The sequence below is a fragment of the Streptomyces sp. NPDC021080 genome (assembly GCF_044333225.1).
Classification (GTDB): domain Bacteria; phylum Actinomycetota; class Actinomycetes; order Streptomycetales; family Streptomycetaceae; genus Streptomyces.
This window is the reverse complement of sequence record NZ_JBIRQM010000015.1, coordinates 57672-113286: the sequence shown is the minus strand read 5'-3', so window position 1 is coordinate 113286 and position 55615 is coordinate 57672. Positions and strand designations below refer to the sequence as shown.

The window sequence follows — 55615 nt, the reverse complement described above, 5'->3', positions numbered from 1 at the left end:
CCGCGCAATCGCCGATGCCAGGACAGACGTCCTCGCCATGCAGGGCTGGCCGCTTGTCACCGGGGCGCAGCGGCAACACGGCCCAACCCCGTTCGGCCGCATCCAGCGCGGCATACAGGAGGTGCTTATTCATGCCGCCACCTCCACAGCACGTGAAGCGAGGTAGGCGCGGCCGATCCACTCTGTATAGGCGGGCGGAATGGCCTCGGTCAGTTCCTCGCGGACGTCCGTCCACGTGATGCCCATCGCAGTCTGAAGCTCAGGGATGGACGGCTTGCCCCCGCCGTTGCCGTAAGCAGCCACGTACGGACCATCGAAGTACTCACCATGCCGCCAACCCTTCACCCGCCCGCGGTGGGGTACGTGCGCCGGCTGCTCAGCGGTCCACCCGCCCAACTCGAAGTTGCGGTGGCGGATGACGCCGAGCCCGAACATCTCACCGCACAGCGTGAGGTCTTTGCGGATCTCTGCGCGGCCATTGGGCTGCTCCATGAGATACGGCAAGCCAGTCCTGTCGAGCAGGTCCCGGGTGGGTGCCACCAGATCTTCATGGGTACCGCCCCAGCCTTGGGACCGGTTCGTCCCAACGGTCAGCGTGCACTTGTCCTGACACGGCGGGGAGGCGTGCACGAATGCGTACCGTCCGATCTCCCCAGAGCGGATCAGCGTGGCGAGTCGTTCCAGCGCGTCGCCCCGGTGATGCGGGAAGGGGTAGTTGGGCCGGTCGGCGATGTCCACACCGTCCACCGCGAAGCCAGCGCAGGCATAGCCCATGGCGGCGCCGCCAGCGCACGAGAACAAGTCCAGGAGGCGCGGCCGCAGCCGATCGCTACCCCATGAGGTGGCGTGGGCCGGACGGCCCTCGCTGAATAACGCTCGTTCGGTCATGCTGGAGGTCTCCTAGTTCTGAGAGGGACGGGAGGACCGGGGCGGGCGCAGGCTTGTGGTGAGACGGCGCCCGCCTCGGGTGTGTCTGCACGTGGACTGCGCGGGGCATCGAACGTACGAGTGCAGACAGCGGGAACGACACGTGCAGTCGTGGGAACTGCTGTCGAGAGCCTTGCGGTGCAACGAAGTGACACCGCAAGGCCAGCAGAAGTGGGGGTACTAGAAATGGCCCTGAACATCGTGACGTTGTTGGTTTCCGTGCTCGCCCTGGTGATCTCGGCCTGGTTGGCGTGGGGACAGCTCACGTCATCCCGGAAGTCGACAATCCTGGCGATGATCATGGATGGGTTCAAAGACACACGGGGAGACGACTACCTAGAGGCGGTCGAGTACGTGCTGTACCAGCTCGCAATCGATCACCCACAGCCGGTGCCCTATCTTCAGCTCCCGGAGGAGGCCAAGAAGCATGTGCAACGGGCCGGTCTCTTCTATAACGACCTGGGCAAACTGGTCGCGCACGGCATCGTCGACGAATCCCTGATCATCGGCGCCTACGGGAAGAGCCTGCTGCGCGCGTGGACCGTACTCGCGCCCTTCGTCTACCTCGAACGCCGCGCGCGTCAGCGCAACGCCATGCCGTACTTCGAGGACCTGGCATGGCGGGTGTCCAACAATCCTCCCGAGAGCGTGTACCGAAAACTGGGGCTCCATGCGCTCCCGCCTCCAACCCCGCGGTGAGCGCCAGTGGACGCTCTCGCGGGCTCAGTGCTCCTTCGACCTGTGGAGGGCGGGCAGCTGTGGCAGGCTCGCGCGCTCCAGGGCCGTGGGGTCGAAGCCGGGCAGCGCTGCGCGGGTGACGAGTGCCTGCGCGAGCTGTTCGGCGTAGGCAGCGCCGGTGCGGGCCACCTCGATCTGGGTGGTGCCGCGGATGGTTTCCACGCGTTCGATGTGGGCGCGTTCCTCACGCCGGTCGCTGACATACCTCTCGTGCGCGACGCACTCGCGGCGGTCGGTGCGCCAGTAGCGGGCGGCGAGACCGTACGCGATGGCGGTGGCGAGCGCCCACAGCAGGAGCGGCAGCGAGGGGCCGTCGGCGTATCCGGCCACGCCCGCGAGGGCGAGCCCGCCGGAGGCGGCGAACGCGGTTCCGGCGATGACGGGGTCTCCGGCCTGGCCGATGCTCGCGCACACGCCGGCCGCCGCCGCGGCGAGGGACAGCGCGGCCATCAGCACGGCGTTTCCGACGCTGTGTTCGGCGCCGTTGGCGTTCCACATCCGGGCCAGGATCAGCACGGTGGACGTGGCGAGGGCGGGCGCTGCCTTGGGGGCGATGAGGGCGAGCCAGTGCCGGGCGATGATCTGTTCGTTCACGGCCGGACTCCTGTCACAGGTCGGGGATGGCGTTGATGACGGCGCGGGTGAGCTCGTTGATGGGTCCGGCGGCGCCGGTGGAGGCGAGGAAGAACCCGAACATCGCGGCGATGAACGCGGCGCCGTAGCCGAGGGACTTGGAGCGGAGCAGGAAGAACAGGACGAGTCCGAAGAGCAGGACCAGGGAGACGGTCACGGCCATGGGGTGGCCTCCTTTCGTGTCAGCGGGTGCCTGCGCGATAGATCCGTGAGGCGCGGTTGCAGATCCAGCGGCCGACGCGGACGCGTTTGCCGCGGCCCTTGCAGCGGCGGCAGTGCTTGCCGCGCTTGGGCCGTCCCTTGCGGTCGGTGGTCATGGCGAAGCCGAAGCCGTTGCACTTGCGGCAGGTGCCGAACGGGCTCCCCGCACACACAGCGGCATAACAGAGCGTGATGGCGAGTAGGCATGCCACAGCGAGGGCTATGGGGGTCATCGGGGTCCCTCCGGGTCGTTTTCCGGGGTTTTCGCAGGTGGGGTGCTATCCGCTAGCTCCCTGATCGGGTGCCGTTTGGGGTGCTAGCGGGGGTGCTACCGATAGCAGGTGGGCCCGCTACCGGTAGCGGTGGTACGGGGCTAGGCGGCGCCCCGGTTTCCGTCACGCTCCGCAATCGCAGTGGTGAGTTCGTCGCGGACGATGCCGCGGCGGGTGGTGCGCTCTCCGTCGTCGGTGGTCCCGGCGATGCCGGTGGTCTTGATGCCGTGCGGCTTGAGCGCGCTGGTGACGTTCTCGCCCTTCCAACCGCCGTAGATCTCCGGCCGCAGCTCCGCGAGCCGAGCGGCGATCCGCTCGTTCCACACCCGCTTCTCCGAGACCGGCACGACCGCGGCGACATCGGCGAGCAGGTCGTAGGACGGCCCGGCCGCGCTCTCGGCGTCCTCCCCGATGGCCACGCCAGACAGGGTGCCCTCGGCCTTGCGCAGCGCGAGCGCCCGCTGAGCGATCGCGTGGGTGGCGTTGTCGTCCAGGTAGGCGGTGCGCACCACGACCGGCAGCGCGCCGGCGCCTCCGAGGTAGCCGTTACCGGCGTCGATCTCCGGGCGGAAGGAGGTGGCGCGCACGCCGTTCTTGTAGGCGGACGTGCCGAGGATCATGTCGTTCTCGACCTGGCCGGCCACGCGGAGGCAGAAGCGGATGGACACGTTGCCGCTGATCCCGGTGGGCAGTGAGTCCTTGTCCGGGCGCTGGGTGGCCAGGACCAGGATCACCCCGAGGGCACGGCCCAGCTTGATGATGAACTCGGCGTCCTCACCTGCCTGTTTGCCGTACTTGGCGTGGGCGAACAGGTTCTGGCACTCGTCGAACACCGCGAGCAGCGGCCACAGCTTGAGTGAGCGCTTGTCGGCGATGGAGCGGGTGATGCGCTTGTCCGGGCACAGGTCCCGCGGCAGCTTCTTGATCGCGGCTGCGCGGCGCATGACCTCGGCGCGCAGCAGCTTGAGGGAGTCGGCGGCGTACTCGATCGCTTCGTCATGGATGCCGGAGACGAACCGGTGCGAGACGCATTCGAGTTCGTCCAGGTCGCCGGTGCCCTTGTTCTCGTGCAGCCACAGTTCCACCGACGGATCCAGCGCCGCACCGCAGGCCAGCACCCGGACAGAGGCGGTCTTGCCCTGGCCGGGCTGCGAGCCGATCAGCACGTTGTGCTGGATCAGCGGCACCGCCTGAGCCCGTCCGCGCGGGTCGATGCCGAACGGCACGCGCTTGAAGACGTCGTGCCGGCGGGCGCCTGCGAGCTGCCACTTGACGATGCCGGTCTTGGACAGGTCCCGGTCCCCGACCCACAGGATCAGGCGTCCCTCGTGCTCGTTGGGGTCGGCGTCCGGCCACACGCACCCGAGCGGGCGGCGCAGGCCAGAGGCGAGCCCGCCGGTCCGCGACGTCCGCCGGGGTCACACCGAGCGGCAGGTCGATGTCGGCGCGCCAGCCCGGTCCCTCGCGGGTGATCGGGGCGACGAACTTGATGCCGTCCTGCCCCTTGGCGACCGCAGACGCGATCTGGCCGATGCCGATGGAGGCCATGGCCTTGACCACGATGTCGCTGGTCAGCTTCTGCACCTCGGTCTTGATGACTGCCCGCGTTGCCAGCGGCGCATCGGCCGGCGCTCCGGCCAGCCCGAAGCCGAGCACCGCCACGGTGGCGGCGATGGCCTGCGTCATCAGCTCTGCGCCGTAGACCAGGAACAGAGCGAGTCCGAGGGCGAAGACGGCGCCGAGGACGGTGAGGATCATCCGCAGGCGGACGCGCCGGTCACGCTGCCGGGAGAGTTTCAGGTACTCGTCCACCTGCTCGTTGGTAGCCGTGTACTGCCGCAGTGCCTCGCCCTCGGCATCCACGGACCAACGGCCCACCTTGCCCAGAGTGTTGAGCGCGCCGCGAGGGGCGCGCCAGGCCAGTTTGGGCAGGTAGACGAACGGCACGCGGACCGCGTGGAAGGCGACGGTGTGCCAGGCGTGCCCGGCCAGCCAGCCGAGCGCTTCCTTGAACTCGTGGCCCGACTTGAGCCAGGCCGGGAAGACGTCCAGCCGCTTGGAGTTCTTGATCCGGTCGATGACACCGGGACCGGACACGGTCGGCACCGTGCTGTCGACCAGCGTCGGCCGTCCGTCGGCCGACTCGGTCGGCTCCGGGTCGGCCGACTGCGACGGCCGGGAGTCGGCCAACGAGTCGGGGGCCGGGTCGGTCGACTCGCCGCGCGCGGTCCGGGCCTTGCCGAGGTCGACCACCTCACCCCCGGACGGGGCCGCAGGGTCGGTCATTTCGGCTTCCAGACGGTTGAAGAGTTCGTTGTCGTCATCGGGGTGTTTCACTGACAGTTCCTTCTCTCGGGAGGGAAAGGGCGGGCCCGGCCGTCGCTGTAGGAGGTGGGCGGTCGGGCCCGCCGCGGTTGGTCATGCGGCGCGCTGTCCTCGGGGTAGGCGCAGGACACGCACGTTCCGAGCGAGGTCGGAATGACGTATCCGGCGTCCAACTGGCACTTCGGGCAGGTGCGGCGAGCGAGCATCGCCAGGGCGAGCGCACCCCACTTGCGGGAGGTCATCGGCCGCACCGGTCGGGCGCGGTCGACGCGGTAGAGGTAGGCGACCTGCACCCCGGACTTCCGACCCCGGTGACGGCGCATCACCTGCGCCGCAATCGGCTGTCCGCCGGGCCTCAGCCCGCGGTCCCGGAGCTGACGACGGGTGGCGTAGCCGTCCGGGGCGAAACGCCACGGGAAGGTGGGGACCCCGTACCGGGTGCCGTTGGGGTCGTAGCACTTGCCGAACGCCGTGGACATCACGCCGCCACCCCGACAACCGGCGCATCAGTGCGGGCGCCGGTCCGGCCGGCACGGCGACCGGTGACGGTGGCGAACAGCCAGCCCAGCCCGGCCCGACGCAGTCCGGCACGAGCCTGCTTGGCCGCGTACATCGCCTCATCCGCCCGCCGCAGCAGCCCAGACAAGTCATCGTCGGGGAAGTCCGCGGCACGTACCCAGCCGAGCGAGACCGTGGTGTGTACAGCCTGGTCCTGGCCGTCGACCGGACGGGCGAGCACGGCATGCAGGACGGCGAGCAGGTCGCCAGCGGTGCCGTGGTCATCGATGACGACAGCAGCGAACTCATCACCCCCGAGCCGCCCGGCCACACCGGAGTCCTGCACGTAGTGGGTGAGCCGGTCCGCGGTCGCCTTCAACAGTGCGTCCCCGGCCGCATGCCCGAACGTGTCGTTGATCTGCTTGAAGCGGTCCACGTCGGCCAGCACCACCACCGCGCGCGGGTCCTTGAGCAGAGCGGTGGCGCGGCGGGTGAACCCGTCACGGGTCCGTAAGCCGGTCAGCGGGTCACGCCGTGCCGTGTCGAGACGGGCCCGCAGCCGCCAGGCGTGGACAGCCCAGCCCGCAGCCGGGGCCAGTGCGGAGAACAGGACGGTAGCCGGAGTGCTCATGCTGCCGCCCCCTCGCGGCTGTTGGTGCTGTCGATGGGGTGCAGGCGCCGGCCGTCCGCGCGCTCACTGAGCAGCAGGTCCCGCAGCACGCGGGAGTTCGCGGCCGAGCAGTGCAGCGTGGTGCGGATCGCTTCGGCGTTGATCGCGTCATCCGCCCACCCGGCCGTGGCCTCGCGGGCTTCGGCGAGCAGTTCAGCGGGAGTCCGCGGCGCCTTGCCGGTCTTGGCTTTGGCGGTGCGCTTGCGCGGCGGCTTGGGCGTCTCCTGCTTCGGCGGCTCCGCATCCTGCGGCGGGACAGGCGACAGGTCGTCGTTGGCCGGGGCCAGCTCACCCAGCTTCAACAGCACCCGCTCCGGCCGCGGAGTCTTGGAACGCCACCGCCAGCCGAACCGCTCGCGTAGCTCCGCACGGGCCAACTGCCGCTCACGCTCACGTCCCAAGGCTTCGGAGTAGGAGGTGACCTCCCACAGGGTCATGCGGCGCCACAGGGCGAACGTCGACAGCGGGGCGAGCAGCCAGCGCGATCGGCGGATCTTCTCCATCCGCCGGCCGGTGACGGCGCCGATACGGGAGGCGTAGACGTGCGCGGCCACCTCGGACAGGACCACCCACAGCAGCGGCATCGTGCCGTGCGCGAGCTTCGCGGACAGCGAGTGTCCGGCCGCGACGTTGAGCCAGCACGTCACCCCGGTCAGCGCCCACGGCACGAACCGCACCCAGCCCAACGGCATGTCCGTACGGATCAGCAGCAGAAACGCCGCGGTGAACACCGGAATCGCCGTGTCGATGCCCACAGGCAACATCCACGGGGAAGCAAACCCCCAGCGCGCCCCAGCCGCGGACACCGCCTCGAAGGAAGAAGCCAGGCCCAGGCCCCCGACCCCGGCCGCGAGTACGGCGACCGCGCCTAACAGCCACAGTTCCGGCGTCATCAGCGGCGGCACGGCCGGACGCTCGATGGTCTCTGACGCGCTCATGCGCTCTCACCGTCCTGCGATGCCCGGAACTGGGCCTCCATCAGTTCGGCTTCCACGTCGGCCACCTGGCCGTCGACGATGCGCTGATAAACAGCCTCGCTCTCCAGGAACATGCGGTCCTGGAAGTTCGGGTCCTCACTCATGCCGCCGCCCCCTTACGCATCGAGCGACGGCATCGGACCGGACGAGACAGCGGGATGACCTCGAACAGGTCGGGGTTCTCCTCGATGACCTGGGCCGCGATGCGGATCAGGTCATCGAGGAGGTTCGGGTTGTCGGCGAGGATGTCGCGCGCCGCATCCAAACGGGCGGCGCGCTCGTCGTCGCTCTCGCCCTCGACTCCGAGCCACAGCTCAATCGGGGTGCCGAGCGCGAGTTCCGCGAAGTCCTCAGAGGAAATGGCCTGTTGGCGGCCGACGTACGTACGCATGGAAGGCTCCTGAAGTAGAGGGACAGGAAGCCGAAGCAGCCGCAGGCGTGTTGGTGAGACGGCGACTACTCCGGAAGAACCCAGGCCGCGAGCGCGGCACGGGTCGGTTCCGGACGGTTGTTCTTGTCTCCTTCATCGCGACCGCGCTCCCGTGTCAGGTAGAGCTGTCCGGCCTCGAAGCAGGCGTATGGAGACGTGACCTTTCGGTCTAAGCCCTCCGGTGAATGCCAAGGCGCCGGGTCGCCTCCCCCCGTCCGATGCGGGGCTCCTGGTCGTGCGGCCTTGCAGGTCAAGCACTTACAGACTCAGTCGGCGGAGCCCTTCCAAGCCCACCGTACTGATACGTAACAGCATGTACTAGCACGTTCCGTGGCGCAAGAGGGCCGCGAAGATTCGTGCTAGGTCGTACTAGGGGTGGGTACGCTCGATGCCGTGATGAGCGCTGAAATCTCGAAAGACGACCCCAGACCGGAGTCCGAGCAGGCGGCCGACATCCTGCGGCGAGAGATCGCACGTGGCGATATCAAGCCGGGGTCCCATGTGGGCTCCGTACGAGACTTGGCTACGCGCTTCAAAATCTCGGGAATGACGGTGCAACGAGCCCTTGCGATCCTCCGCGAGGATGGGCTCATCCTGACCACGTCGCGCGGTAGCTACGCCCTCGATCCGCAGCAAGCCATTGAAGACAGCGGAACCGACGCGGGTGTCGACCTTCCCGAAGTCCTGCGCCAGCTCGAACATCTCACCTCCCAAGTCTCGGAACTGCGCGGCAGGCTCGAAGCGCTCGAAAGTCGCTCCGCGCCGGGTGGTGCGTGATCTGCAACTAGCATGCGCCGAACGGGAGTTGAGAGGTAAGTGACAGTCGGGGGACGACAAACCGGAGGAGGGGACATGTCCGGTGACACCGGCCTGTCACCTTCCCTGTCCCCCTGGCTCGCGCGGGAGACTCGGAGCAGGCACGCAGAGGAGGGCGCATGACCGACGACAGGCCCGCATGGGCGCGACGCATCGCGGCTGAACGCACGGCGCGCGACTGGTCTCAACGTGACGCAGTCAGGGCCCTGCGAGCGCACGCTCCCACAGAGCTGCCGGCGGAAGAGAGCATGATTCGTCAGTGGAAGCGCTGGGAGTCAGGCCAGATGCCGAACGACTTCTACCAACCGATCATCGCGGCCACTTTCGGCACAGTGACGCACGCACTCTTCCCGGCGCCCGCGCGGCGAGACGGGGACCGAGAGATCCTGGCTGCGAGCGGCATGGAGACGCTGGAGATTGTGAGCCGACTCAACCGGTCCGACGTCGACAACGCAACGCTCGATGCTCTGCGGATCACAACTGATCGGCTCGCGTCGGAGTATCCGTTCATGCCCAGCGAGCAGCTTCTCGTAGAGGGGCGGCAGTGGCTTCGCCGAGTCGTTGAGCTACACACGAAGAGCCTCACACTCGCACAGCACCGCGAGGTTCTCGCACTGTCCGGTTGGCTCGCACTGTTGGTCGGCTGTGTCGAGTACGACACGGGCGACCGTCACGCGGCCGAGTCGACGCGCCGTGCCGCCCTCTCTCTCGCAACCGAAGCCGACCACGCAGAAGTGGCCGGGTGGGCGCACGAGATGCGGGCATGGTTCGCTCTCACAACCGGCGACTACCGCGGTGTCATCGCAGCAGCGCAGGCCGGAGCCGAGACGGCGGCACATCACGGCGTGGCAGTACAACTCGCCGCCCAGGAAGCCAAGGCGTGGGCACGACTTGGGGACCGCCGGCAGGTTGAGGTAGCCCTGGACAAGGGACGACGGAAGCTCGAAGCGATGCCGTACCCCGAGAACTTGGACAACCACTTCGTCGTGGACCCTGCCAAGTTCGACTTCTACGCGATGGACTGTTACCGGCTGGTCGGCGAAGACAAACTTGCGCGCGCCCTCGCCAATGAAGTGCTGAGGGCAGGAACCGACTTCGACGGAACCGAGCGCTCGCCGATGCGAAACGCGGAAGCACGGGTCACGCTCGGCGTAACAGCAGCACGTGAAGGCGACCTGGAGCAGGCGCTCATCATGGGGAAGCAGGCCCTCGAAGGGGGTCGTAAGTCGGTGCCTTCGCTGATCATGACCAGCCGCGAACTTGCTGCCGAGATGCGGCGCCGGTACGGCTCCGAGCCAACGGCGCAGGACTACCTTGCCCGGCTTCACGCACTCGCCGAACAGAAGCCCGGCTTCATGCCTCGATGAATTTCAGGTTAGACCGCGACGACCGCATGGCATCCAAGGAGCCGACGGCTTGGGCGCGCACTCAGCGACCCACTACGCAAGGGATCAGAGCGCGCGACGCGCCATCATTCTCCACCGTTCGGAGTCCCATCAATCCAACGGTCGATAATTCGTTCCGCCAGTTCAGACGGTTCCAATCCCTCCGACGCCGCCCGACGCAGCATCACATTAAATTGATCAGCTCGGAGCCGAACAAACCACTGAGACTTAAAGAAGTCCCGAGTGAACAGAGCCCAATGGAACGCAGCAGACTCATCCACCGAGTGACCCACGGGATTTCCTCCCATGACGCTTTTAGCCATCCTCCAATCACCTAGGAGCATCTCCTGCAGTTGAAGGTCGAGCGTCCCATCCTCCTGGAGGAACGACTCCGGATCTCCAGGGCCAGGAACATGGCGCATTGCAGATAAAATCCTTGCCATCATTTTCAGGAAGTCATCCCAAGCCATCCCGCTGGCCGCACTGACAGTTACTGCTCCCACAAAGAACGACGGATCGACAATTCCCGACCAGCCTTGTCCGCCTTTCTGGACAAACGATCTGACGAACTGCTCCTCGTCAGCCTGCAGCGCAGCGTCCATCTCATCCAGGATGCTGTCCGTGCTCGCCCGCGAGCCAGCGGTCCTTAGATCCAGGCTGAAAAACTGGAAATACCACGCAAGTACCTCTCTGCCATAAGGAAAACTGAACACCCACCAGAGGCCAGCAACGGTCGCGATCGCGACAACAGTGGAGATAACGCCCGCACTCGGCGAGTAGGAGTAGCTGGACACCAGAAAGGCAACAGTAAGTACGACCAGGCCACTGACTGCAATCGTGAGCACAAATACCCAAAAGCGGCGCCCATACACCCAAAGAATGTCCCTAAGCGATCTCCGAGGCAGGCGAAAACTCTCACAAAATAGTGCTCGCAGTCGCTCGACAGGCAAGGGATGGCCATTCACTATCAATCACCTTTCCAGATTTCAGCCGCGAGGCTCACAAAATCTTTTACCACATAGATAACCAGAAGGGTGAGCGTGCCGACAGTGAACAACCATTTGAGAGCGTCAACAATTACGCCGTCCAGGCCAGGCAGGCTCCCCAACCACTTAAAGCCACCCTCAGCCCTTTGATGCACCCACACCCACCCTAAAATGAAAGAGAAGTCAATGGCTACACACAGAAGAGTGAACCCGAAAATTTGCAACCTTCTCCACAAATTGCGACTTGGACTCCATTTTTTGGTTGACCCTTTCGCATTGCTCGAAGGTCCAGTCATCAGGTAAGTCCTTTACGTATCTCGCGTGAGACGCTCCACCGTCGCTACTTACACTCTGCTAAACAGCGAAGGTTCGCCTCAGGGAGCTATGCCGACTGGCCTAGTGGACGCACCTGGCTGAGGTTCCCCCATTGGTGGGCAGACTTGGCTGCGCCCCTACCTTGCCGTTCGATCAGGTCCGCCCCACTAGAGCACGGGTCAGTGAGGAAACGGCCGGGGGCCAAAGGGGGGCAAACGAGGCAGCAGCACCCGGACTGTCTAGGACGGCCGTGGACGATGCCAGACTCAATCGGGCGGGTCAGTTTCCCATTGGTAAGGCCACCGAGAGCCTGATCGCGTTCGGGAGCAAGCGGTCCACGGGCAAAGTTGGGGCGGGGCATCCCTGACTACGGGGTACCCCCGCTACTTCGAAGCACTGAGGCGACTGCCGACAGGTCTGAACACCAACGACCGCCTCGCGCGCCAGCAAAGCGGTTAGGAGGTCACGCAAATTGCTAATCGTGTTCGAGACGAGGGGCGGCGACGAGGCGTCCGGCGAGTCAACCGAAGATGACTTTGCTCAACTCGCAGTGCCACGAAGCCATCTGCCGCCATCCTAGGACAAGTTGTTGTGCTGAGTCTGGCAAGGAGGCCGACCATGAACTGGTGGGAGGCGTGTTTATGGGGGCTTGTAGGCTCCGCCGCGGTTGAGGCGCTAGATCTCCGCCGGGCGATCCAGCGCGTCAAAGACTTCCCATGGAAGATGCCCGGTGAGATCCCTTTGAGCCCCTACATCGTCGCCGTGATCATCCGCAACGCTCTGGGAGCGGGTCTAGCAGCAGCATTCAGCACTTCAGGGCAGATCGCGGGTCCACTCGGCGCAATCGCGGTCGGTGTAGCCGCTCCGAAGATCGTGGAACAACTCCTGCGTCAAGGGCTGGCCCACCCCGCCGTGGAGCCCATGTCAGCGCCCGTACCCGCCGTAGCTCCCCCGCCAACCGACACACCGGCGCCAGTAGAACCGGTTCCTTCAAATGCGCCTACCGGGCAGCCTGGAACCGCAATCGAAGGGGAAGCCGGTGTCGCCTAAGTCCTTCGTGGAGCAGGTGCGCATCTCACTCACTCGTGAAACCGATGCCTTTCGCCCCTCTGCTCGGCCCGTACGCGAGCGAAGCTTCTGGAGCCAACTCGTTGCCGCGCTCGCCCGCATGCCGGCAGTCGTCATGCCCACCGAAGCAGTGGGCGCACGCAGTAACCCAGAGTGCTCAGATCGTTCTCCCGGCTTCCGGCCTCCCCCGAAGACTTCCGGCCTGTTGTCCGCGCCGGATAGTCCTGCTACGTCTCCTCCCACTCCAGTGCCGGATGCTCCCCGCAACCGTGAGACTCCCCAAGCCGATCCGGCCCAGGACGGCGTGACGGAGCCGAGGCTGGCTGACGTAACGGCTCGCTGGAAGTCCATGCCTCCACAAGATCGACTCCAACGTCGCAATGACCTTCTGGAAGTCGCAGATGGGCTGAAGGCCGCCGCAGCAGCCTTCGACCCCGACTTCGCCCTCGACCGCGCCCGCGCCCACGCCCACGACCTCGCCCGCGACCTCATCCTCGCCCGCGACCTCGACCGTGCCCGCAACTTCTCCGTCGGCCTCTCCATCGACCTCAACCGCGCCCTCGACCGCGCCCGCGACCTCGCCCGCGCCCTCGACTCCATCAACCTCGCCCTCGACCGCACCCCCAACCGCGCCCTCGCCCGCAACCGCGCCCTCGCCCGCGCCCTCGACCCCGCCCGCGCCCGCGCCCACGACCTCGCCCGCAACCTCACCATCGACCCCACCCTCGAGCGCGCCTTCGACCCCGCCCTCGAGCGCGCCTTCGACCGCGCCCGCAACCGCGCCCTCGCCCTCGCCCTCGCTCTCGACCGCGCCCGCAACCTCGACCTCGACCCCGCCCTCGACCGCACCCGTGCCCGCGACCTCGCCCGCGACCTCGCCTACGTCCTCGAGCCCGCCCGCACCCGCGACCTCAACGTCGCCCGCGACCTCGCCCACGAGCTCGCCCGCGGGCGCGGGCACGGGCACGACCTCAACCTCGCCCTCGACTTCATCGCAGCTCGTGACAACCTGACCGACGCGGCAAACGACTTCACCGGCGCCGACCTCACCACCGTGGACCCTGCTGCGGTTAACCTCGCAGGGATCCGTTGGGACAGCGAAACACAGTGGCCCACCCGCGAGTGGACAGCTCGCGTCCGCATGGCATCCGTCGAGAGCCCTCCTGGATCCGGGGTCTTCATCGTCCGACCTGAAGAAGGCCACAACTTCGCCGATCGCGATTCCCTGGCACCAATCTCATGAGGGCACACCTAACGGTGCGACCACTGATGTACGGCGCCATCACCCGCTCACCTGGCAATTGGCCCTGACCAGATCGGATGCGATCTGGAGGTGCAGACTGCGGGGGCCAAACAGGGGGCCAAACGCGGCAACCGCACCAAGACCGTCCCGGACGGTGACGGACAGCACTGGAGTCGAACGGTCAGGTCAATGCCTCCAGATCCAGGTCACGAGGGGGCTGGTCGCGTTCGGGAGCAAGCGGTCCACGGGCAAAGTTGGGGCGGGGCATCCCTGACTACGGGGTACCCCCGCTACTTCGAAGCACTGAGGCGACTGCCGGGATGGCAGCCGCGAGACCTGCATCGAGCCAGCATTCCTGACTGGCACAGGAAGCGTCACACACGCGTCAGCTTTCCGCTGGTTGGAAGGAGCGGGCCACGTCGACTCAGACGGATGGAGCACGACGGTGGCCGTCGACGTGATCCCGGCACCCGGCTCCGTCGTAGACATGCCGCCCTACGGCTCAGCCTTGGACCAAGACCCAACACCTCGTGATGGATAGGTCTCGGATTGGAATCCCGAAGCCGGGCTCAGTGATCTCAACGCGCCATCGCCCAAGATGCACGAGTTAGTCACATAAACAGCATTGGAGTATGTCCCGCCTATGCAATGCACTCAATTAGCGCAAACCCGGTACTTCGATTGAGGGAAAATGCACGCTCTTGCTGGGGATACGTAATTGGTTCACTAAGAATGAGGTGGCTTGAGCACTCGCAGTTCAGAATAATCCACGGGAGGGCAAGATCATCATGGCAAGGCAAGCAGGCTCTAATCAGGAAGCGTCCACAGCCGCTCACCGATCAGTGCACACACCCGATTCGTGGGCGCGCACGGTCGCTTCCGCGGTATTCAATGAAGCTAGCAAAAAGTCAGGCCTCACGGCGGGGCCAGTAGAGATCAAGGCCACGTTCACCGTTCACCCCAACGACACGGTGGATCAGCCAGGCTACGGATTCTGCCTTGCGGTGGGAAAGCAGACCTATTGCTTTGGGGCGTACCATTCGACGACATCAGGGTGACGTGGCTGGTCTCACTTTGGGCTCGTTAGCCAAATTTTAGGGCGTTTCCAGTTCGGAACCCCTGCTCGTCATTGCCAGATAGCGGTGTGAGGGAAAACCCCCTCACACCTTCCTTCAATGACGTCCACAGACATATACGGAATGTTCAATTCTGACACTTGTTTAGCTACTCGGCTATGGCTAGGCCGTCCCACTGGGCCCCACCAAGCCGACGCTCTTCCGATCAGGCAACGATTCCAGTTATACATTCGAGCGAAATGTCACGATCGAGACGCGACCAGATCCAATCCGAGTACGCCATGCGCGCATAAGGTGCATATCCTCATGACTTCATGCGGATGATTCCTTGCAACGAAAATTCTGGGTCACACCAAGAGAGGGAATGCCATGACGGTTTCGGAATATTCAGATCGCGAAGCAGGCGAGGCGATTCGTCTTTCAGTTCACACGCCGGACTCCTGGGCTCGTGCAATTTTCACCTCGGCTCTTTCGGACGCGCGCAGCAATCCAGCATCCGGGACGAAGCCCGTAGTGATCAATGCACAAATCACGATCATTGACGCCGATGACACAGATGCCACGGGAGGGCTCGGAATGTGTATTCAATGGGGGACGAGTCTCTATTGCTTGGGGTCCTACGCAATGCAAGGACAGTAGCCGGGATCACCCAAGCCGGGGTGGCAACCAGGAACCATAGCCCCATTCGCTACGCCAAGGACGCGGGGGTGTCCCACCTGCCCGACTCGGTACGAGCGGCTGCAGCACCAACATGTTGCAGCCGTCGGCGAAGCCCTGTGGGTCGCAGCCGCCGCAGGCGGCTCCCCGTCTGTTCCTGATCGATCAGGAGCGAGCGCCGCAGGACTGAGGGGCCCTGAGGAGTTCATTGCTAGCCCGTGCGAGCGCAGCACGCCTCACCCTCTTGTCTGCTACCAGTCGTCGACTTGAAGCACCTCGCGTTCTCATCTGACAAGCACAGATACAGCAGTCAGTCGGCCACCCCGCCGGGGGGGGCCAAACAGGGGGCCAAACACGGCGACTTCACGGAAACGGCCCCGGACTGTAATGGACAGTGCCGGAGCCGAACGGGCAGGTCAGGTGTCCGGAACGAAGGTCACCAGGGGCGCAATCGCGTTCGGGACGAAGAGGTCGTGGGTTCAAATCCCGCCACCCCGACACTGGTCAGAGGCCACCTAGTGACATCACTAGGTGGCCTCTGTCGTGCGTACAGCAGCGGAGTACAGCAACCGCTATGCCTCTTGCCGGCCGTCCTCGGCTGACGGCTCCTCCGCCCCCTGCTGCTGCTTGCGCTTCCCCTTCTTCTCCTTCTTCTGCTTGCTGCCGCCGCCCAACGCCTTGCCGAGCTTGCGGAGCGCCCGGCGGGTCTCGGCGGAGGGCACGTGCATGTAGACCTCCATCGTGACCGCGATCTCCGAGTGGCGGAGGATCTGCATCGCGATCCGGGGGTGGACGTCGAGGGCCGCCAGGAGTGAGGCGCAGGTGTGGCGGGTGTCGTGGACACGGATACGGCGGACGTCGGCGCGCTCGCAGCGGCGGTCGAACTCGCGGGTGAAGTTCCTCGGCTCGACCGGGGTGCCGTAGCGAGTGGTGAAGACGAGGTCTGATTCCGTCCAGAGATCCTCGGCCCGCTCCTTCGCCACCTGCTGCTCCTTCTGGCGGAGCCGGAGGGCTGTCAGGCAGATGTCAGGCAGCGGGAGACCGCCTCCGAGGCCTCCCCGTCTTGGCCGTGTCGGTGTGCAGCAGCCGCCGACGGACCCGCTGCAACTGGTGGCGAATGTGCAGCTCCCCCGTATCAAGGTTCACGTCCGACCAGGTGAGACCCAGGACCTCTCCCTTGCGCAGGCCTAGAACGAGGATCAGGACGTACGCCGGGTAGAGGTAGTCCCGCCAGATCTGGGCGTTCTCCAGGAAGGCGCAGGCTTCCTCCACCGACCAGGGTTCCGGCCGCTTCCGCCGGGCCCGCTGGACCTTGACGAGCTGGACGACGTTCTTCGAGATGCGCTCCTCGACCATGGCATTGGTGAGCGCGCTGCGAAGGATGGTCCGGGCGTCATTGACCGAGCGCTTCGAGAGCGTCTGTCGGCAGCACTCCCCCATGGCGCAGCACCGCCGCCGTTCCTCGGGCCGCTTGGCGTCCTTGCCCTGGGCGCAGCACTGGCAGGTGTCGGCGAGCTTGCTGAGCCAGCCGCGCATGTCCTGCACGGTCAGCCGGTCCAGCCGCTTGGAGCCGAGGAGCAGCACGACGTAGAGGCGTACGGTCGTCTCGTAGGTCGCTGCGGTCAGCGGCCGGAGGTTGGGCTCCACGACTTCCCGAAGCCAGCAGGCCAAGTACTGGGCGAGGGAAGGCGTGTTGGTCGCCACCGGCCCCTTCTTGGCTTCGTTGTGGAGCTTGAGCCATTTCTCGTGGACGTCCTTGCGGGTCGGTCCGTAGACGTACTTCCGCTTGCGATTGCCCTCCGGGGTCGTGACCCAGGCGTAGGCCGCGTAGCCGTTCCGGTAGGGATAGATCGAGCCTTCGCCGTTGCCTCGCTTGCCGCTCACACGGACCACCTCTCGGATTCGTCGGCACAGCGGTTCACGTAGTCGTCCACCCAGGCCGGGAGGATGCGGCGACTGCGGCCGATCTTGACGGAACGGATCTCGCCGGTGAGGACGAGCATCTTGGTCTTGGAGAGGCTGAAGGCGAGCATCTCGGCGACCTCAGCCGTCGTGTGCCACTTGCGGTGAAGGGTCGCCGTGGTCATGGGGTTGGTTCTCCTTCTCCGTCGGGGGCGGGTGTGCGTGAGGCGGCGAACAACGCTTCTGCGGCGGTCAGGCCGGTGCCGGCGAAGCGCCAGTGCGAGAGCACGAGGACGGTGTCCGGGTCGGGCAGCGGACGGCCCGCCTCGGCGGCACGCTCGCGGGTACGTGCCTCGTTGTGGTCAGTGCGTTCCTGGCGGAGGGCGCCGAGGGTGACGGGGTAGGCGCGGGACTTGGTGGAGAAGTGACCGTGGAAGCCGATCATGTGGGCCCACTTGCGCAGGCGCAGTTCTTCGAGCTCGGGGAGGCCGCCGAGGCGCCAGCAGGTGAGGATCATCTGCCGTGCGTGGTCGGCGACTTCGGCGCCGATGAGATCGGTGATGGGGTTGCGGATGGGGCGGTCGAGCGTGCCTGTCGCGCTTTCGGCGCCCTTGGTCGCGTACTTGGCGATGTACGCGGCGACGGCACGGCTGCTCAGGTTGGTGGGCCCCGTGAAGTCGGCGGACCGGATGGGGCGGACGTCGAGCTGTTCACCGAAGCGGAAGCTGTGAGCACGGCCGTCCAGGGCCGGGCCAGGTGTCTCGGCGAGAGCCGCGGCTGAGCGGATGGCGTCGGTGAGGAGTTCGGTGGTGGCCCAGGACGGCGGGGTGTCCTCGGCTCCGGCCGGGCCGTCGAGACGGATCACGGCATGGAAGTGGACGGCGCCCCGTCGCTGATACTCGGCGACCTTGGCGTACGACACCTTGAGGCAGTCGCGCAGCTCCGAACGACCGATGCCCGCGCGAGATGCGAGCTGATGGCGGAGGTACGTGACGAAGCGGGCCCATAAGGCCTTGACCGTTTGCCATCGGACTTTGACGGACGCGAGTTTGTGCCATCGGAGTTTGATCACCGCAGGTCAGCGACTCAGCGCACCTTCGGTGCGCGCCGGGGGCGTGGTAAAACCCATGGCGCGCTGGAGGTGCTTCTGTCTGCCCTGGCGGCCATCTGCACAGGTGCAGCCTGTCGTCACCGTTCTGTCACAAGTAGTCGCCGCACGAAACCCTGTCGCTCTCCCGCCCTATCTGCACTCACGTACCACGACCACGCGTACCGCGGGGCAACGACCGACGACCGAAACCCGCGGACGAGACGACTCAGGGGGACGACAGCATGCGGCACAGCAACGGCATTCGCAGGGCGGCTCTGGCGACGACGGCGGTCACGGCCGTCGCGGCGGCGGTGACCGGCATCCTGCCCGGCACCGCCATGGCGGCGAGCACCACCACCTCCACCCCGCCGCCCGCCTGCCCGGCCTCCGCCCTCCAGGTCAGCGCCCGGCAGGCCGTCCACCGGCCCGTCGGGACCGGGACCGGGGCGGCGGTCGTGCAGTTCACCAACGTCTCCCGGAAGACGTGCGTCCTGAAGGGCCATCCGACGGTCGCGGGCGCCGGCAACGGCTCCCCCGCCCACAACACCCCGCTCAAGGTCACCCCCACCGGCAGGGCGGCCACCGTGACGGTCCGGCCGCACGGCAAGGCGTGGGTGAAGCTGACCTTCGTCCAGGTCCAGGGGGAGGCCGACGGCTACTGCGTGTCGGGCAAGACCCCGGCGGCGTATCCGACGATGGTCATCGGGCTGCCGCACTCCGGGAAGCACCAGGTCGCCCTGAACGACGGGTGGTGGGCCGAGTGCGACAACAAGGTGACCGTCACCCCGGTCTCGACGGTCAAGCCTTCCTGACCCCACCGTCCCCACACATCGAGCAGCCTGCACGACGATCGTAACGCCCTGACCTGCACGTTTACGAGGCGCTGCGCATAAGTGCAGGTCAGCGACTCAGCGCACCTCGGTGCGCTGAGTCGCTGACCTGCGGTGATCAAACTCCGATGACACAGACTCGCGTCCGTCAAAGTCCGATGACGAACGGTCAAGATCCAGTGGCACGGGACAGGGGTGTCGTTCCGCTGTCACTCGCTGCTCGGCTTCACGTCGGCGACGAGTCGAGGCTGAAGACGCAGGGCTACGGCGGCCACCCGATGAACGTCCACGTTCACCGCCGTCGGCCTGACCAAGTGACGGCCTGGCCACGCGATGCCGGGTTCACCGTCGAGGCCCAGATGCTGATCGACCCTGACGAGAGCGTTCCAGGTGCGGTCCTCTTCGCACGCCGTCAGTCCTAGCAACGCTGGCGCGGCGCTACGCCAGAACCCAATGCAGGATCGTCGCGTCATCCTGCGCCTTGCCTCGCGGCCAACGCCGACCGTCCGGGTCGCCCGCCTCCGCCTCCCGCACACGACGGATCAGCCCATCGGGCCCGACCGACCCGACCGACCCGACCGACCCGACCGACCCGACCGACCCGACAGCTGCCAACGTGTCTTGCCAGGTGGCGAGTTCAAAGAGGTCGACAAGTCGCGTCGCGCCGTCGCTCAGGAGTGTCACCGAGGTCAGCGACTCCACCGGTGCCGTCCCGGTGAAGGCGTGCTCGGCCGCCAGCGGGTCAGGCCCGGCGATCCAGAATCCGCCTGGCTGGTTCCGCAGTCCCGTGAGGGCTTCGCGGTACTCCGCCAGGGCGACCACGTGTTCAGCTGAACCGGTGGGCAGCAAATCAACCGGTGCGCGAAGGCGCTTGCCCACCTCGTCCGACCGTTGGTCCGTGACGGCGGTCGTCTCCCCGTCCAGGTCGGCGAGGAGGAGCGTCGAGTCACCCAGTACCAGGTACTCCAGAACTCCCGCACCGGCCCGGACGGCGACGACCGTACTGGTCGGGCTGGCCCGATGGGCCAGGTCACAGGTGTCCCCGTGCAGGGAGCGGACAGCCCGGATCGAGTCGGCCAGGCACTCGACGAGCGGCCGGGTCGACTGCGTGCTGACGGCGCTCAGCAGAAGGCCGCCCAGCGTCGCGGAGAACCACGCGATGCCGTGCACGCATCCGGTCTCCGCCCCGGCCACGCCGGCCCCGTCGAGGAGGACGGCCGCACCGGGAACGGCAGCAGCGAAATCCTCGTTCTCCCGCGACGGTTCGGCCGGCTGCGAGTCGAGGGCGACCTTCACGCCGTCGTCCCCTCGTCGTGCAGGTAGAGGGGGCAGAGCAGTTCGACGGAGCGCGGTTCGTCGGTCTCGGGGTCGTAGTCGACGCTCACCAGCGTGGAGAAGTGCCGCTCACCCACTTGCCCCCAGAGCGCGTTGAGGTCGGAGGCGAGCAGATGGACGACGCCGAGGGAACCCGCGGTGTGGATGCCGGCGATGGCGAGCACCGAGCCCTTTCCGTCCGGACGGGGCAGCCGACCGAGGTATCCGACGTCATGCGGGCGGTACGGCTCGGTGTCCGCTCCGGCGCCGTACGACGTGCCGGTACGACGGTCCACCAGGGCCCACGGCTCACCGTCCGGATGCTCCCAGGCAAGGACAGGGTCCTGGGCGTACAAGTCGCTCACGGCCTCGGACATGCCCGGCCCGCAGACGACGGCCAGGCCGTCACGGTTGAGGTCGGCCTCACCGCTCACCTGCACGTGCCCGGAGCTGACGCCGAGCCCGTACGACTTGGCCAGCTCTTCGAGCCGCTTCCCGGAGTTCATGTCGGCCATGGCCACGACCGGCCGCTTCTTCTCGCTGTCCCACCGCAACGGGGTGACGACAGTGACGGCGCCCGCGCCCAGGAAAGCACCCTCCGGTGCAGGCCCGGTGTGCCGGATCTGGTGAATCCGCCCTCGGCTCAGGCCCGCCTTTTCGGCAATCTGCGCATACGACAACCCCTGCGCGTGCAGGTCCTGGACCACACGCCGACGCAGCCGAGCGAGTTCCGTGACTTCCTGCTGCGCGTCGGCCAACCTGGTCGTGACCTCACGCAGCAGCAAGTACGGATCATCGATGGCCGCGATCCGCTGCAACTCGTCCGACATACCCACACCTCCTAGACGCACCCAGGAGTCCAGGGCCCTAGACGGTTCGGGCGGGAGACGCCGTCCCGTTCGAACATCAACCACGTAGAAGCCGGACCGATAGCCAGGAACCCCGCGAGGGCTCACCCCCCGTCGCCTGCGGCGCGGGCAAGGCGGTCTGCCAGAGCAGCGGGGATCATGTGCCAGCTCGCGCGAGTTCGGCCCAGACGGATCGGCCGTGCATCCGCTCCTTCACTTCCCAGTCCTTGGCACAGGTCGCCATCAGCAACAGCCCGCGCCCACCTTCCTCCTCCCAGTCATTGGCGGCGAGCAGCTGCGGCCTGCCGTCGCCTCCTTCGTCGATCACCTCGATGCGTACCCGGTCGTCGTCGAGTGCGACGATCACGAGAAACCAGCCGCCCTTGCGGCCGCTCCGGGAATGCCGGACGGCGTTGGACGCCAGCTCACTGACGATGAGGACGGCGTTCTCCACCATGCGGGGCCCTCGGCCTCCATCAACGCAGCGACGAAGTATCGGGCTTCAGCGACCTGTTGCGGCAGGCCAGGGAACGGACGGCACCACTTCGCAAGCGAGGAATACTCCTCGTCTAGAGGGCTAGACAGCACACAGGCAGAGTATTCCTTGACACGCCAACCCTCTAGGCATTCAGAGGAATTATTCCTCTATGGAGTGACGTCCTCAGCCAGGACTCGCAGATCACCCATGATCCGCACCAACAGCTCCCGCGCCTCATCCCCGAAGACGGCCGCCCCCTCGAACTGGGCGAACGACTCCTCGTACCACGCGAACACGTCCGGATCTTTCTCCGCCCGCTCACCCCGGAAGGTCTCCACGACCACCGTGTCCTGGTCGCACAAGGCGAAACCGTGCCGCGGCATCACCGGCACCGGTCGATCCCACGGGAGCACCCCGAACCGCACAGTGGTCAGGCTCTCCACCGCGAGCAGCCGGTCGAGCTGAGCAAGCATCAACGCCGGACTGCCGGGCCACGTCCGCAGCACGCCCTCCGTCACCACGAAGACCGACTCTCGCCCAGGTTCGTACAAGACGCTCTGCCGCTCCACCCGAGCCGCAACAGCCTTACCTACCGCAGCAGCATCCGCGCCTGGGGTGCTCGCGAAGACATGCCGTGCGTACTCGGCGCTCTGAAGCAGGGCCGGCAGAACCACGCACTGGAACGACCGAACGAGCCGGGCCCCACGCACCGCCAGGTCGACAACGGCATCTGTAGGAGCACCCAAGCCCGACAACGTCTCGTCTGCGCTCACGGAAGGAGCCGACTCGACTTCTGCGAGAGCCGACCGCAACTCCGAGACAGCAGAGGCATCCAGACCGAGAGCTCCGGTCAGACGGTCGAGGACGTCACGACTGGGAACCATCCGCCCGTTCTCCACCTTGGAAACCGTCGGCTGCCCCACTCCAGCCCGCTGCGCCAACACGGCACCCGTCAGGCCGGCATCCACTCGCAGAGCCCGAAGAAGTGCCCCCAGCACCCGCATTCGTTCCTGCCGCTCACTCCCCATACCCAGCGTTCTACACCAATGTCTGGGGAGCACCCCGGCTCAGCGATCGTTCAGACGTACTCGTTGGCGTGAAGGGTGGACGCCCTCCCATGAGGACTCTCCAGGGGAGTCCCTACTGCCCCAGCATCCAGAGCAGGCGAGGGAGCCTCGTCGGACGAGTGGCCAAGCAGCTGCTTCACCCCGCCGATAGGACTTCGACGTACACGGCAGACGAGGTGGCGTCATCTTCGTCGACGAACAGGTTGTAAGTGGCTCCGCCCCGGGACACCGAACCGGACTCGTACCGCGTCACCTTGGAGACGTCGCGCCCAGCCAGTTGCCCAACCTCTTCGAAGCCCTGCCAAGGCCCAGGACCATAGCTGGACTTCAGCTCGACACCAATCGACTGGAAATAGGATTTAACACGGTCTTCAGGAATTACAAAGAGGAAGTGCGACGTACCGGCATACGGGAGGCCCTGCCCGTCCACGCAGTGATAGACCTGGTCCGCCTCTGCCGGCAACGAAACATTCCACGCCCGGGAGAGTTCGGCCGCATCACTCCGGCTGTTCTTTCCACAGTCTTCCCCCCAGGCGATCGCATCCCAGGACGGCAGATGAAGACCGACGACCAGCCAGTAGCCGAAGGCCAAGACGAGCGCTGCGCACCCAACGCGACGGCGCGCTCTACCCCGAACCGCAAATTGCACTGCACGCCCCTCTCTCACACCCCGCCCCTGGTGACTCGTGTGATTGCGCTAACCGGGAGAGCTAGCAACAGATCACGAGGGCTACGGTCGGCGCGATCATAGAGGTACTCGGTGATGTCCCGTATCGGCGCAGCGCTCGTTCAGCTGAGACGGGACAAGGCAAGACCCGCGAGCACGACGTGATTCAAACTTTCTCTGCTGGTTCAAGGCTCCTCGCTCCGCTCGTCGCGCGCTCCCCGGCTCACCGCCGGGGCCCTGCGCTCCTGTCTCCGCCCCGCTCTGGGCCCCGGCTACGCCGGTCGCGCAATTAGAGCGAGAGAGCCTGGACGAAGGGAAACGGGAAGCACAAGACATGCCTCCGGCGGGGGCGCTCAGGCTCCGGGACGGGTCGGGGCGCCGTTCGCGAGTGTCGGCCGGATCGTGGCGAGCGCTGTGGGCTCCCATCCCGACCACCTTCGACCCAGGCAGAGCCGAGCAGCCGCGGCCCAGGGCGTCAAGGTCGTTCGTACAGTGGCGCGCTCCACCTTGACGCCCTGAACCACGCCCGCTCCACGACGTGTGGGCCGAAGGCGGACGGGGTGGCAGCTGGGGCGAGTGGTGGGTGCGGGCAGGGAGGCCGCTTCACAGGCCGGGCCGTATGCGGGAGGTCGAGGGCGGCAGGACAGGGAACCAACGAGGCTCCTGTGCCGTTGGGTTGAGGCTTCGAACACCTCGCTCAACGGCACAGGAGCCTCGTGCGTTGCGGGCACCGACGCCGTCAGGTGGCCCTGGATATCCAGGCGGAGCACGTGCCTGCCGTGATCAACTTGGTTGACCAATGACCGAGGCATGCGCGGAAGCGAATGGTGGTGTTGCTGTCGGGAAAGTCCTTGTTCTTCCAGCGGGCGGTGTCCGCGCCGTCCGCGTTGAAGGTGGAGCCATAGCGGACGACGCTGTTGGAGGAGTTGCGGATTTCCCAGTCCATGACAGCGGAGAAGCCATCCGAGTTCCGGTCGTCGATCTCGAGCCAGTCGCCTTCGGCTGTGTAGCAGACGATGGCATCCCAGCCGACGCTGGCGGACTCTCCGCTGCGGGCGCATTCCGGGCTGGAGGGGCCATCGACGGCGGTGGCACGTTCGGTTTCGGCGGAGACGGCGGATGCCTGGGTGATGGTAAGGAGGACGGCTGCGGAGAGGGTGCCTGCGACGGCGCCTATTCGCTTGAGGGAGCGTCTTTTGATCACGGGGTTCCTTCTGTGAGCCGTACCTGACAAGGCCTTGACGTGACCATGAGGCTAACAGGGGGGTGAGCGTTTTCAGCTTCGCCTCTCCAGGCGCACCAGGTCAGCCTCGCAGCTAGCCGTAGATCACCTCAGCTTCCCCAGCTGAGGGCTCAGCGTTGTCGTCACGGGCCGGCCGTCGCGGCTTGCTCTGGGCGACGGCAAGGCAGCGTGGCTGAGGCGGGTGGGGGTGAAGCGAGGCATACACGTGCGTGGTCGGTCGGCGCACCCGCCGTCGTGGCTGACTGCCGTCGGCTGGGGTTCAGGCGGCGCGCATCGAGGGTGCCGGCGCCAGCCGAGCGCGCCAAAGCTGGGCCGTCTCTGGGCCGTCCGAGGTTGCTCAACAGTGGCCAATGACGACCAACGTGGACCACCGGGTGCCCGAGCTCACCGCCCCTGGGCTGGGAAGCAGCAGGTCACCAAGATGTCCGGCAAGACCCAGGGCAAGAAGACAGGTCATTCCGCGGCCAGCGAGAGTCCACCGTCCTTCCAGGTCCAGCGCAGCCCGATCGCTAGCAGGAGTGGACCGCTTGGAGCGTGCGCGTGCTGAGCTTCTTCGCTCTGGTGGCCGGCCACCGATCCACGTCCTCGGCGCTCAGGTCACGCAGCTTGCGGGCACCGAGCAAGGGAATGACGTGCTTCTGGCACAGGAGCGTCACCGTCTCGACCGTGCTGGGGTCGAGCCCAGCCAGTCCGTACATCAGCCAGTCCGTACGTCAGCCAGTCCGTCACCGCGTCCCTGACCGTGTAGTCGGTGATGCGATGGCCAGGCCGTCTTCGTGGTCCCGCACCACCTCCTTGAGCTTCTGCTTCGCCTCGGTCTTGGTCTTGGTCTTGCCACTCCCCCGCTTGACGGTGCTTCCCACTCGGGTCGAACCCGAGATCGGCCGTGGCGATCCACCGTTGTCGCTTTTCGTCCCAGTGCAGACCGCCGTCACCGCGGCCACGACGCATGGCCATCAGGCGGTCTCCGCCAACTGGCTCTGGATGAAAGCCCGTACCGAGTCCACAGGTATGCGGCGAGCGCCATCGAGCTACAGGTCAGAAGGTGCACATTGCCCCTGCCCTGTCCGGGGCGGGGGCCATTCATCTGCGGCGGGTGCGGGATTTACGGATCCGAGGTCTCCGCAGTACAGCTGCGAAGTACGCGCCGTGTACTGGCCATGACCGGGGTGAACCGGACGCGGTTCGCCAGAACATGGGTGGCCGGGGCGGGAAGGACGAACTCGGGCAGCAGCGGCGGAGCGCCATCGTCGCTGGGGCCGGCAGGGGGATGGGGCTCACCCACGCGTGAACTGGCGCGCTACGGCGCCCGGGCGGTCCGGCCTTAAGGACGCCGGTCCTCCCGGAACATCTCGCGGGCCGTGAACGTCGCGCAGGCGCCGAAGGCGGCGATGCAGCTCGCGAGCGAGAGCAGAACACGCTGTTCGCCCTCGGCGGCGGTCTCGTAGCCGGCCTTCGTCAACTCGACGCGGGAGTGGGTGCGGACGTAGTCGGCGTAGTACTGGCCCGCCTCGACCTTCGAGTTCTGCCAGTCGAGGCCGCCGCGGACCACCGACAGGACGAGCGCCGCGGCGGCCGTCAGCAGCAGCGCAACGAGCGCCCTGCGCAGGGGCCGGCGCAGTTCGAAGAAAGCCGGCCACAGCTCGGCCTCCACGTCGTTCAGCCGCAGGCGCACCACGATGGCGACCGGCACCAGGATGATGACCCCGATCATGGTCAGGGCGGCCCACCCCGTGCCGTCCACGAGCGAGGGCCCCGGCAGCCAGGTGACCGCGACGAACAGCAGAAGGGCGACGGCGAGCACGGCCGCGAACACGCTGTGCACCCTGAAAGATCCGCTCACGCCCGGAGACTCGCACACACGTCCGACCCTCGCCTCTCTTTTCCCGGAAACCGACGTCTGCCTGCGCCTCTCGCCCCAGGCGTCGTAGCGCTGGAAGCCGTTGCCGACCGGGAGTCGGGTGAGGATGGCGGCGAGGTGGGGCCCAGCCCGGTGAAGGGGGCCGTGCAGGACGGCTCCGACGCTCTGATCACACGTGCTGCCCGAAGATCGCCTCAGGACGGGCAGGGTGCCTCGGCCGAGTCGCCGGAATGGAGACGAATGATGGAACAGGACGAGGCTCTGCAGCTCGCGGCGGCATTTCTTGCCGACAGCCAGGGCGATTACGAGCCGCCTCTGGCCATCGACGCAGGGCGAGTTCGGGAAAGCGACAGGCTCTTGATCGTGCCTTACAACTCCGCGCAGTACCTCGCCTCGCGGGATGCGAGAGAACAACTGTTGGACTGTTGGCCCATCCTTGTCGACCTTGAACGCGGAGACGTACGGTTCGGGACTCTGGAAGAGCGGGATCTGTGGAGGGACCAGAGCACCTGACCAGGCTGCGGCTGTCCCACACTTACGGGACCGCCCTTGAGAGTTGTCCCGTCACTCCGCGAGGCCGAGGGTCATATCGTGTCAGGGTCGGTGCCGATGGCACCGGCCGAGCGAAGCGAACGCCCGAGGTCTCCGGTGAGGATGCGAGGGTGTCGCCTCCACCACCACAGGTCGGGGCCGGGCAGCCCGTGGAACTGCTCGAGCGCCTGGCCGTCGTCGTCGACGGTCGCCGCCCTGTACCGGTCGTCCAGCGCTTTGATCTGCGGGGTCCAGAGCTGGACGATGTGGTCGTCCAGCAGGAGCCACGCCTCGTGCAGCCAGTTTCGGCAGTAGAGGTCGTTGGTGTACTCGTAGATGTCGTCGCCGTAGCCGCGCTCAATGGCACCTGCCAGGGTGGCCCACGCGTTCACCCTTTCTGCGACCGTGAATGCCGTCCGCCAGCCACGCTGGTGCAACAGCTCTCCCACTTCGGTCTCAGTAGCCACGGGCGGGAGGATCTCACACGGAATCCGTCCGGGCGACCGGGATACGCCCTGCCAGAGGCCGCGGTCCGGAGCATGGTCAAGATGAGACGATCTCACCGCGGCTGGTGTGATCACGGCGTCGGAACCCTCCTGGACAGCCCCGTTCACCGGGCTGAGGCCGCGACAGTTCGGGAAGCTCGTGACCGCTGAACCGCGAGCAGGCAGGTCAGCAAGCACAACCGTGATCGATCAATGAATAAATGTGTCCACCGTGACGAGGGTTGACCTCCCTCGGGCGGGGCATCACTCCGGGCGCACACGGGCCCGGAGCAATGCCGCATGAGGATCGCAAGGGGAGAGAGTGAACTTTCGGGGCGCTCGGGCCGCGTCGTTTGCGGCGCCACTCGGGCTTGGCTTGTTACTCGGCCTGACAGGGCCTACCGCTGAGCATTGGGGTGGCCGTCCGGGTGCGGCCGTGGGCGCCGTTTTCACCGGTGGGTGGCCGTGGGCCTGTTACGCGTTTCTGGTGGGTTATTTCCGCCGGTCCAAAATCGAATCGGTTGTTCTCGCGCCTCTGGGGCTGGCTGTCGGTGTCGTGACCTACTACCTGACCAAGGAAGACCTGGCCTCCCTGGGTGGACTGGATTCCTCAGGTGCGGGGTCGTCCGGAATCGCCCTCTGGGGTGTGCTGGCATTCTTCTTCGGAGCACCCCTTGGGCTCCTGGGGAACATCGCACGGGTGCCGGGCATCGGCGGCCTGTTCTTCCGACTGCTTGTTCCCCTGGTGGCTTTTTATGAGACTTCCATGCGTCTGGAGATGGAGTCGCGCGGGCCTAGTCAGGTTGTTCTGGGCACCTGGACCACCGTTCGGTTCACGGCTGTTGCCGTTGCGGTCGCTCTGGTGGGCCACACGGTCTGGGGTTGGTGGAGGTCTCGCCGTATTCGTTCCGCCGGGGTGGGCGTTGGCTAGTGCCGCGACAGGCAACGTTCGTCCCACGCCGAAGCGGCGTGCGTACGCGGTGGACGGCAAGTGCCTGCGCGGGGCCCACCGGCGCCCACACCGACCGACACCAAGTCCGCGTGCAGACCTCCGTCGTGACCGCGATCTCCGAGTGGCGGAGGATCTGCGTCGTGATCCGGCGGCCGGGACTCCGCCGCCCCTGGTGGGCGCGCGCAGTGGTGTACCCGCGCCGGTGAGAACGCAGCGCAGTCCGGTACGCAGCACAACCGGTGAGCCCCCTGAGCAGTCGTACGCGGCATGATCAATATGCGCGCACGGCGCGCTCTCGGCGCCTCCACGCTCGGTGTGGCCCTGGCATCACTGTTGCTCTCCTGCTCCGGCAGCCCGGACACGACTTCGAGCGATGGGAAGGCGCCCGTCCGCGATATCCGCAAAGCGGCATCGGCCCCCGCGACCGAGGAGCCGCCCGCCCCGAACACGGCGGAACCGACACCGGGAGTCGAGAAGGTCCGCGACGCGTTCGCCGGGCTTCAAGCCACCTATAACGACGGGTGCACCACCCCGGGGAACTGCGAGTACTTCCTCGGGCGGGTGCTCGATGAGCTCAACAGACTCGACGGGGCGATGAAAGCAGACCCCCAGGGCCCCGGACATTTCAAGGAACCTCTCGCGTGGATCGCGAAACTGCGGGCCGGACTGGGCGACGACAGGTCCTTCGAGAACCTCAAAAAGCACCAGACCCTGCTCACCGGAACGCGGGACAAGATCAATGCTTGGATGCAGGGTCACCCGGAGGACTACCGGTGAGGCCAAGGCCAGGCGTGGGCCTCACAGGTCACACCGTTCGGGGATCGGCGAAGGCAGTGCCCGGTCTCGACCAGGTACGGAGGAACGTCGCCTCAGGCGTGAGGTCATCCCTGTCGGCGCTCTGATCCTGCTGTGCTTTCCCCCTTGATCAAGGGCCGGGCTCTTATAGGCCCACTCGGGGCCGTCGGGGCCGTCCGAGAATGCTCGGCGACGGCCAACGCCGACAACCACCGACAGCCGGGTCGAGGTCGAGGTCGCAGCATCGGTCGGTTGCAGGGGCACAGGTCAGAGACCCGGCCCCGTGCTTCTTCGGCTGCTGCCCCGCACTTCTTCGGCTGCTGATCGAGGGTCACCGAACCCTTGGCCCCCGGGAACCGCCTTGTCGATCCGCAGGGTGAAAGTGAAGGGCCGGCCGTCGCCCACCGAGGTGGCCGAGGGCGGCTCGGTCAGCTTCACCGCGGGTCCGGTCCCGGGTACGGGGTGTTCGGGGCGGTCCGGATACCGGCTCTCCGGACCGCCCCGTCGTCGCGGCCGTGTACCTGCCGGTCTCAGTCTGGCGTGGGTGCGACGCCTGCCCGGCCGGACGTGAAGAGCGCGGAGCGCCATCGCACCGCCGCCCCCACGCGCAGGATGGACCGCTCGTACACATGGGACGCGAATGCGGCCAGGCCCGCCGCCGCCGCGAGGAGGAACAGGGCGGCTACCACGTTCGGCAGCCAGCCGGCCGCGCCCACGCTGACCTGCAAGGGCATGATCAGCGTGGAGAAGGGCGGAACGTATCGGAGGACGTTCACCCAGGCGGCCGTCGGGTCGGAGACAGCCGCTACCGCCGCACCGTAGGGCACCATCGTGGTCATCAGCACCGGCATGACCGTGGCCGACACGTCCTCGGCCCGTGACACAAGGGATCCGGCGGCGGCGAAGAGGAACGCGAAGAAGACGAAGCCCAGGACGAACCAGCCGACAGCCGCCAGCAGGGCAGGGGCCGCGGGGAAACCGCCGGGCAGGATGCCCCAGAGCTGATCGGCGCCCATGACCGCCGCGGCGAACAGCAGCATCTGGAGCAGCGCCGCCGCCCCGATGCCGAGCACCTTGCCCGTCATCAGCCGTAGGGGCGTGATCGTGGAGAGCAGAACCTCCACGACCCGTGTGGACTTCTCCTCCACCACTCCTTGCGCCACCAGCATCCCGTAGCCGAACACCTGGAAGAAGAGAACGGTCACGACACCCACGGCGGCGCCGAGGGCCGTGCCTCCCGCGGCGGTCCCGCCCAGGGTCTGCGTGACGGGCTGCGCCCGCACCACCTGTCGGTGCAGCAGAGTCATGTCGGTGTGCTGGGCCCGTAGCGCACGGCCGGTGGCCCACTGCTGCACCGCCGCGGAGACAGCGGCTCGTACCTGGTCGGGGGTGTCCCGTCGTACGACCAGCCGCGTCCGGCCGTCGTGCACCAGGAGAGCGGCGTCCACCTTCTTGTCAGCCACCTGCCGGCGGGCCGCGCCGGGGGTGGACGCCCCTCTCCAGTCCACGGGGCCGTGGGCCCGGTCGCCGCCGGGGGCCAGGTCGAGGACCGAGGCGCCCGTGACGGCGACGGCCGGAACGTCCTCGCCCCGGGACGGACCGAAGAAGAAGAGGAGGCCCAGGATCGCGGCGATGTTCGCCAGCGTGCCGAGCGCGAAGGCGCGGGTCCTCACCCGGGCCGTGATCTCCCTCCGCGTCACCAGGGACACGGTCGCCCACCATGACGGCCGACGGATGCCGGACTCTGTCATGTCGTCACCTTCTCCCGGGGCGTCGGGCCCGGTTCCTGTCCGTCCGAAAGAACGTCGTGACGAGACTCCTGGCCCGCGGAGACATAGTGGCGGAAGAGCTCCGGCAGGCCCGCCCGGCGGCGGTGGAAGGCCCGCAGGTTCCCCGCCGACAGGGCGTGCCGCACGAGCCGGTTCTCGTCATGGCCCGCCCGGAGGCGCACAGCCGTCCCCGCACCCTCCGGTCGCGCCGACTCGATGCCTTCCACGCGTTCGAGCCAGTCCGGGGACGCGCCGTCCACCTCGATGTACAGATGCGTTCCGCCGTCGGCGCTGAGCTCGTCCACGGTGCCACAGGCCACGAGAGCCCCGTCGGCGACGATGCCGACCCGGTCGCACAGCCGCTCCACCAGGTCCAGTTGGTGGCTGGAGAACAGCACGGGCACACCCTCGGCGGTCTTCTCGCGCAGGATGTCGCTCATGGTGTCCACGGCCAGCGGGTCCAGCCCGGAGAACGGCTCGTCCAGGAGCAGGAACGAGGGCCGGTGGACCAGCGCCGCAGCCAGTTGTACCCGCTGGCGGTTGCCGAGGCTCAGCGTCTCGATCTCCTTGTCGCGGTACCGGTCCACGTCCAGGCGGTCGGTCCAGTGCAGCATGGAGACGACGGCCTCCTGCCTGGGCAGGCCATGGAGCCGTGCCAGATAGACGAGATGATCGCCCACCGTCATCTTGGGATACAGCCCGCGTTCTTCCGGCATGTACCCGACTCCCGCGCGGATCTCGGGAGTGGCGTCCTCGCCGTCCCACCGCACGGCTCCGCCGTCGCTCTCCAGGACACCGACGACGATGCGCATGGTGGTGGTCTTTCCCGCGCCGTTTCCCCCGACGAAACCGAAGAGCTCACCCGGCGCGACGCCGAAGGATATGGAATGAAGGGCTCTTCGGGGTCCGTACCATTTCGAAACGGAATCCACTTCAAGTCCCTTTGCGTGCACCAACACGCACCTCCCCGTCATCGTCTTTCCTGCCGCGCCCCGGTTCCGGCGTGCGTTCGTTCGCCATGGCGCATGAGTGCTGCGGGGCATCCCGATGACGTGGCAGAACGAGGCATCGCGGGACCTGGTCACGGCCTGGATGCCCTTCCGCACCACACAGCATGATCCTTACGGATCGATGATCTCTCCGTAAAACCGCCCGCTTCAAGGGAGTTGAGGCTTTCTTGAGGAGGTGTTTCATGCCGCCCGGGCATTCGCGGCGGTCCTCGGATTATTTTCGGGCAGCGCAAAGGATCTCTGCGCAAAAAAGGCGAGGAAAGAATCCGAGACCGGGTGTCACGGTGCCCTCCAGCGAAGAGGAGTGGTCAGCTCCCCTTGCTTCCGGTCTGCTTCGTCCCAGGCCTGGCGGCCAGGAGCGACAAGCGGCCGACGCTTCGGGCAAGTACCCGTCGGCAAGGAGTACGTGCCGACCGGTGCCGAACTGCCGGCGGCCGGTCCGGTCCAGGACCCCGGCACCCGCGCGGTGCGGACGAAGGGCCGTTCCGCCTCCCCACTGGAACCGCCCGTATCCGTACGGCAGTCTTCTCCCTCGTGGGGAATCTTCCGTCTCAGAGCGCGCCGGGTGACACCGCCGAGCACATGGTGGTGGCCGGGGACGACGCCCTGGCTCATCGGCTGGCCGCCGAATTGCGCGGGGTGTACGGCGAGCGGGTGACCCTGGTGGTGCCGCCCGCGCAGCACGGTGTGCGGCCGCCGGTCGTCGGGCGGACTCGGGCCACGGCCCTGTTCGACCGGGTGTCCGCGGCGGTGAACCGGGCCTCCGGGAACGGGGGCGGAGGCGGGAACGGTGGGAGCGGGACCGGCGGAACCGGCGGGAGCGATGAGCCGCCCGGGTCCGAGCGGATCGTCGAGGCCGCCGAGCTCACCGAGGGTGCGCTCGCCTACGCGGGTGTCGAACGGGCCGCCGCGCTCGCCCTCGTGTACGACGACGACGAGACCAACATCCGTGCCGCGCTCACCGCCCGGCGGCTCAACCCGCGGATCCGGCTGGTCCTGCGGCTCTACAACCGGCGGCTCGGACAGCACATCGAGGCCCTCCTCGACCAGGCCTCGGCACTGGCGGCCGCCGCTGCCGCGGCCGACGGTGCACCCGGTGCCGGCGACCCGGGGGCGGACGGCTCCCGGGCCGGCGGGAACGGCGCGGCCTACGACGCCTCCACCACCGTGCTGTCCGACGCCGACACGGCCGCGCCCGCCCTCGCCGCGACCGCCGTCGCCGGCACCAGCAAGGTCGTCCAGACCGACGGGCTGATGCTGCGCGCGGTGGAGCGGCCGCCGCCCGGTCCGGGCGAGGTCGCCGATCCGGGGCTGTGCACGCTGGCGTTGCTGTCCGCCACGACCAACGACCCGGCGGGCGCGGACGGTTCGGAGAGCAGCGGTACACAGGGGCCCCAACTGCTGCCCGACGAAAGGGCAGTGGCCGCCGCCACCGGGCGCGGCATCGTCGTCCTGGAGAACGTCTCGTACTCCGGTCCCGAACTGGGCTCGGGGCGGGGTGTCGTGCCGTGGTTCGGCTCGCTGCTGTCCCGGCGTCTGCGCTGGTCGTTCGCGGGACTCGTCGCGTGTGTGGTCGGACTCGCCGTGGCGTCGATGCTGGTCACCGAGGAGCAGCCGCTCCAGGCGACCTATCTGACACTGCTCGATCTCTTCGCCATCAACGATCCGGCCATCGGGCAGCCGCTGGGGCGGCAGATCCTCCAGCTCTGCTCGGGGATGGTCGGGTTGCTGCTCCTGCCGGTGCTGCTCGCCGCCGTGCTCGAGGCGCTCGGCACCTTCCGCAGCGGGACCGCTCTGCGGAAACCGCCCCGCGGACTGTCCGGGCACGTGGTGCTGCTCGGGGTCGGCAAGATCGGTACGCGGGTGCTGTCGCGGCTGCGTGAGCTGCGCATCCCCGTGGTGTGCGTGGAGGCCGATCCCGAGGCCCGGGGGCTCGCGCTGGCACGGAGACTGCGGGTGCCCGTGGTGCTGGGGGACGTCACGCAGGAGGGGGTGCTGGAGGCCGCCAAGATCCACCGGGCGCACGCGCTGCTGGCGCTGACCAGCGCGGACACGATGAACCTGGAGGCCGTCCTCTCGGCACGGACCCTGCGGCCCGATCTCCGGGTCGTCCTGCGGCTGTACGACGACGACTTCGCGACCGCCGTCTACCGCACCCTGCGGGCCGCGCACCCCGGCGCGCTCACCCGGAGCCGCAGCGTGTCCCATCTGGCCGCGCCCGCGTTCGCCGGGGCGATGCTCGGGCGGCAGATCCTCGGGGCGATCCCCGTCGAGCGGCGGGTGCTGCTGTTCGCCGCGGTGGACGTGGGCGGGCATCCGCAGTTGGAGGGGCGCACGGTGGGGGAGGCGTTCCGGGCGGGAGCGTGGCGCGTGCTCGCGCTGGACACGGCGACCCCCGAAGAGCGCCGGGCGGCCGCCGCGTCCGCCCCGGGCGGTCCCCGGCTGGTGTGGGACCTGCCCTCCACCTATGTCCTGCGGCCCGAGGACCGTGTGGTGCTCGCCGCCACGCGCCGGGGGCTGGCGGAACTGCTCGGCCGACGGCCCCGGCAACGGGCCGGCGCGTAGAGCAGGACCGGGTCGGCACGTAGAGCAGGCCCGGCCCGGCGTGCGGCCGATACCGGCCCGTGCCGGGAGGGCCGATACCGGCCCGTGCCGGGAGGTCCGGTGCCGGCCCGGCCCCCGGACTCCGCGGCAGAGCCCCGGGGCCGCCCGGCGTCACATCGGTGTCACCTGCCCAGGTGCCGCTCCGCGAAGTCCAGTTCCAGGCGGACCTGCTTGATGCGTTCGTCGACGACCAGGGAGCCGTGGCCCGCGTCGTAGCGGTAGACCTCGTGGACGGCCTCGCGGGCGGCGAGGCGGGTGACGTAGTTGTCGATCTGGCGGATGGGGCAGCGGGGGTCGTTGACCCCCGCCGAGATGTACACGGGGACCTTGACCGCGTCGACGTAGGTCAGCGGGGAGGACGCCTCGAAACGTTCGGGGACCTCCTCCGGGGTGCCGCCGAGGAGCGTGCGGTCCATGGCCTTCAGCGCCTCCATCTCGTCGTGGTACGCCGTGACGTAGTCGGCGACCGGGACGGCGGCGATGCCGAGGGCCCACGCGTCGGGCTGGGTGCCGACGCCGAGGAGGGTGAGGTAGCCGCCCCAGGAACCACCGGTGAGGATCAGCCGGTCGGGGTCGGCCAGACCGGAGGTGACGGCCCATTCGCGGACCGCCGCGATGTCCTCCAGCTCGATGAGGCCGACACGGTGCTTGAGCGCGTCGGTCCAGGCCCGGCCGTACCCCGTGGAGCCGCGGTAGTTGACGCGGACGACCGCGTAGCCGTGGTCGACCCAGGCCGCCGGGCCCGCCGCGAACGAGTCGCTGTCGTGCCAGGTGGGGCCGCCGTGGATCTCGAAGACGGTGGGCAGCGGGCCGGTGGTGCCGGCCGGCTTCTGGATCAGGGCGTGGACGCGGCCGCCGGGTCCTTCGACCCAGACGTCCTCCACGGGCACGGAGCCCGGGGACTTCTCGCCGGGCGGGTCCAGGACGATCTCGCCGGTCGTCGACCGGACCGCCGAGGGCTCGGCCGCCGACGACCACAGGTACTCCACGGTCCCGTCCGGGCGGGCCGTCGCCCCGGAGACCGTGCCGGGCGGCGTCGCGACCTCGGTCAGCTCGCCGGAGGCGAGGTCGTAGCGCCACAGGTTGCTGCGCGCCTCGAAACTGTGGGCGATGAGGAGGGCCGAGCCGTCCGGATACCACTCGGCGGCCACGTCACCGGGGAGGTCCAGGCCCAGGTCGGTCTGCTCGCCGGTCGACACGTCCCACACCAGGGGCTCCCAGCGGCCGCGCCGCTGGTGCCCGATGAGCAGCCGGCTGTCCCCGTCGACGGGGGCGAAGCCCAGCACCTCCAGGCCCAGCTCGACCGTGCCGCCCTCGGTGTCGTCCAGCTCGGCGACCGCCGAACCGTCCGGGCGCAGCACCTTGAGCGCCGAGTGCATGGCGTCGCCGTGCTCGGTGTGCTCGACGGCGATCAGCGAGCCGTCGTGCGAGAGGTCACCGACCCCGGCCGACTCGCGGTGCCGGTAGATCTCCACCGGGGCCTCACCGGCGCGGGCCACGTGGATCGTCGATCCGTCCTCGTCCGTCGAGCGGCCCACCACGGCCGTGCGCCCGTCGCGGCCGATGGCGAGGCCCGCGGGGTAGGAGGGGTCGAGGCCGGGAACCGCCGGCTCGTCCACGGCGCCCACGACCAGGGCGGCGTCGAAGGGGCGGCGGCGCCAGACGCCGAACTCGTCGCCGTCCTTGTCGTCGAACCACCAGATCCACGCGCCGTCGGGCGAGAGCACCCCGTCCGTCGTGCCGTTCGCCCGGTGGGTGACCTGGCGCTGCTCGCCCGTCTCGCGGTCCCACGCGTACAGCTCGTACGTCCCTGTCGCGTTCGAGACGAACAGGGAGCGGTGCGGGGCGTCCTCCGCCCAGTCCGGCAGCGACACCCGCGGTGCCCGGAAGCGCTTCTCCCAGTCGGGCATGTCCTGCTGCTGCGGCTCGGTGGACCTGGTGCTCTCAGTCATGGCCCCATAGTGCCTGGCCCGGCCCGTCTCGCGCCGACGAGGCCCCCAGCCTGTGGACAACCTCGCGGCCCCCGAGCGTTCCACCGGCCGCCGAACGGCACGCGACGCCGCGCCCGCGCTCCGGGAAGGCGCCCGGAACCAGTCCCACCGCGAGGGGCATGTGTGCAGGTCAGAGCCGTTGTCAGTGGCGAGGTGCAGACTTTTTCGCATGACCGATCTACGCAAGGCCGTCGAGCGTTACTGGGCCTGTGCGGACGCCCGGGGCTGGGAGGCGTTCGCGGAGCTGCTCGCCGAGGACGTCGTCTACACCCTGCCGCAGACCCGGGAGCGCATCAGCGGCCGGGAGCAGTACGTCGAGTTCAACCGCGAGTATCCGGGCGACTGGCACGTCCGGATCGAACGCGTCATGGCCGAACCCGGCCAGGCCGTCACCTGGACCCACTTCACGGTGGGCCTGGAGGAGACGCACGCGATCACGTTCTTCACGGCGGACGCCCAGGGCCGTATCGCCACGGTGACGGACTTCTGGCCCGAGCCGTACGAGCCTCCGGCGGGCCGGGACCACCTGGCCGAGCGGTACTGAGCGGGCCCCACGGCCGAGTCCGGCTCGGCCGCCCCGTACCGTGGACGGCGTGTACCGGTTCCTGCTGACGCCCCGCTGGTGGGGGATCAACGTCTTCGTGCTGTTGGCCATCCCCTTCTGCATCTTCATGGGGTCGTGGCAGTTGGGGCGCTTCGAGGACCGGGTGCACGACCACCGGACGGCACAGGCGGCGGCCTCCACGGCCGAGACCGAGCCCGCCCGGCCGCTGGCCGCGATGCTGCCCGTGACCACGGAGACGTCCGGGAAACAGACCACCGCGAAGGGCCGCTACGGCAAGCAGCTGCTCGTGCCGGGCCGGGAACTGGACGGCAGGAGCGGTTACTACGTACTGACGCTGCTGCGGGTCGACGGCGGCAAGGCGCTGCCCGTCGTCCGCGGCTGGCTGCCCGGTACGGCGGACGCGGCGAAGGCCCCGCCCGCGCCCACCGGCGAGGTCACCGTCACGGGTGCGCTCCAGGCGTCCGAGAGTCCCGGGTCGAACGGCGTCAGCGCGGCCGGAGGACTTCCTCCCGGGCAGACGGCCGCGATCAGCGCCGCCTCGCTGGTGAACCTCGTGCCGTACACGCCGTACGACGCGTGGATCACGCTCGACAAGGCCGACGCCGGGATGAAGGCGGTGCCTCCGGCGGCGCCGGACAACACGGGCCTGGACCTCAAGGCGTTCCAGAACCTCGGCTACACCGGGGAGTGGTTCGTCTTCGCGGGCTTCGTCGTCTTCATGTGGTTCCGCCTGCTGCGCCGCGAGGTGGAGTTCCTCCGCGACGCCGAACTGGGCCTGCTCCCGGACACCCCCGGCACCTCCGGCACCCCTGACACCCCGGAGAAGAAGTCCGAGGACTCCGGCACCACGTCGGCGGCACCGTCCGCCACCGCCTGACGGAACGAGGCGGCCGGAGGAGCCGAACATCGCTCCTCCGGCCGCCTCGCACACCATGCCGGTGCCCCTCAGGACACGTGCCCGGTCTCCGTCAGGACGTCCCCAGGATCCCGGTGTGGTACACCGTGCCCGCGCAGGCGTCGGCCACGGTGACCGATGCCACCGCGCCACCCGTCGCCGCCGTGCTGGAGACGACGACACTGCCGTCCAGCGTGCCGTCCTCGACGAGGAGCTGGGGCGCGGGGTTCGTCACCGCCGCGTCGTTGGTCGTACCGCCGGAGTCGGTGGTGCCCTGGGTCGGGGTGGGGTCCGGTGAGGGCTCCACCTGGGTCGGACACGTCGACGAGGGCACCCAGGCGAACTTCACCACGTACGAGGTGCCCGGCTGGAGCACCAGGGAGGTGACCTCCATGGAGGGGTCGGGCAGCCCGGCGGCCGCGTCGCCCCCCACATGCGTCGCCACGCCGACCTTGGCGGGGTCCGCCGCGCCCTGGGCGGTCGCGTCGACCTTGCCGGCGCCGGTGACCGTGCAGGCGGTGGTGGAGATGTTCGAGACGGTGAACGAGCCGTAGACCGCGCCGGTGGAGTCCGGTGCGGCCACCGTGCCGGAAGCCCCGCCGAGCTGGTCCGCGGTGCAGGTGGGGGCGGCCGAGGCGGAGGCCGAGGGATCGACGCCGCCCGTGACGGAGCCGTTCCCGCCCTTGTCCTTGTCGCCCGGTGCCGGCGTCTTGCCGCCGGAGCCGCCGTCCTTGGACGTGCCGGCCGAGCCGCCCGTGTCCTTGCCGGAGCCGCCGCTCGTGCCCTTGTCCTGGCCCGCGCCGCCCTGGGCCTGTGAGCTGTTGGCCGCGATGGACGGGTCGGGGTTCGACCCCGAGGCGTTCGAGACGTGCACGAACGCCGGGATCGCCGTGCCCATGAAGAGCGCCGCCGCCGCCATGCCGACCAGGGCCTGCCGCTTGCGGGCGCGCCGGGCCGGTACCGCCCGGCGCAGATGGTCCAGGGTGCCGTCGGTGGGTTCGATCTCCTGAACGGCCTGGTGCAACAGCCGGCGCAGTGCCAGCTCGTCGCTGCCGAGCCCTTCGGGTCCCAGTCCGTCCATGTCCGGTGTTCCGGGCTGTTCGTCGGGGCCGTGGTTCACATTTCCGTTCCCAGCGTGCGATTGCTTGTGCTCGTGTTCCGGGCGCCCCTCGTCCTCGGGGTGCCGCAGCTCGTCGTTCTCGCTCATGCCGAGGCCCCCATGGCGACGCGGAGCGCGGCGATGCCCCGCGAGCCGTACGCCTTCACCGAGCCCAGCGAGACACCGAGCGTCTCGGCGACCTGAGCCTCGGTCATGTCCGCGAAGTAGCGCAGGACCAGGACCTCGCGCTGACGGCGCTGGAGTCCCTTCATCGCCTTGATCAGGGCGTCGCGCTCCAACTGGTCGTACGCGCCTTCCTCGGCGCTCGCCATGTCGGGCATCGGCTTCGAGAGGAGCTTGAGGCCGAGGATGCGCCGGCGCAGGGCCGAACGCGACAGGTTGACGACGGTCTGGCGCAGGTAGGCCAGCGTCTTCTCCGGGTCCCGGACGCGTTTGCGCGCCGAGTGCACCCGGATGAAGGCCTCCTGGACGACGTCCTCGCAGGAGGCCGTGTCATCGAGCAGGAGCGCCGCGAGACCGAGGAGCGAGCGGTAGTGCGCCCGGTAGGTCTCGGTCAGATGGTCGACGGTCGTGCCCGCCGCCAGGCTGTCCTGGGAGCCGTCACGCTGATTCGGGATGCGGGCGGGCCGCGCTGAGGGCATGGGCGCGATCACCGGCATGCCACCGGGCGCGCCGGGGCTGCGGGGTCGGCGGGGTGGACGCAGGGCCATGCCCCTTGTCTGGACCGCGGTGAATTCGAGTACCTCTGCCACGCCAGTTGGACACACGTCCCCCCGGGAGGGTTGTACGCGACAGGCATCACAATCGCGCCGGATTTCACACCGGCCGGGGTCCCGTCCGCCGGAACACCTCCCGGACCCCCCGCCGTTACGCCCTCTCGCGCGCGCGACAGTGCATCAGATGCCCTCATGCGTAACAGCTCTTCTCCTGTGCCCAATGCTCTGCCGCCCCCCGGACGCCCCTGAATGGCGAGGGCGAAGACGCTCTCGGACCGCCGCACGGTTGCGCGGGACGACAACGAAATCTTCGAACACCGATACGAGGACGTTCAAGTGGTCAGGACCATTAAGTTGATCACTGAACCGGTAAAGATCCTACAAACCTACCCTCCCCGGGGCGCCGGAATTACCGCCGGAGGGTGCCGGGAACGGGGCCTCGCAGGGCCCTGACCAGGCAGAAGGCCAGGCACAAGAGTAGTTGGAAGGCCGACCGGAGGACCGCCGAGGACCGCCCCAAAGCCGGACGGCCGGGCGGCCTGGCGGCCGGACCCACGATCGGCCGGCCGGCCGGACCTACGGCGTTCTGATGATCTCCGCCGCCACCAGCTCCGCGATCTGAGCCGTGTTCAGGGCCGCGCCCTTGCGCAGGTTGTCCCCGCACACGAACAGCTCGAGGGCGGTCTCGTCGTCCAGTGCCCGGCGGACCCGGCCCACCCAGGTCGGGTCGGTGCCCACCACGTCGGCGGGCGTGGGGAACTCGCCCGCCGCCGGGTCGTCGAAGAGCACGACGCCCGGCGCGGTGGCCAGGATCTCCCGCGCCTTGTCGACGGTCACCTCGTCCTGGAAGCGGGCGTGCACGGTCAGGGAGTGCGTGGTGACGACGGGAACGCGGACGCAGGTCACCGCGACCTTCAGCCGGGGCAGCCCGAGGATCTTGCGGGTCTCGTCGCGCACCTTCATCTCCTCCGAGGACCAGCCGTCCTCGGCGAGCGACCCGACCCACGGCACCACGTTCAGGGCGACCGGCTCCGGGAACGGGCCCGTGTCGTCGCCCACGGCCCGGCGTACGTCACCGGGGCTGTTCCCCAGCTCCGTGCCCGCGACCAGGGACGTCTGCCGGCGCAGGGTGTCGACGCCCGCCCGGCCCGCGCCGCTGACGGCCTGGTACGAGGAGACGACGAGTTCGCGCAGCCCGAACTCGGCGTGCAGGGCGCCCAGCGCCACGATCATGGACAGGGTGGTGCAGTTCGGGTTGGAGACGATCCCGCGCGGGCGCACGCGCGCGGCGTGCGGGTTCACCTCGGGGACGACGAGGGGCACTTCCGGGTCCATCCGGAAGGCGGCGGAGTTGTCGACGACGACCGCGCCCTTGGCGGCGGCGATCGGCGCCCACCGGGCGGCCACGTCGTCCGGGACGTCGAACATGGCGACGTCGACCCCGTCGAAGGCGTCCTCCGACAGGGCCGTCACCTCGACCTCGACACCGCGCACGGCCAGCTTGCGGCCGGCCGAGCGCGGCGAGGCGATCAGTCGGATCTCGCCCCAGATGTCCGCGTGCTGGGACAGGATCTGGAGCATGACCGTGCCGACGGCTCCGGTCGCTCCCACGACCGCGAGCGTCGGTCGTCGGGTCATCGCCCGGTGCCTCCGTAGACGACGGCCTCGTCGCTGTCGGAGTCGAGCCCGAAGGCGGTGTGCACGGCACGCACGGCGTCGTTGACGTCGTCGGCGCGGGTCACGACGGAGATGCGGATCTCGGAGGTCGAGATCAGCTCGATGTTGACCCCGGCGTCGGTGAGCGCCTCGAAGAAGCCGGCCGTGACACCCGGGTTGGTCTTCATGCCGGCGCCGACGAGCGAGATCTTGCCGATCTGGTCGTCGTAGCGCAGCGACTCGAAGCCGATGACGCTCTTCGCCTTCTCCAGGGCGTCGATGGCCTTGCGGCCCTCGGTCTTCGGGAGGGTGAAGGAGATGTCCGTCAGGCCCGTGGTGGCCGCCGACACGTTCTGCACGATCATGTCGATGTTGATCTCGGCGTCGGCGATGGCGCGGAAGATCGAGGCGGCCTCGCCCGGCTTGTCCGGGACACCGACGACCGTGACCTTGGCCTCGGAGGTGTCGTGAGCGACACCGGAAATGATGGCCTGCTCCACCTTCTGGTCCCCTTGCTGCTGTGTCTTTCGAACGAGTGGTGCGCTGCTGACCCAGGTGCCCTGCAGCCCGCTGAAGGACGACCGCACATGGATCGGGATGTCGTAACGGCGGGCGTATTCCACACAGCGGTGGAGCAGCACCTTGGAGCCGGAGGCGGCGAGCTCCAGCATGTCCTCGAAGGCGATCCAGTCGATCTTCTTCGCCTTCTTCACCACGCGCGGGTCGGCGGTGAACACGCCGTCGACGTCGGTGTAGATCTCGCACACCTCGGCGTCGAGCGCCGCGGCGAGCGCGACGGCCGTGGTGTCGGAACCGCCGCGGCCCAGCGTGGTGATGTCCTTCTTGTCCTGCGAGACGCCCTGGAAGCCGGCGACGATGGCGATGTTGCCCTCGTCGAGCGCCGTACGGATACGGCCCGGGGTGACGTCGATGATCCGCGCTTTGTTGTGGACCGAGTCGGTGATGACGCCTGCCTGGCTGCCGGTGAAGCTCTGGGCGCTGTGGCCCAGGTTTTTGATCGCCATCGCCAGCAGGGCCATGGAGATCCGCTCTCCGGCGGTCAGCAGCATGTCGAACTCTCGTCCGCTGGGCATCGGAGATACCTGCTCGGCGAGATCGATCAGCTCGTCCGTCGTGTCGCCCATCGCGGAAACGACCACGACCACCTGGTGGCCGTTCTTCTTCGCTTCCACGATCCGCTTGGCGACGCGCTTGATGCCCTCGGCATCGGCTACGGAGGAACCTCCGTACTTCTGCACGACAAGGCCCACGTGCGCTCCTCGCTCAGTCCGTCTCTGCACCGCACTACTGCGGTCGGCTCAGTCTAACGAGCGGCCGGATTTCCCTTCCGGGGTATCGCATCGTGAGATGTCCCGCTCACGACGTGATCACTCCGGGCTGTCAGGTCGGTAAGGGAGATCCGGCCGCTCCGAGAGCGCACCTGCCCGTGCCGGAGCCCCGCCACTCCGAACGTGCCCCAGGTCACACCGCGGACGGGCGGAAAGCGGCCGCCGAGCGCGGACCGCTCACTTGACCGTGCGCAGGCCGAGCGGCCCCGCGATCTCCTCCGCCATCACCTTGCCGGCCTCCTCCGCGAGCACTTCCTCGCCGAGGTCCTGGTCGGTGTCCAGGCCGTCCAGCTCCTCCAGGGGCTGGTTCAGCCGCACGTGGGCCACGATGGACTGCAGGGCGCGCAGGGTCGCGGAGGCGGTGGAGCCCCAGTTCGAGAAGTAGGAGAACTGCCACCACCACAGGGCCTCGGTGGTGCGGCCCGCGCGGTAGTGGGCCATGCCGTGGCGCAGGTCGGTGATGACGTCGGCGAGGTCGTCGGAGATGCGGGCCGGGACCGGGGCCTTGCGGGGCTCGTACGGGTCGAAGACCTCGGAGTAGACGTCGACCGGCTCCAGCATCACGGCGAGGCGCTCGCGGAGTTCGTCAACGTCCGCCTCCGGGCCGGGGTCCGGCTCGTAGCGCTCGTCGGGAACGATGTCCTCGTGCGCGCCGAGCCGGCCCCCGGCCAGGAGGAGCTGGGAGACCTCCAGGAGGAGGAAGGGCACGGCCGAGTCCGGCTCGTCGCCCTTGGCGATCTCGGTGACGGCGACCAGGAAGCTCTCTACCTGGTCCGCGATCTGGACCACGAAGTCGTCGGGGTCCTGGCTCGTCGCGTGCAGCGTGGCGTCAGACATCTAGAAGTCGTCTCCCCTCGAAGGCGCGGCCGAGCGTGACCTCGTCCGCGTATTCCAGGTCGCCACCCACCGGGAGGCCGCTGGCCAGGCGGGTGACCTTGAGGCCCATGGGCTTGATCATGCGGGCGAGATACGTGGCCGTGGCCTCGCCCTCCAGGTTCGGGTCCGTGGCCAGGATGAGCTCGGTGACCGCGCCGTCGGCCAGGCGGGCCAGGAGTTCCCTTATCCGCAGATCGTCCGGGCCGACGCCCTCGATCGGGCTGATCGCGCCGCCGAGCACGTGGTACTTGCCCCGGAACTCGCGTGTCCGCTCGACCGCGACGACGTCCTTCGGCTCCTCCACCACACAGATCACCGTGAGGTCCCGGCGCGGGTCGCGGCAGATGTTGCACAGCTCCTCCTGCGCCACGTTGCCGCAGGTCGCGCAGAAGCGGACCTTCGCCTTGACCTCCATGAGCGCCTGGGCGAGCCGGCGGACGTCCGTCGGCTCCGCCTGGAGGATGTGGAAGGCGATCCGCTGCGCGCTCTTGGGACCGACGCCGGGGAGCCGCCCCAGTTCGTCGATGAGGTCCTGAACAACGCCTTCGTACAACGGACTGCCTTTCCGAGTGCTTCGGTACCGCCTGGTCCCGTCCTGCTGTTTCTTCCTGGTGCGTACGGTAGTTGGATGCCGCCGGTCTTAGAAAGGCAGACCGGGGATACCGCTGCCGCCGCCCAGCCCCTGGGTGAGCGGGCCGAGGGTCCGCTGCTGGAGCGCCTGCGCGTTCTCGTTCGCCGCGTGGACGGCCGCGACGATCAGGTCGGCGAGCGTCTCGGTGTCCTCGGGGTCGACCGCCTTCGGGTCGATCACCAGGGCGCGGAGCTCTCCGGAGCCCGTCACGGTCGCCTTCACCAGGCCGCCGCCCGACTGGCCCCCGACCTCCGTCCGTGCCAGCTCCTCCTGTGCGTTCGCCAGGTCCTGCTGCATCTTCTGGGCCTGCTGCAGCAACTGCTGCATGTTGGGCTGGCCACCACCGGGAATCACGATCAGCTCCTGGTTTCGAGTACGGCTGTCCGAGCGCTTTTTCCTGTCCAGCACGAGCCTACGTGGTCGACGGGCCCGTCGCCCAAGCACTCTTTCGAGTGATATCTCAGCGGCGCCTATACCTGATCAAGGCCCACTTCCGGGCGGAAAAGCCGGTAAACCCGGTCCGTCGCCACCCATTGGGCGGTAGGAAGGGTCCGGCGCATTCGCACCACGCGTCACAGGACATCACGCGCTGTCAGTGCTGTCACCGTCGCCACCGCCGTCCGTCGTCACCATCGTCCGCCGTCTGTCGTCAACTAGGGAGTGCCGGGTGAGTCAGCCGGAGATGCAGCCGGAGGGGCCGCTCCAGGACGGGCGGAGCGAGGGCGCGGCGGGACTGCGGCCCGGCGACCTGACCGGCCGGCCGTTCCCGCTCGGCGACTGGGGGGAGCCCGCCGAGCGGCTCCACGAGCTCTACCGCTGGGTGGAGCAGGGAGCCCTCGACACGGCCGCCTGGTATCTCTCCGATCGGGTGTGGAAGCGGTGGGCGGCGCGTGTACTGCGCTGCGGTGCCTCGCTCGGGGCGATCGCCGGGGCGGCGCTGCCGCTGCTCGACCTCACCGGATCGGCGCGGGGGGCGGCTCCCTGGGGATATCTGGCGCTGCTGCTCGCGGTCTCCTGCGTCGCCGTCGACCGGTTCTTCGGAGTGACCTCCGGATGGATAAGGGACGTGGCCACCGCGCAGGCCGTGCAGCGACGGCTTCAGGCACTTCAGTTCGACTGGGCGTCCGAGAGCGTCCGGGAGGTCCTCGGACCCGCCGACGGAACGGCCAGCGAGGCGGCCGACCGCTGCATCGGAGTGCTGCGGAAATTCTCCGAGGACGTCACGGAGCTGGTGCGCACCGAGACGGCGGACTGGATGGTGGAGTTCCGCACCGGACCGGCGCCGTTGGGGATCCAGTCGTCGGCGGGAGCGCCCCGGCCCGACGGGCCGCCGCTGAACGGGCGCCCCCCGCTGCCGCCGGGAACCCGTCCGAACATGCCCCGCCAGCGCCCGCCCGAGCCCCGGTAGCCGGGTCGGCACGGCGTCGGCGCCCGGTCGCCGGGGCGCCACCGCGTCAGCCGGACCCGCAGATCCTCAGCCCGACCGGTGTCCCACAGGGGAGATGACCGTGGGTGCGGATGACGTCCTGGCCGCTGCCCCGGCTGATGTAGGAGAGGAAGCTGGAGGCGAGGGAGTCGGCGGGCGGCTGCCCGTAGGTGTAGGCGTACTCGATCTCGCGGTACGGGTAGTCCGAGGTGCCGTGCTCCAGGTCCTCGACGGAGGCGGCGTGGGAGTCGAGGCCGATCCGGTGCAGGCCCTTCCGGCCGGTGGCGTCGTTGAGCTCGCTGTAGCCGATCGCGCCGGGCAGCCTGGCGACCGTGGCCAGCACCTGCTCGGTGGAGTCGAGCTCGCACCGCACGACCGGTGCCGTCGCGTCGTCCTTGTGGACGCAGTCCAGCGAGGAGTTGGCGATCTCGCCGCGCCCGAGGACCCGGCGCTGGAACACCTGCCGGGTGCCGGAGTCGGCGTCCCGGCTGACCAGGAGGACGGGCCTGTCGGGCCCGCCGAGCTGCTTCCAGTTCCTGATCTCGCCGCGGTACAGCCGCCGTACGTCGGTCAGCGACAGGTTCCTCACCGGGACGGCGTCGTTGACGACCAGTGTGAAGACCGACACCGCGATCCGGTTCTCCCGCAGCCGCGGGAAGTCGCCCGGCCTGGGGCCGTCGGAGAGCGCGACGAGCGCCGGGGACCCCTTCTTCGACGCCCGCCCCGCCGCGTCGAGTTCGCGCACGCCGGCCGTGCTGCCGTGGGCGTCCACCGTGATCGTGGACCCCTGGCAGTCGTGCTCGTACTTCTCGGCCAGTTCGCGCGCCACCGGCTCGAAGGCGGTCGAGCCGGTGATGGCCAGCGTGCCCCGCTCGCAGCCGATCGGGGGCGGTGTGCCGTCGCGCAGGACCACGATCAGGGCGAGCGTGACGACGCACACCGTCAGCAGCACGGTGAACAGCCGCGCGGCCCGGCTGAACAGCGGCGGCTGGTCGTCCGGTGTCGTACTGCGGTTGGGCCGCACCTCGCCGTCCCGGATGCCGCCGACGATCCGGACCGGACGCCCCACGTCCCCGCCCGACAGCAGGACGAGCAGCTTGAAGTGCTCACCCCGGTTGAGCGGGACCCGCGGGATGCGCAGGGTGCCGTTCTCGTAGCTGAGCCCGGCGGCGGCGGTGAAGTGGTCCATCAGATGGTCGGTGCCGGGCGGCTGGGTCACCGACACACCGCGGATGGTGCGGTCGGTGAACACCGCGGTCAGGCCGTGCCGTTCATGGCTCGTGTAGTCGTCCCCGGCGATGCTCTGCGAGCCGTCGTTCTCGATCCGCAGCAGGACGAGGGTGGCGTCGGACATGCCGGGCGTCTCGTCGAACAACCCGAGCCGTACGTTCGCGCGCCCCGAGCGGACGTCGTCGCCGATGGGACTGTCCATCTGGACGCGATAGCCGACGGTCTTGCGGCGCGGCACCCTTCGCTCGTACCAGACCATCACGGCGGAGGAGACGACACCGATGACGGCGGTCCCGACGGCCACGACGTTCTCTGCGCTCAGCCACTCCACGTGAGCCACTCCCCCGAGCACTGCCCTGCGGTGCGGTCACCGTACGGCTCCGGCCGGAAACAGCCCACATACGGGAGGTGAACTTCGGCGGCCGTGCCGTCCACGGCCGCCGGCGCCCCGCCGAGGGTGCCCGGGCCGCCCCACGAGCCGGTGCCCGTGGGGCGGCCCGGGGGCTCAGCCGCTCTTCGTGTAGGTCAGCTCGGCCTCGGCCGCCGAGCCGGTCTTCGCCCGCCGCAGCCGCCCGTCCGGCAGGAGGGTGACCTCGGAGGCCGCACCCGGATTGCAGGACGGCGGTCCGCCGACGGTGACCGCGGAGGGGCCGATCTCCAGCGGCCCACCGGGCCCGGGAGCCGCGGAGAGGGCGGCCTGGAAGACACAGTGGTAACCGGCCGAGCCGTCCGCGACGATCGTCAGCACCGTGTCGCCGACACCGCCCTGCTGGATCGTCATCCGGCGCGTGTGGTGACCGGTGTCGTTGTCGATGACCGCGTCCCAGGTACCGAGGAACGCCTCCGGGATCGTGCCGCCCGGTGTCGCCGGGGCGCTGGACGTCTGCGGGGAGGCGCTGGTCGGCGGCTGTGACGTGGTCTGTCCCGGTGTCGTCGCGCCGGAGGCCGTGGTGGACGCCTTGGGGTCGTCCTGGCCGCCCCCGCCCCCTCCGCCGTTCAGCAGCGCGAACACGCCGCCGCCCGCGCCGAGCGCGACGACCAGGGCCACGACGACGAGAAGGGCGGTGGACCGGCCGCTCCTGCGCGAGGGCTCCGGGCCGAGCGGGACCACACCGGGACCGTACGGGGGAGTCGCGCCGTAGGGCGGGGTCGGGCCGCCGGGACCGTACGGACCCGCGACGGCACCCGGCCCGTAGGGAGGCGTCGAGCCGTACGGCGGCTGGGCCCCCCAGCCGGCCTGCGGATAGCCGTAGGCGGGGTGGGCCGGGACCTGGCCGGAGCCCGGGTGCTGCTGCGGATAGCCGTAGGCCGGGTGCGGGCCGGCCGGCGCCCCCGGGGGAGGCGTCTGGCCCGGACCCGCGACCACGGTCGGCAGGTGGTTCACCGGGCCGGGCTGTCCCGGGGCGGGCGGGACCGCGGCCCCCTCGGCGGGCGCGGGCGCGTGCTCCGGGGAAGCCTCGGCGGACGCGGCCGGCGCGGAGGAGGAGGCGGAGGGCGTCGAGGAGGCGGCGGAGGACGAGGAAGCGGGCGAGCCGGACGGCGGCTTGGAGAAGTCCGGGGTGGCCACCGGCGCCGCGGGTCCCGGCGGCAGGGCGGGGACGGCACCGGGCGCCGGAGCACCGGGCGGGAGCTGCGCCGGTCCCTGGGCACCGGGCGGGAGCTGTGCCGGTCCCTCGTCGGGGTTCTCCGTGTCGAGCAGCTTCACGGCGTGACGCCCGAGCTGGGCGACCAGCGAGCTGGGCAGCCAGGGGTCGAGGGTGCGTCCCTCCGCGACGGTGTCCTCCGCGCCCGTGCGCTCCAGGATCTCCTCCAGGCCCGGCCGGGCCCCGGGATCCTTGCGCAGACAGTCCCGCACCAGATCGGCGAGTCCCTCGGGCACCCCTGTCAGGTCGGGGTCCTCCTGCGCGATGCGGAACATCATGGCGTGCACACCGCTGTTGGCCGCGCCGAACGGAAGGGCCCCGGTGGCCGCGTACGACAGGACCGAGCCGAGGCAGAAGATGTCGCACGCGGGCGTGACGCGGTCGCCGCGCACCTGCTCGGGGGCCATGAACCCGGGCGAGCCGACGAGCGCCCCGGTGTGGGTCAGGCCGCCGTCGGTCACCGTCTCCAGGGCGCGGGCGATGCCGAAGTCGATGACGCGCGGGCCGTCGATGGTGACGAGGACGTTCGAGGGCTTGAGGTCGCGGTGGATGAGGCCCGCCGCGTGGATGTCCTGGAGCGCGTGCGCGAGGCCCGCGGCGAGGATGCGCACGGAACGCTCGGGCAGGGCGCCGTGGTCGCGCCCGACGACGGCCTGGAGCGAGGGACCGGCGACATAGCCGGTGGCCACCCACGGGATCGGGGCATCGGTGTCCGCGTCCAGGACGGGTGCGGTCCACAGCCCGCCGACCCGGCGGGCCGCCTGCACCTCCTGGCGGAAGCGGGCCCGGAACTCCTCCTGCTCGGCGAGTTCCGGCCGGACGAGTTTGACGGCGACGGTACGTCCCCGGTCGGACCGCGCGAGATAGACGTGGCCCATTCCTCCGGCGCCGAGTCTCGCCAGCAGCCGGTACGCGCCGATCTGCTGCGGATCCCCCGCCCCCAGTTTCTCCATGGCAGTGCCCACCCTCCCCCATATGTGTGCAACAGACCGAGGATAGTGCGCTCTGCGGGGCAACGGGCGGGGCGGTGTCTACGGTTCCGTCATGGCTGGTGCCGTTTTGGTAACGGGTCCCGCCCGCGTCCGTGACGTCCCCCGCCGGGCCCCATCGGGCGGATGCCCGACACGCGGACCGGCGTGCGGCGGGGCGCGCGGCGGTCCGGCGCACGCCCGGCCAAGCCCGACAGTCTGTCGCGGAAAGCCCCCGACCGCAGACAGGACGCCGATACCGCGCCCGGTCCGTGGACACCTACGCTTCGCCGCATGACCCCTCAGCCCAACCCCCAGGCCGGCGCCGCCGTGAAGGCCGCGGACCGCGCGCACGTGTTCCACTCCTGGTCCGCGCAGGAGCTCATCGACCCGCTCGCCGTCGCCGGCGCGGAGGGGTCGTACTTCTGGGACTACGAAGGCAAGCGGTATCTGGACTTCACCAGTGGGCTCGTCTTCACCAACATCGGCTACCAGCACCCGAAGGTCGTCGCCGCGATCCAGGAACAGGCCGCGACCCTGTCCACGTTCGCGCCCGCCTTCGCCGTCGAGGCGCGCTCGGAGGCGGCCCGGCTGATCGCCGAACGGACCCCGGGCGACCTGGACAAGATCTTCTTCACCAACGGCGGCGCGGAGGCCGTCGAGAACGCCACGCGGATGGCCCGGCTGCACACCGGCCGCCCGAAGGTGCTCTCCGCCTACCGCTCGTACCACGGGGCCACGTCCACGGCGATCAACCTCACCGGTGACCCGCGGCGCTGGCCGAACGACATCGGCGCGGCCGGTGTCGTCCACTTCTGGGCGCCGTTCCTGTACCGCAGCCCCTTCCACTCCGACAGCGAGCGGCAGGAGTGCGAGCGCGCGCTCCAGCACCTGGAGGACACGATCGCCTTCGAGGGTCCCGGCACCATAGCCGCCGTGATCCTGGAGACGATCCCGGGCACCGCGGGCATCATGACGCCGCCGCCCGGCTACCTCGCCGGGGTGCGGGAGATCTGCGACCGGTACGGGATCGTCTTCGTCCTGGACGAGGTCATGGCCGGGTTCGGCCGCACCGGCAAGTGGTTCGCCGCCGACCACTACGAGGTGACGCCGGACCTGATGACCTTCGCCAAGGGCGTGAACTCCGGCTACGTGCCGCTGGGCGGCGTGGCGATCTCCGGGGCCGTCGCCGAGACGTTCGCCCGGCGGCCCTACCCGGGCGGGCTCACCTACTCCGGGCACCCGCTGGCCTGCGCCGCCGCCGTCGCGACGATCAACGTCATGGAGGAGGAGGGGATCGTCGGCCAGGCCGCTGCCATCGGCGAGACCGTCCTCGGACCGGGGCTGCGCGAGCTGGCCGAGCGGCACCCGAGTGTCGGCGAGGTGCGCGGCACGGGCGTCTTCTGGGCGCTGGAGCTGGTGAAGAACCGGGAGACCCGGGAGCCGCTGGTCCCGTACAACGCCGCGGGCGAGGCGAACGCGCCGATGGCCGCGTTCGGTGCCGCGGCCAAGGCCCGCGGTCTGTGGCCCTTCATCAACATGAACCGCACCCACGTCGTCCCGCCATGCAACATCACCGAGGCCGAGGCCAAGGAGGGGCTGGCGGCCCTGGACGAGGCACTGTCGGTGGCGGACGAGCACACGGTGTGAGGCCGTAGGGGTTCGCGCCCTCGTGGGGGCCGGCCGCGCCGTACGCCCGCGCCCTTTCGGGGGTGCCGGGGCATCGGCCGGCCGGCCCCCACGGCGTATGGTGGCCTGCTCCAAGAGATACGCGAGTAGATACGCGCACCCACCCACGCGACGGGGAGTGAGATCACCACCATGGCCGGGACCGGCGGCAGCGGCGCCGTAACACGCAGCACCCTGCGGCAGCAGATCGCGGACGCGCTCCGTGACGAGGTGCTCGGGGGTCGCCTCCGGCCGGGCCAGGAGTTCACGGTGAAGGAGATCGCCGAGCAGTACGGCGTCTCCGCCACCCCGGTCCGCGAGGCCCTGGTCGATCTGTCGGCCCAGGGGCTGTTGGACGCCGACCAGCACCGCGGCTTCCGTGTCCACGAGTACTCCAATGCCGACTACCGCGGCATGATCGAGGCGCGCAGCCTGATCACGGAGGGCATGTTCCAGCACCTCGTGGCCACCGGCATGCCGCAGGCCGACGACCCCGGCGCGCTCGCCGCCCTCGCGGCCGTGCGGCGCCGCGGCGAGGAGGCCCAGCGCGCGGCCACCGCCGGCGACCTGAACATCCTCATTGGCTACGACCTGCGCTACTGGCGTGAGCTGAGCAACCTCTTCGGCAACACCTACCTCGCCGACTTCCTGCACCGGATGCGGGTCCAGTCATGGGTCTGCACGGTCCAGCACCTGCGCCACGTCTCCGATCTCAGGGGCCATCTGTGGTCCGGCCACACCCAGCTGGTGGACGCCCTCGCGCGCCGCGACGCCGACGGGGCGCGGGCGATCGTGACGGCGTACAACGAGCACGCGCTCACCCTCATCGAGCGCCTCGACGCCCCCTGAGACGCGGGCCCCGCAGGCCCGGACACACCCCCGGGGACGCGGGCCCGGGCCCGGACCGCCCCCGTCCCGTGTTTGAGGACGCTCCCTCCGGGCGATCGGGGGATGGGGGCGCGGCCCCGGGACGGACAACCCCGGCCACCCGCGGGCCTACTTGCGTACCGGCCTCTTCACAGGACCGCCACGCGCATTACGCTGCCCTGACCACCCTGCACCCCAAGGAGCAAGAGGAGCCGTCTGTTGGCCTGTGACCTGTGGTTGGTCCCGCTCGTCGACGTGCTGTGCCACACCCCCGACAACCCCTTCGCCGAGGAACTCGCGCTCTACGACAAGGCGCTCGCCGAGGCCGGACTCCCGCCGGTGCCGGTGTACGCGTACATGCCCGGCCTGTCGGGTGACGTGGCCCCGGTCGCCGGTTTCGACTACGAGGCGCTGCATTTCCTGCGCCGCGCCTACCTGCTCCAGATGTGCGGGCTCGCGGTGGCGCCGGTCGACGAACTCGGCGGTGACTACGAGCAGTTGCTGGAGATGTTCGAGACGAACGCCCAGCAGTCCCATCTGGTCTGGCACTACGACCACGCGGGCGCCTACCTCCCGGTGGAGTTCCCGCATCCGCTGGCCAACGACGAACTCCTCGCGGGCGGCGGGCCGCTGGGCTCGTCCCAGGCCCTCCTGCGCGAACTCGAGTTCGTGGCCCCCTCGATCGGTATCGACCCGGCCAATCCCCCGGCGCCGCCGCAGCCCCCGAGCGCTCCGACGGAGCTGGAGGAGCCCGCCGCTCCGGCCCCCTACGACTCCAGCCCCTTCGCCCGCGAGCGGCACGTCTGGCTGGGCCTGCACGCGGCGGCGACCCGGAGTCTCGCCCAGGGCTCCATGATCGTCTTCAGCTGATCCGGACGTCTCCCGGTGCGGGGCCCGGCCGTGCGGCCCCGCACCGTACCCCGCCCGGCCGTCAGCCGAGTTGCGACAGGCCCTTATGGAGGTCTTCCGCGTTCATGACGGGGGTGAATTCCAGCCGGGCACCGAGACTCGTGAAGAACGGCTCGGCGATCGCCGGCATCTGGCTGCTGTCCTGCATGTCGAAGACCATGTAGCAGGTGCGGCTGCCCTCGTGGGCCGTGAAGTAGGCCGCTTCCGGCTTCAGCCGGTCCATCGTCTCCTGCATCATCTTGGGTAGCTCTCCGCTGCGGATGAGTTCGTTGGCCTTGTCCGTGTCCATGGTCGCCTTGAGCATCACGCGCATCGCGCCCCCCTTCTCCGCCGCTCGACGCACCCACAGGCCCCCAAAAAGTGCCCTTCCAGGCTATTCCTCCCGCCGTCCCCCTGCCCACTCCAGCGCCTGGAGCGGGCAGGGGCGCCGGACCCGGCGGCGCGGGGAGGCGGCGCGGGGACGGCGGCACGGGAACGGCTCAGAAGACGGGCGTGCCGTCCTGGGTCAGCCTCCAGTTGGCGGCCGCGAAGTCCGCGGGGTTCAGGGTGCCCTTGGCCGTCACGTAGTCGATCATCAGCTGGCGGATCTCGTTGGTGGAGCTGTACGCGATGTCGGCGGCCGCGATGTGCGGGTAGCCGCTGCCGCCGTTGGCCCGGTAGTTGTTGACGGCGACGACGAAGACCTGGCCGTCGGCGACCGGGGTGCCGTCGTAGGAGAGGTTCTTGATCCGCGACCCCTCCGGCTGCGCGATGTCGATGTCGTACGAGACGCCCGCCGCCGTGTCGTACATGTAGTCCCAGAAGCTGTTGGCGTTGGTGAGGGTGGCGGTGTCCACCGCCGTGCCGGAGGGGACCTGGTGGTAGTACTTCGCCGCGTACTCCAGGTAGTCCTTGAGCTGGGCGCCCGTCAGCTTCTTGCCGTACAGGGTGTTGTCGTAGATGTAGAGCCCGGCCACGTCGCGGATCGTGACGTCGCCCTGGGGGATGTCGGCGGTGCGGCTGAAGGGCGCGGCGACGGAGATGAGCGGCAGGGCCGCGTCGGCCGTCGACAGACCGGCGGCGACGGCCGTCATCTGGACCTGGTGGATGAAGTCCATGACGGGGACGTCCTTCCAGCACGCCTCCGCCGCCGAGAGGTCGGCGGTGCACGTGCCGACGGGCGTGTTGACGTACTTCACCACCAGGTCGTGGTCCGCCTTGACCAGCCGGGTGATCTCGGCGTCCTCCTCGACGGCGTTGGTGTTGAGCGTCTGCGCCTTGGTGCTCGTCACCTTCCACTGGCCGCGGACGAGCTCGAGCTCGAAGTCGAAGACGGTCAGCCGCATGCCGTAGCAGTACGGCTCGGACAGGACGACGTCCTTGCCCGTCTCGGTGTTGGTGACCGTGTAGGACGAGACCTCGGTGTGGGTGTGGCCCACGAGGATCGCGTCGATGCCGGGGACCTGCTGGGCGACGAGGTTGGAGGCGTTCTCCACATAGGGGAGTTCACTGCCGTACGACGAACTGCCGTCCAGGCCGGAGTGGTCGGTGAGGAACACGACGTCGCAGCCGAGCGCGCGCATCCGCGGCACGTACTTCTTCGCCTGCTCGACGAGCCCGGTGAACGCCATCTTCCCGGCGACGTTGTCCTTGTCCCACAGGGCGATCCCGGGGTTGGTCAGACCGAGGATGCCGACCTTGATGTCCGGGGCGCCGGGGACCCGGATGCGCTTCACGGTGTACGGCTTGAAGGCCGGGCGCAGGGTCTTCGCGTCCAGCGCGTTGGCGCCGAGCAGCGGGAAGTGACACTGCCGCTCGAACCTGCGCAGCGTCTCGATGCCGTAGTTGAACTCGTGGTTGCCGAGCGCGGCGGCGTCGTAGCGCATGGCGTTCATCGCGATGGCCATGGGGTGCACGGGGCCCCGCTTGCCGTCGGCGCCGACGATGGGGTCGACCCGTGCGTAGTAGTACGCCAGCGAGGTGCCCTGGATGATGTCGCCGGCGTCGACGAGCAGGACCCGGTCCTCGCCCTTGGCGGCGCGCTGCTGCTTGACGAGGGTCGCCACGCGCGCGACACCGACCGAGTTGCCCTTGCTGTCCTTGTACGCCGCGTCCGTGTAGTAGTCCCAGTCGAAGACGTGGCTGTGCAGGTCGGTGGTGCCCAGGATCGAGAACGACCAGGTGCGCGGCGGCTTCGGCGGCTTGCGGTCCGCCGCCTGCGCGGGGCCCGCCAGGGCGGTGCCGCCGACGGCCACGGCCGCGCCGGTGACGGCCGACTTCTTCACGAACTCCCGGCGGTTCAGGGGATTGACGGGCATACGGACTCCTGGGACTGGGGTGGCGGGGGACGTGCCGTGCGGGCCGTGCGGAACTACACGCGTAGAGCGTGGTCGCCCGGCTGCCCCCTCCGGAACCAGGAGAAGCCCATGTCCCGGTCAAGTAAGGGTCAGTTCACGGCTTCCG

54 protein-coding genes and 3 pseudogenes (1 of these 57 running past the window's edge) are annotated in these 55615 nt (G+C 68.9%); 17 read left to right on the top strand and 40 right to left on the bottom strand.

The features are described from left to right. Together ACH4S8_RS32535 and ACH4S8_RS32530 are read right to left on the bottom strand one after the other, a co-directional pair. On the bottom strand, positions 1–133 hold the 5' portion of the coding sequence (locus tag ACH4S8_RS32535; RefSeq protein WP_398400466.1) for a bifunctional DNA primase/polymerase. The gene continues 758 nt to the left of window position 1, outside the view; only the first 133 of its 891 coding nucleotides appear in the window; the start codon lies at positions 131–133; its stop codon lies off the left edge, out of view. After that, positions 130–888, bottom strand: coding sequence for a DNA methylase (locus ACH4S8_RS32530; protein WP_398400464.1), 759 nt, complete (start codon positions 886–888; stop codon positions 130–132). Before ACH4S8_RS32530 ends, ACH4S8_RS32535 begins: the two co-directional genes overlap by 4 nt. 225 nt (positions 889–1113) lie before the next feature. On the opposite strand from ACH4S8_RS32530, the gene ACH4S8_RS32525 reads away from it, so the two are divergent. Then, complete coding sequence (locus ACH4S8_RS32525; RefSeq protein WP_398400462.1) at positions 1114–1626, top strand: hypothetical protein; 513 nt, start codon at positions 1114–1116, stop codon at positions 1624–1626. Positions 1627–1650: 24 nt separating this feature from the next. On the opposite strand, the gene ACH4S8_RS32520 is transcribed toward ACH4S8_RS32525, so the two are convergent. From ACH4S8_RS32520 to ACH4S8_RS32505, 4 genes are all read right to left on the bottom strand, one after another. Continuing rightward, on the bottom strand, positions 1651–2259 hold the full coding sequence (locus tag ACH4S8_RS32520) for a hypothetical protein (RefSeq protein ID WP_398400460.1): 609 nt from the start codon (positions 2257–2259) through the stop codon (positions 1651–1653). A 13-nt stretch (positions 2260–2272) separates the two neighbouring features. Beyond that, a complete protein-coding gene (locus ACH4S8_RS32515) occupies positions 2273–2461 on the bottom strand; it encodes a hypothetical protein (protein ID WP_164192113.1) in 189 nt (62 codons plus the stop codon). A 19-nt stretch (positions 2462–2480) separates the two neighbouring features. Beyond that, positions 2481–2732, bottom strand: a complete 252-nt coding sequence (locus ACH4S8_RS32510) for a hypothetical protein (RefSeq protein WP_398400457.1) — start codon at positions 2730–2732, stop codon at positions 2481–2483. Positions 2733–2872: 140 nt separating this feature from the next. Further along, positions 2873–3997 (bottom strand): hypothetical protein, encoded by a 1125-nt coding sequence (locus ACH4S8_RS32505; RefSeq protein WP_398400716.1) that lies wholly within the window; start codon positions 3995–3997, stop codon positions 2873–2875. Positions 3998–4106: 109 nt separating this feature from the next. Between ACH4S8_RS32505 and ACH4S8_RS32500 the strand changes: the two genes are divergently transcribed. Beyond that, entirely contained in the window at positions 4107–5111 is a 1005-nt protein-coding gene (locus tag ACH4S8_RS32500; RefSeq protein WP_398400455.1) for a hypothetical protein, read from the top strand. Positions 5112–5203: 92 nt separating this feature from the next. On the opposite strand, the pseudogene ACH4S8_RS32495 reads toward ACH4S8_RS32500, so the two are convergent. From ACH4S8_RS32495 to ACH4S8_RS32475, 5 genes and pseudogenes are all read right to left on the bottom strand, one after another. Beyond that, positions 5204–5575, bottom strand: a pseudogene (locus ACH4S8_RS32495) (RRQRL motif-containing zinc-binding protein); the annotation flags it as partial. After that, on the bottom strand, positions 5575–6225 hold the full coding sequence (locus ACH4S8_RS32490; RefSeq protein ID WP_398400453.1) for a GGDEF domain-containing protein: 651 nt from the start codon (positions 6223–6225) through the stop codon (positions 5575–5577). The gene ACH4S8_RS32490 and the pseudogene ACH4S8_RS32495, both read right to left, overlap by 1 nt. Then, complete coding sequence (locus ACH4S8_RS32485) at positions 6222–7202, bottom strand: DUF2637 domain-containing protein (protein ID WP_398400451.1); 981 nt, start codon at positions 7200–7202, stop codon at positions 6222–6224. Before ACH4S8_RS32485 ends, ACH4S8_RS32490 begins: the two co-directional genes overlap by 4 nt. Further along, entirely contained in the window at positions 7199–7345 is a 147-nt protein-coding gene (locus tag ACH4S8_RS32480; RefSeq protein ID WP_398400449.1) for a hypothetical protein, read from the bottom strand. The genes ACH4S8_RS32485 and ACH4S8_RS32480 overlap by 4 nt, the downstream gene beginning before the upstream one ends. After that, positions 7342–7632 (bottom strand): hypothetical protein, encoded by a 291-nt coding sequence (locus ACH4S8_RS32475; protein WP_398400447.1) that lies wholly within the window; start codon positions 7630–7632, stop codon positions 7342–7344. Before ACH4S8_RS32475 ends, ACH4S8_RS32480 begins: the two co-directional genes overlap by 4 nt. Positions 7633–8067: 435 nt before the next feature. On the opposite strand from ACH4S8_RS32475, the gene ACH4S8_RS32470 reads away from it, so the two are divergent. Continuing rightward, complete coding sequence (locus ACH4S8_RS32470; protein WP_398400445.1) at positions 8068–8448, top strand: GntR family transcriptional regulator; 381 nt, start codon at positions 8068–8070, stop codon at positions 8446–8448. Between the two features lie 158 nt (positions 8449–8606). Next, on the top strand, positions 8607–9854 hold the full coding sequence (locus tag ACH4S8_RS32465) for an XRE family transcriptional regulator (RefSeq protein ID WP_398400443.1): 1248 nt from the start codon (positions 8607–8609) through the stop codon (positions 9852–9854). A 104-nt stretch (positions 9855–9958) separates the two neighbouring features. Here the strand turns inward: ACH4S8_RS32465 and ACH4S8_RS32460 are convergent, their stop codons facing one another. After that, positions 9959–10744: a ubiquitin-like protein Pup gene (locus ACH4S8_RS32460; RefSeq protein ID WP_398400441.1), complete on the bottom strand. Its 786-nt coding sequence runs from the start codon at positions 10742–10744 to the stop codon at positions 9959–9961. 95 nt (positions 10745–10839) lie between these two features. After that, a complete protein-coding gene (locus tag ACH4S8_RS32455) occupies positions 10840–11154 on the bottom strand; it encodes a hypothetical protein (protein WP_398400439.1) in 315 nt (104 codons plus the stop codon). A gap of 1436 nt (positions 11155–12590) precedes the next feature. On the opposite strand from ACH4S8_RS32455, the gene ACH4S8_RS32450 reads away from it, so the two are divergent. Further along, positions 12591–13484 (top strand): hypothetical protein, encoded by an 894-nt coding sequence (locus ACH4S8_RS32450; RefSeq protein WP_398400437.1) that lies wholly within the window; start codon positions 12591–12593, stop codon positions 13482–13484. Positions 13485–15789: 2305 nt separating this feature from the next. On the opposite strand, the gene ACH4S8_RS32445 is transcribed toward ACH4S8_RS32450, so the two are convergent. Genes ACH4S8_RS32445 through ACH4S8_RS32430 form a run of 4 tightly spaced genes read right to left on the bottom strand, consistent with a single transcriptional unit; the run spans position 15790 to position 18188 of the window. Continuing rightward, on the bottom strand, positions 15790–16200 hold the full coding sequence (locus ACH4S8_RS32445) for a tyrosine-type recombinase/integrase (protein ID WP_398400435.1): 411 nt from the start codon (positions 16198–16200) through the stop codon (positions 15790–15792). Positions 16201–16243: 43 nt separating this feature from the next. Next, complete coding sequence (xerC, locus tag ACH4S8_RS32440; RefSeq protein WP_398400433.1) at positions 16244–17101, bottom strand: tyrosine recombinase XerC; 858 nt, start codon at positions 17099–17101, stop codon at positions 16244–16246. After that, positions 17098–17304 (bottom strand): excisionase family DNA-binding protein, encoded by a 207-nt coding sequence (locus ACH4S8_RS32435; protein WP_398400431.1) that lies wholly within the window; start codon positions 17302–17304, stop codon positions 17098–17100. Before ACH4S8_RS32435 ends, xerC begins: the two co-directional genes overlap by 4 nt. Next, positions 17301–18188 (bottom strand): replication initiator, encoded by an 888-nt coding sequence (locus tag ACH4S8_RS32430; RefSeq protein WP_398400714.1) that lies wholly within the window; start codon positions 18186–18188, stop codon positions 17301–17303. The genes ACH4S8_RS32435 and ACH4S8_RS32430 overlap by 4 nt, the downstream gene beginning before the upstream one ends. Before the next feature lie 263 nt (positions 18189–18451). On the opposite strand from ACH4S8_RS32430, the gene ACH4S8_RS32425 reads away from it, so the two are divergent. Beyond that, positions 18452–19021: a DUF4232 domain-containing protein gene (locus tag ACH4S8_RS32425; RefSeq protein ID WP_398400429.1), complete on the top strand. Its 570-nt coding sequence runs from the start codon at positions 18452–18454 to the stop codon at positions 19019–19021. 456 nt (positions 19022–19477) lie between these two features. Here the strand turns inward: ACH4S8_RS32425 and ACH4S8_RS32420 are convergent, their stop codons facing one another. The 8 genes and pseudogenes from ACH4S8_RS32420 to ACH4S8_RS32385 all read right to left on the bottom strand — a co-directional run bounded on the left by ACH4S8_RS32420 (position 19478) and on the right by ACH4S8_RS32385 (position 26499). Continuing rightward, a complete protein-coding gene (locus ACH4S8_RS32420; protein ID WP_398400427.1) occupies positions 19478–20335 on the bottom strand; it encodes an integrase in 858 nt (285 codons plus the stop codon). Next, a complete protein-coding gene (locus ACH4S8_RS32415) occupies positions 20332–21183 on the bottom strand; it encodes a sigma factor-like helix-turn-helix DNA-binding protein (RefSeq protein WP_398400425.1) in 852 nt (283 codons plus the stop codon). Before ACH4S8_RS32415 ends, ACH4S8_RS32420 begins: the two co-directional genes overlap by 4 nt. A gap of 175 nt (positions 21184–21358) precedes the next feature. Beyond that, on the bottom strand, positions 21359–21658 hold the full coding sequence (locus ACH4S8_RS32410; protein WP_398400423.1) for an ATP-binding protein: 300 nt from the start codon (positions 21656–21658) through the stop codon (positions 21359–21361). 188 nt (positions 21659–21846) lie between these two features. Continuing rightward, on the bottom strand, positions 21847–22683 hold the full coding sequence (locus ACH4S8_RS32405; RefSeq protein WP_398400712.1) for a helix-turn-helix domain-containing protein: 837 nt from the start codon (positions 22681–22683) through the stop codon (positions 21847–21849). 199 nt (positions 22684–22882) lie between these two features. Next, positions 22883–23338 (bottom strand): hypothetical protein, encoded by a 456-nt coding sequence (locus tag ACH4S8_RS32400; RefSeq protein ID WP_398400421.1) that lies wholly within the window; start codon positions 23336–23338, stop codon positions 22883–22885. Positions 23339–24152: 814 nt separating this feature from the next. Beyond that, complete coding sequence (locus tag ACH4S8_RS32395) at positions 24153–24617, bottom strand: hypothetical protein (protein WP_398400419.1); 465 nt, start codon at positions 24615–24617, stop codon at positions 24153–24155. Positions 24618–25168: 551 nt separating this feature from the next. Beyond that, a pseudogene (locus tag ACH4S8_RS32390) lies at positions 25169–25613 on the bottom strand (site-specific integrase); the annotation flags it as partial. Between the two features lie 367 nt (positions 25614–25980). Beyond that, positions 25981–26499, bottom strand: coding sequence for a hypothetical protein (locus ACH4S8_RS32385; RefSeq protein WP_398400417.1), 519 nt, complete (start codon positions 26497–26499; stop codon positions 25981–25983). Between the two features lie 258 nt (positions 26500–26757). Here ACH4S8_RS32385 and ACH4S8_RS32380 point away from each other — a divergent pair, with 258 nt between their 5' ends. Beyond that, complete coding sequence (locus tag ACH4S8_RS32380; RefSeq protein WP_398400415.1) at positions 26758–27030, top strand: YrhB domain-containing protein; 273 nt, start codon at positions 26758–26760, stop codon at positions 27028–27030. 71 nt (positions 27031–27101) lie between these two features. On the opposite strand, the gene ACH4S8_RS32375 is transcribed toward ACH4S8_RS32380, so the two are convergent. Continuing rightward, entirely contained in the window at positions 27102–27515 is a 414-nt protein-coding gene (locus tag ACH4S8_RS32375; protein WP_398400413.1) for a hypothetical protein, read from the bottom strand. Between the two features lie 106 nt (positions 27516–27621). Between ACH4S8_RS32375 and ACH4S8_RS32370 the strand changes: the two are divergent. The 3 genes and pseudogenes from ACH4S8_RS32370 to ACH4S8_RS32360 form a co-directional block, all read left to right on the top strand. Continuing rightward, positions 27622–27699 (top strand): annotated as a pseudogene (locus ACH4S8_RS32370) (IS5/IS1182 family transposase); the annotation flags it as partial. A 270-nt stretch (positions 27700–27969) separates the two neighbouring features. Next, the gene (locus ACH4S8_RS32365) at positions 27970–28464 is read left to right on the top strand and encodes a hypothetical protein (RefSeq protein ID WP_398400411.1); all 495 of its coding nucleotides are present in this window, start codon (positions 27970–27972) and stop codon (positions 28462–28464) included. A 288-nt stretch (positions 28465–28752) separates the two neighbouring features. Beyond that, on the top strand, positions 28753–29262 hold the full coding sequence (locus ACH4S8_RS32360; RefSeq protein ID WP_398400409.1) for a hypothetical protein: 510 nt from the start codon (positions 28753–28755) through the stop codon (positions 29260–29262). Positions 29263–29810: 548 nt separating this feature from the next. Here the strand turns inward: ACH4S8_RS32360 and ACH4S8_RS32355 are convergent. Then, on the bottom strand, positions 29811–31031 hold the full coding sequence (locus tag ACH4S8_RS32355; RefSeq protein ID WP_398400407.1) for an ABC transporter permease: 1221 nt from the start codon (positions 31029–31031) through the stop codon (positions 29811–29813). Beyond that, entirely contained in the window at positions 31028–32023 is a 996-nt protein-coding gene (locus ACH4S8_RS32350; RefSeq protein WP_398400405.1) for an ABC transporter ATP-binding protein, read from the bottom strand. The genes ACH4S8_RS32355 and ACH4S8_RS32350 overlap by 4 nt, the downstream gene beginning before the upstream one ends. Before the next feature lie 618 nt (positions 32024–32641). Between ACH4S8_RS32350 and ACH4S8_RS32345 the strand changes: the two genes are divergently transcribed. Next, positions 32642–34624 carry an NAD-binding protein gene (locus ACH4S8_RS32345; RefSeq protein ID WP_398400710.1) on the top strand — a complete coding sequence of 661 codons (1983 nt, stop codon included), beginning with the start codon at positions 32642–32644 and terminating at the stop codon, positions 34622–34624. A gap of 161 nt (positions 34625–34785) precedes the next feature. Here ACH4S8_RS32345 and ACH4S8_RS32340 read toward each other — a convergent pair whose 3' ends face one another. Next, entirely contained in the window at positions 34786–36615 is a 1830-nt protein-coding gene (locus ACH4S8_RS32340) for a prolyl oligopeptidase family serine peptidase (protein WP_398400403.1), read from the bottom strand. A gap of 208 nt (positions 36616–36823) precedes the next feature. Here ACH4S8_RS32340 and ACH4S8_RS32335 point away from each other — a divergent pair, with 208 nt between their 5' ends. Together ACH4S8_RS32335 and ACH4S8_RS32330 are read left to right on the top strand one after the other, a co-directional pair. Then, complete coding sequence (locus ACH4S8_RS32335) at positions 36824–37198, top strand: nuclear transport factor 2 family protein (RefSeq protein WP_398400401.1); 375 nt, start codon at positions 36824–36826, stop codon at positions 37196–37198. A 49-nt stretch (positions 37199–37247) separates the two neighbouring features. Continuing rightward, complete coding sequence (locus ACH4S8_RS32330) at positions 37248–38096, top strand: SURF1 family protein (RefSeq protein WP_398400399.1); 849 nt, start codon at positions 37248–37250, stop codon at positions 38094–38096. A gap of 91 nt (positions 38097–38187) precedes the next feature. On the opposite strand, the gene ACH4S8_RS32325 is transcribed toward ACH4S8_RS32330, so the two are convergent. From ACH4S8_RS32325 to ACH4S8_RS32295, 7 genes are all read right to left on the bottom strand, one after another. After that, positions 38188–39321 (bottom strand): hypothetical protein, encoded by a 1134-nt coding sequence (locus tag ACH4S8_RS32325; protein ID WP_398400397.1) that lies wholly within the window; start codon positions 39319–39321, stop codon positions 38188–38190. Continuing rightward, on the bottom strand, positions 39318–39944 hold the full coding sequence (locus tag ACH4S8_RS32320) for a SigE family RNA polymerase sigma factor (RefSeq protein WP_398400395.1): 627 nt from the start codon (positions 39942–39944) through the stop codon (positions 39318–39320). Before ACH4S8_RS32320 ends, ACH4S8_RS32325 begins: the two co-directional genes overlap by 4 nt. Positions 39945–40526: 582 nt before the next feature. Then, positions 40527–41588, bottom strand: a complete 1062-nt coding sequence (locus ACH4S8_RS32315; RefSeq protein WP_398400393.1) for an aspartate-semialdehyde dehydrogenase — start codon at positions 41586–41588, stop codon at positions 40527–40529. Beyond that, entirely contained in the window at positions 41585–42877 is a 1293-nt protein-coding gene (locus tag ACH4S8_RS32310) for an aspartate kinase (RefSeq protein WP_398400390.1), read from the bottom strand. Before ACH4S8_RS32310 ends, ACH4S8_RS32315 begins: the two co-directional genes overlap by 4 nt. A 255-nt stretch (positions 42878–43132) precedes the next feature. Next, positions 43133–43792, bottom strand: a complete 660-nt coding sequence (locus tag ACH4S8_RS32305) for a DUF5063 domain-containing protein (protein WP_398400388.1) — start codon at positions 43790–43792, stop codon at positions 43133–43135. Further along, positions 43785–44384, bottom strand: coding sequence for a recombination mediator RecR (gene recR, locus ACH4S8_RS32300; RefSeq protein WP_398400386.1), 600 nt, complete (start codon positions 44382–44384; stop codon positions 43785–43787). The genes ACH4S8_RS32305 and recR overlap by 8 nt, the downstream gene beginning before the upstream one ends. An 87-nt stretch (positions 44385–44471) precedes the next feature. After that, the gene (locus ACH4S8_RS32295) at positions 44472–44816 is read right to left on the bottom strand and encodes a YbaB/EbfC family nucleoid-associated protein (RefSeq protein WP_385398827.1); all 345 of its coding nucleotides are present in this window, start codon (positions 44814–44816) and stop codon (positions 44472–44474) included. A 313-nt stretch (positions 44817–45129) separates the two neighbouring features. On the opposite strand from ACH4S8_RS32295, the gene ACH4S8_RS32290 reads away from it, so the two are divergent. After that, entirely contained in the window at positions 45130–45870 is a 741-nt protein-coding gene (locus ACH4S8_RS32290) for an SLATT domain-containing protein (protein WP_398400384.1), read from the top strand. 46 nt (positions 45871–45916) lie between these two features. Here the strand turns inward: ACH4S8_RS32290 and ACH4S8_RS32285 are convergent, their stop codons facing one another. Both ACH4S8_RS32285 and ACH4S8_RS32280 read right to left on the bottom strand, forming a co-directional pair. Further along, on the bottom strand, positions 45917–47449 hold the full coding sequence (locus ACH4S8_RS32285; RefSeq protein WP_398400382.1) for a substrate-binding domain-containing protein: 1533 nt from the start codon (positions 47447–47449) through the stop codon (positions 45917–45919). A gap of 174 nt (positions 47450–47623) precedes the next feature. After that, positions 47624–49714: a protein kinase gene (locus ACH4S8_RS32280; RefSeq protein ID WP_398400380.1), complete on the bottom strand. Its 2091-nt coding sequence runs from the start codon at positions 49712–49714 to the stop codon at positions 47624–47626. A gap of 309 nt (positions 49715–50023) precedes the next feature. Between ACH4S8_RS32280 and ACH4S8_RS32275 the strand changes: the two genes are divergently transcribed. From ACH4S8_RS32275 to ACH4S8_RS32265, 3 genes are all read left to right on the top strand, one after another. After that, complete coding sequence (locus tag ACH4S8_RS32275) at positions 50024–51379, top strand: aspartate aminotransferase family protein (protein ID WP_398400378.1); 1356 nt, start codon at positions 50024–50026, stop codon at positions 51377–51379. 171 nt (positions 51380–51550) lie between these two features. Continuing rightward, entirely contained in the window at positions 51551–52246 is a 696-nt protein-coding gene (locus ACH4S8_RS32270; RefSeq protein ID WP_398400376.1) for a GntR family transcriptional regulator, read from the top strand. Positions 52247–52483: 237 nt separating this feature from the next. Further along, entirely contained in the window at positions 52484–53134 is a 651-nt protein-coding gene (locus ACH4S8_RS32265; protein WP_398400374.1) for a hypothetical protein, read from the top strand. A 61-nt stretch (positions 53135–53195) separates the two neighbouring features. Here ACH4S8_RS32265 and ACH4S8_RS32260 read toward each other — a convergent pair whose 3' ends face one another. Together ACH4S8_RS32260 and ACH4S8_RS32255 are read right to left on the bottom strand one after the other, a co-directional pair. Next, the gene (locus ACH4S8_RS32260; protein WP_398400372.1) at positions 53196–53486 is read right to left on the bottom strand and encodes a DUF3303 family protein; all 291 of its coding nucleotides are present in this window, start codon (positions 53484–53486) and stop codon (positions 53196–53198) included. 166 nt (positions 53487–53652) lie between these two features. Continuing rightward, positions 53653–55470, bottom strand: a complete 1818-nt coding sequence (locus tag ACH4S8_RS32255; protein ID WP_398400370.1) for a 5'-nucleotidase C-terminal domain-containing protein — start codon at positions 55468–55470, stop codon at positions 53653–53655. Positions 55471–55615 lie beyond the last annotated feature (145 nt).

Bases quoted from the DNA above. Each gene is read 5' to 3' on its own strand.
- ACH4S8_RS32530 (WP_398400464.1), bottom strand. From the start codon at position 888: ATGACCGAACGAGCGTTATTCAGCGAGGGCCGTCCGGCCCACGCCACC.
- ACH4S8_RS32525 (WP_398400462.1), top strand. From the start codon at position 1,114: ATGGCCCTGAACATCGTGACGTTGTTGGTTTCCGTGCTCGCCCTGGTG.
- ACH4S8_RS32515 (WP_164192113.1), bottom strand. From the start codon at position 2,461: ATGGCCGTGACCGTCTCCCTGGTCCTGCTCTTCGGACTCGTCCTGTTC.
- ACH4S8_RS32510 (WP_398400457.1), bottom strand. From the start codon at position 2,732: ATGACCCCCATAGCCCTCGCTGTGGCATGCCTACTCGCCATCACGCTC.
- ACH4S8_RS32490 (WP_398400453.1), bottom strand. From the start codon at position 6,225: ATGAGCACTCCGGCTACCGTCCTGTTCTCCGCACTGGCCCCGGCTGCG.
- ACH4S8_RS32485 (WP_398400451.1), bottom strand. From the start codon at position 7,202: ATGAGCGCGTCAGAGACCATCGAGCGTCCGGCCGTGCCGCCGCTGATG.
- ACH4S8_RS32480 (WP_398400449.1), bottom strand. From the start codon at position 7,345: ATGAGTGAGGACCCGAACTTCCAGGACCGCATGTTCCTGGAGAGCGAG.
- ACH4S8_RS32475 (WP_398400447.1), bottom strand. From the start codon at position 7,632: ATGCGTACGTACGTCGGCCGCCAACAGGCCATTTCCTCTGAGGACTTC.
- ACH4S8_RS32470 (WP_398400445.1), top strand. From the start codon at position 8,068: ATGAGCGCTGAAATCTCGAAAGACGACCCCAGACCGGAGTCCGAGCAG.
- ACH4S8_RS32465 (WP_398400443.1), top strand. From the start codon at position 8,607: ATGACCGACGACAGGCCCGCATGGGCGCGACGCATCGCGGCTGAACGC.
- ACH4S8_RS32455 (WP_398400439.1), bottom strand. From the start codon at position 11,154: ATGACTGGACCTTCGAGCAATGCGAAAGGGTCAACCAAAAAATGGAGT.
- ACH4S8_RS32450 (WP_398400437.1), top strand. From the start codon at position 12,591: ATGCCTCCACAAGATCGACTCCAACGTCGCAATGACCTTCTGGAAGTC.
- ACH4S8_RS32435 (WP_398400431.1), bottom strand. From the start codon at position 17,304: ATGACCACGGCGACCCTTCACCGCAAGTGGCACACGACGGCTGAGGTC.
- ACH4S8_RS32425 (WP_398400429.1), top strand. From the start codon at position 18,452: ATGCGGCACAGCAACGGCATTCGCAGGGCGGCTCTGGCGACGACGGCG.
- ACH4S8_RS32415 (WP_398400425.1), bottom strand. From the start codon at position 21,183: ATGTCGGACGAGTTGCAGCGGATCGCGGCCATCGATGATCCGTACTTG.
- ACH4S8_RS32410 (WP_398400423.1), bottom strand. From the start codon at position 21,658: ATGGTGGAGAACGCCGTCCTCATCGTCAGTGAGCTGGCGTCCAACGCC.
- ACH4S8_RS32405 (WP_398400712.1), bottom strand. From the start codon at position 22,683: ATGCGGGTGCTGGGGGCACTTCTTCGGGCTCTGCGAGTGGATGCCGGC.
- ACH4S8_RS32380 (WP_398400415.1), top strand. From the start codon at position 26,758: ATGATGGAACAGGACGAGGCTCTGCAGCTCGCGGCGGCATTTCTTGCC.
- ACH4S8_RS32360 (WP_398400409.1), top strand. From the start codon at position 28,753: ATGATCAATATGCGCGCACGGCGCGCTCTCGGCGCCTCCACGCTCGGT.
- ACH4S8_RS32355 (WP_398400407.1), bottom strand. From the start codon at position 31,031: ATGACAGAGTCCGGCATCCGTCGGCCGTCATGGTGGGCGACCGTGTCC.
- ACH4S8_RS32350 (WP_398400405.1), bottom strand. From the start codon at position 32,023: ATGACGGGGAGGTGCGTGTTGGTGCACGCAAAGGGACTTGAAGTGGAT.
- ACH4S8_RS32345 (WP_398400710.1), top strand. From the start codon at position 32,642: ATGGTGGTGGCCGGGGACGACGCCCTGGCTCATCGGCTGGCCGCCGAA.
- ACH4S8_RS32340 (WP_398400403.1), bottom strand. From the start codon at position 36,615: ATGACTGAGAGCACCAGGTCCACCGAGCCGCAGCAGCAGGACATGCCC.
- ACH4S8_RS32335 (WP_398400401.1), top strand. From the start codon at position 36,824: ATGACCGATCTACGCAAGGCCGTCGAGCGTTACTGGGCCTGTGCGGAC.
- ACH4S8_RS32325 (WP_398400397.1), bottom strand. From the start codon at position 39,321: ATGAGCGAGAACGACGAGCTGCGGCACCCCGAGGACGAGGGGCGCCCG.
- ACH4S8_RS32320 (WP_398400395.1), bottom strand. From the start codon at position 39,944: ATGGCCCTGCGTCCACCCCGCCGACCCCGCAGCCCCGGCGCGCCCGGT.
- ACH4S8_RS32315 (WP_398400393.1), bottom strand. From the start codon at position 41,588: ATGACCCGACGACCGACGCTCGCGGTCGTGGGAGCGACCGGAGCCGTC.
- ACH4S8_RS32305 (WP_398400388.1), bottom strand. From the start codon at position 43,792: ATGTCTGACGCCACGCTGCACGCGACGAGCCAGGACCCCGACGACTTC.
- ACH4S8_RS32280 (WP_398400380.1), bottom strand. From the start codon at position 49,714: ATGGAGAAACTGGGGGCGGGGGATCCGCAGCAGATCGGCGCGTACCGG.
- ACH4S8_RS32275 (WP_398400378.1), top strand. From the start codon at position 50,024: ATGACCCCTCAGCCCAACCCCCAGGCCGGCGCCGCCGTGAAGGCCGCG.
- ACH4S8_RS32270 (WP_398400376.1), top strand. From the start codon at position 51,551: ATGGCCGGGACCGGCGGCAGCGGCGCCGTAACACGCAGCACCCTGCGG.
- ACH4S8_RS32260 (WP_398400372.1), bottom strand. From the start codon at position 53,486: ATGCGCGTGATGCTCAAGGCGACCATGGACACGGACAAGGCCAACGAA.
- ACH4S8_RS32255 (WP_398400370.1), bottom strand. From the start codon at position 55,470: ATGCCCGTCAATCCCCTGAACCGCCGGGAGTTCGTGAAGAAGTCGGCC.